Annotated in this window: 49 protein-coding genes, 2 pseudogenes and 1 riboswitch (2 of these 52 cut by a window edge); of the genes and pseudogenes, 38 read left to right on the forward strand and 13 right to left on the reverse strand. The window is 46.0% G+C overall.

Features of this window, described 5'->3' with window-relative positions; genetic code table 11:
• Positions 1-1362 carry the 3' portion of a phytoene desaturase family protein gene (locus PCH02S_RS21120; RefSeq protein WP_127455934.1) on the forward strand. The gene continues 219 nt to the left of window position 1, outside the view, so only the last 1362 of its 1581 coding nucleotides appear in the window; the start codon falls outside the window, past its left edge; it ends in the stop codon at positions 1360-1362.
• A gap of 96 nt (positions 1363-1458) precedes the next feature.
• On the opposite strand, the gene PCH02S_RS21125 is transcribed toward PCH02S_RS21120, so the two are convergent.
• Positions 1459-2652 carry an MFS transporter gene (locus tag PCH02S_RS21125; RefSeq protein WP_127455935.1) on the reverse strand — a complete coding sequence of 398 codons (1194 nt, stop codon included), beginning with the start codon at positions 2650-2652 and terminating at the stop codon, positions 1459-1461.
• 149 nt (positions 2653-2801) lie between these two features.
• Here PCH02S_RS21125 and PCH02S_RS21130 point away from each other — a divergent pair, with 149 nt between their 5' ends.
• Complete coding sequence (locus PCH02S_RS21130; protein WP_127455936.1) at positions 2802-3407, forward strand: TetR/AcrR family transcriptional regulator; 606 nt, start codon at positions 2802-2804, stop codon at positions 3405-3407.
• A 135-nt stretch (positions 3408-3542) separates the two neighbouring features.
• Here PCH02S_RS21130 and PCH02S_RS21135 read toward each other — a convergent pair.
• A pseudogene (locus PCH02S_RS21135) lies at positions 3543-3820 on the reverse strand (VOC family protein).
• Positions 3821-4550: 730 nt separating this feature from the next.
• Between PCH02S_RS21135 and PCH02S_RS21140 the strand changes: the two are divergent.
• From PCH02S_RS21140 to PCH02S_RS21155, 4 genes are all read left to right on the forward strand, one after another.
• Positions 4551-5408 (forward strand): MurR/RpiR family transcriptional regulator, encoded by an 858-nt coding sequence (locus tag PCH02S_RS21140; RefSeq protein ID WP_456093940.1) that lies wholly within the window; start codon positions 4551-4553, stop codon positions 5406-5408.
• A 67-nt stretch (positions 5409-5475) separates the two neighbouring features.
• Positions 5476-6783, forward strand: coding sequence for an ABC transporter substrate-binding protein (locus PCH02S_RS21145; protein WP_127455938.1), 1308 nt, complete (start codon positions 5476-5478; stop codon positions 6781-6783).
• Positions 6784-6805: 22 nt separating this feature from the next.
• Positions 6806-7735: a carbohydrate ABC transporter permease gene (locus PCH02S_RS21150; RefSeq protein ID WP_127455939.1), complete on the forward strand. Its 930-nt coding sequence runs from the start codon at positions 6806-6808 to the stop codon at positions 7733-7735.
• A 15-nt stretch (positions 7736-7750) separates the two neighbouring features.
• Positions 7751-8575, forward strand: coding sequence for a carbohydrate ABC transporter permease (locus PCH02S_RS21155; RefSeq protein ID WP_127455940.1), 825 nt, complete (start codon positions 7751-7753; stop codon positions 8573-8575).
• A gap of 79 nt (positions 8576-8654) precedes the next feature.
• Here the strand turns inward: PCH02S_RS21155 and PCH02S_RS21160 are convergent, their stop codons facing one another.
• The 3 genes from PCH02S_RS21160 to PCH02S_RS21170 all read right to left on the reverse strand — a co-directional run bounded on the left by PCH02S_RS21160 (position 8655) and on the right by PCH02S_RS21170 (position 13381).
• A complete protein-coding gene (locus PCH02S_RS21160) occupies positions 8655-9338 on the reverse strand; it encodes an MBL fold metallo-hydrolase (protein ID WP_127455941.1) in 684 nt (227 codons plus the stop codon).
• Positions 9339-9474: 136 nt separating this feature from the next.
• Positions 9475-11136 (reverse strand): S-layer homology domain-containing protein, encoded by a 1662-nt coding sequence (locus PCH02S_RS21165; RefSeq protein ID WP_164819660.1) that lies wholly within the window; start codon positions 11134-11136, stop codon positions 9475-9477.
• A gap of 31 nt (positions 11137-11167) precedes the next feature.
• On the reverse strand, positions 11168-13381 hold the full coding sequence (locus PCH02S_RS21170) for an amidase family protein (RefSeq protein WP_127455943.1): 2214 nt from the start codon (positions 13379-13381) through the stop codon (positions 11168-11170).
• Between the two features lie 436 nt (positions 13382-13817).
• Here PCH02S_RS21170 and PCH02S_RS21175 point away from each other — a divergent pair, with 436 nt between their 5' ends.
• Complete coding sequence (locus PCH02S_RS21175) at positions 13818-14987, forward strand: asparaginase (protein WP_407670113.1); 1170 nt, start codon at positions 13818-13820, stop codon at positions 14985-14987.
• Between the two features lie 21 nt (positions 14988-15008).
• Positions 15009-17567, forward strand: a complete 2559-nt coding sequence (locus PCH02S_RS21180) for an asparaginase domain-containing protein (RefSeq protein ID WP_127455944.1) — start codon at positions 15009-15011, stop codon at positions 17565-17567.
• 244 nt (positions 17568-17811) lie between these two features.
• On the opposite strand, the gene PCH02S_RS21185 is transcribed toward PCH02S_RS21180, so the two are convergent.
• On the reverse strand, positions 17812-19296 hold the full coding sequence (locus PCH02S_RS21185; protein ID WP_127455945.1) for an oligosaccharide flippase family protein: 1485 nt from the start codon (positions 19294-19296) through the stop codon (positions 17812-17814).
• Between the two features lie 328 nt (positions 19297-19624).
• On the opposite strand from PCH02S_RS21185, the gene PCH02S_RS21190 reads away from it, so the two are divergent.
• From PCH02S_RS21190 to PCH02S_RS21240, 12 genes and pseudogenes are all read left to right on the forward strand, one after another.
• Positions 19625-20365, forward strand: a complete 741-nt coding sequence (locus tag PCH02S_RS21190) for an MgtC/SapB family protein (RefSeq protein ID WP_127455983.1) — start codon at positions 19625-19627, stop codon at positions 20363-20365.
• Positions 20366-20738: 373 nt separating this feature from the next.
• Positions 20739-21839, forward strand: a complete 1101-nt coding sequence (locus tag PCH02S_RS21195) for an alcohol dehydrogenase catalytic domain-containing protein (RefSeq protein ID WP_127455946.1) — start codon at positions 20739-20741, stop codon at positions 21837-21839.
• 167 nt (positions 21840-22006) lie between these two features.
• Positions 22007-22843, forward strand: a complete 837-nt coding sequence (locus tag PCH02S_RS21200) for a carbohydrate ABC transporter permease (RefSeq protein WP_174806808.1) — start codon at positions 22007-22009, stop codon at positions 22841-22843.
• 39 nt (positions 22844-22882) lie between these two features.
• Positions 22883-23692: a carbohydrate ABC transporter permease gene (locus tag PCH02S_RS21205; RefSeq protein ID WP_127455984.1), complete on the forward strand. Its 810-nt coding sequence runs from the start codon at positions 22883-22885 to the stop codon at positions 23690-23692.
• 39 nt (positions 23693-23731) lie between these two features.
• Positions 23732-25063: an ABC transporter substrate-binding protein gene (locus tag PCH02S_RS21210; protein ID WP_127455948.1), complete on the forward strand. Its 1332-nt coding sequence runs from the start codon at positions 23732-23734 to the stop codon at positions 25061-25063.
• Positions 25064-25086: 23 nt separating this feature from the next.
• Complete coding sequence (locus tag PCH02S_RS21215) at positions 25087-25914, forward strand: glycerophosphodiester phosphodiesterase (protein ID WP_164819661.1); 828 nt, start codon at positions 25087-25089, stop codon at positions 25912-25914.
• A gap of 19 nt (positions 25915-25933) precedes the next feature.
• Entirely contained in the window at positions 25934-26974 is a 1041-nt protein-coding gene (locus tag PCH02S_RS21220) for a phage baseplate protein (RefSeq protein WP_174806804.1), read from the forward strand.
• Between the two features lie 110 nt (positions 26975-27084).
• Positions 27085-27201, forward strand: a pseudogene (locus PCH02S_RS37030) (DeoR family transcriptional regulator); the annotation flags it as partial.
• A 48-nt stretch (positions 27202-27249) separates the two neighbouring features.
• Positions 27250-27846 (forward strand): DeoR/GlpR family DNA-binding transcription regulator, encoded by a 597-nt coding sequence (locus PCH02S_RS21225; protein ID WP_407670114.1) that lies wholly within the window; start codon positions 27250-27252, stop codon positions 27844-27846.
• Between the two features lie 164 nt (positions 27847-28010).
• Complete coding sequence (locus PCH02S_RS21230) at positions 28011-28298, forward strand: SGNH/GDSL hydrolase family protein (RefSeq protein ID WP_268597622.1); 288 nt, start codon at positions 28011-28013, stop codon at positions 28296-28298.
• 38 nt (positions 28299-28336) lie between these two features.
• Complete coding sequence (locus PCH02S_RS21235) at positions 28337-29032, forward strand: DNA alkylation repair protein (RefSeq protein ID WP_127455951.1); 696 nt, start codon at positions 28337-28339, stop codon at positions 29030-29032.
• A 98-nt stretch (positions 29033-29130) separates the two neighbouring features.
• Positions 29131-30339 carry a multidrug effflux MFS transporter gene (locus tag PCH02S_RS21240; RefSeq protein WP_127455952.1) on the forward strand — a complete coding sequence of 403 codons (1209 nt, stop codon included), beginning with the start codon at positions 29131-29133 and terminating at the stop codon, positions 30337-30339.
• 66 nt (positions 30340-30405) lie between these two features.
• On the opposite strand, the gene PCH02S_RS21245 is transcribed toward PCH02S_RS21240, so the two are convergent.
• Entirely contained in the window at positions 30406-30753 is a 348-nt protein-coding gene (locus tag PCH02S_RS21245) for a VOC family protein (protein ID WP_127455953.1), read from the reverse strand.
• Positions 30754-31043: 290 nt separating this feature from the next.
• Here PCH02S_RS21245 and PCH02S_RS21250 point away from each other — a divergent pair, with 290 nt between their 5' ends.
• Entirely contained in the window at positions 31044-32330 is a 1287-nt protein-coding gene (locus PCH02S_RS21250) for a S1C family serine protease (protein ID WP_127455954.1), read from the forward strand.
• Positions 32331-32375: 45 nt separating this feature from the next.
• Here PCH02S_RS21250 and spoVB read toward each other — a convergent pair whose 3' ends face one another.
• Positions 32376-33926 (reverse strand): stage V sporulation protein B, encoded by a 1551-nt coding sequence (gene spoVB / locus PCH02S_RS21255; protein ID WP_127455955.1) that lies wholly within the window; start codon positions 33924-33926, stop codon positions 32376-32378.
• Between the two features lie 208 nt (positions 33927-34134).
• Here spoVB and PCH02S_RS21260 point away from each other — a divergent pair, with 208 nt between their 5' ends.
• Together PCH02S_RS21260 and PCH02S_RS21265 are read left to right on the forward strand one after the other, a co-directional pair.
• Entirely contained in the window at positions 34135-34791 is a 657-nt protein-coding gene (locus PCH02S_RS21260) for a cupin domain-containing protein (protein ID WP_127455956.1), read from the forward strand.
• Positions 34792-35054: 263 nt separating this feature from the next.
• Positions 35055-35678 carry a DUF2569 family protein gene (locus PCH02S_RS21265; RefSeq protein WP_127455957.1) on the forward strand — a complete coding sequence of 208 codons (624 nt, stop codon included), beginning with the start codon at positions 35055-35057 and terminating at the stop codon, positions 35676-35678.
• 46 nt (positions 35679-35724) lie between these two features.
• On the opposite strand, the gene PCH02S_RS21270 is transcribed toward PCH02S_RS21265, so the two are convergent.
• The 3 genes from PCH02S_RS21270 to PCH02S_RS21280 all read right to left on the reverse strand — a co-directional run bounded on the left by PCH02S_RS21270 (position 35725) and on the right by PCH02S_RS21280 (position 38329).
• Positions 35725-36363 (reverse strand): peptide-methionine (S)-S-oxide reductase MsrA, encoded by a 639-nt coding sequence (locus PCH02S_RS21270; protein WP_127455958.1) that lies wholly within the window; start codon positions 36361-36363, stop codon positions 35725-35727.
• A 13-nt stretch (positions 36364-36376) separates the two neighbouring features.
• The gene (locus PCH02S_RS21275) at positions 36377-37756 is read right to left on the reverse strand and encodes an MFS transporter (protein WP_127455959.1); all 1380 of its coding nucleotides are present in this window, start codon (positions 37754-37756) and stop codon (positions 36377-36379) included.
• A gap of 66 nt (positions 37757-37822) precedes the next feature.
• A complete protein-coding gene (locus tag PCH02S_RS21280) occupies positions 37823-38329 on the reverse strand; it encodes a hypothetical protein (RefSeq protein ID WP_127455960.1) in 507 nt (168 codons plus the stop codon).
• Between the two features lie 98 nt (positions 38330-38427).
• Positions 38428-38560: riboswitch (SAM riboswitch) on the reverse strand.
• 174 nt (positions 38561-38734) lie between these two features.
• Here PCH02S_RS21280 and PCH02S_RS21285 point away from each other — a divergent pair.
• The 9 genes from PCH02S_RS21285 (at position 38735) to PCH02S_RS21320 (ending at position 45958) form a co-directional block, all read left to right on the forward strand.
• Positions 38735-39577: a metallophosphoesterase family protein gene (locus tag PCH02S_RS21285; RefSeq protein ID WP_127455961.1), complete on the forward strand. Its 843-nt coding sequence runs from the start codon at positions 38735-38737 to the stop codon at positions 39575-39577.
• A 26-nt stretch (positions 39578-39603) separates the two neighbouring features.
• Positions 39604-40236 (forward strand): glycerol-3-phosphate responsive antiterminator, encoded by a 633-nt coding sequence (locus tag PCH02S_RS21290; protein WP_127455962.1) that lies wholly within the window; start codon positions 39604-39606, stop codon positions 40234-40236.
• A gap of 192 nt (positions 40237-40428) precedes the next feature.
• Positions 40429-41742, forward strand: a complete 1314-nt coding sequence (locus PCH02S_RS21295) for an ABC transporter substrate-binding protein (protein WP_127455963.1) — start codon at positions 40429-40431, stop codon at positions 41740-41742.
• A 21-nt stretch (positions 41743-41763) separates the two neighbouring features.
• A complete protein-coding gene (locus PCH02S_RS21300; RefSeq protein WP_127455964.1) occupies positions 41764-42843 on the forward strand; it encodes an ABC transporter ATP-binding protein in 1080 nt (359 codons plus the stop codon).
• Position 42844: 1 nt separating this feature from the next.
• Positions 42845-43717, forward strand: coding sequence for a carbohydrate ABC transporter permease (locus tag PCH02S_RS21305; RefSeq protein WP_127455965.1), 873 nt, complete (start codon positions 42845-42847; stop codon positions 43715-43717).
• Between the two features lie 129 nt (positions 43718-43846).
• Positions 43847-44629: a carbohydrate ABC transporter permease gene (locus PCH02S_RS21310; RefSeq protein ID WP_246069194.1), complete on the forward strand. Its 783-nt coding sequence runs from the start codon at positions 43847-43849 to the stop codon at positions 44627-44629.
• Between the two features lie 35 nt (positions 44630-44664).
• Positions 44665-44808: a hypothetical protein gene (locus PCH02S_RS35795; protein WP_157319419.1), complete on the forward strand. Its 144-nt coding sequence runs from the start codon at positions 44665-44667 to the stop codon at positions 44806-44808.
• Positions 44783-45307 carry a DoxX family membrane protein gene (locus PCH02S_RS21315; protein ID WP_174806805.1) on the forward strand — a complete coding sequence of 175 codons (525 nt, stop codon included), beginning with the start codon at positions 44783-44785 and terminating at the stop codon, positions 45305-45307. The genes PCH02S_RS35795 and PCH02S_RS21315 overlap by 26 nt, the downstream gene beginning before the upstream one ends.
• Positions 45308-45415: 108 nt before the next feature.
• Positions 45416-45958, forward strand: coding sequence for a hemerythrin domain-containing protein (locus tag PCH02S_RS21320; protein WP_127455966.1), 543 nt, complete (start codon positions 45416-45418; stop codon positions 45956-45958).
• A gap of 28 nt (positions 45959-45986) precedes the next feature.
• Here the strand turns inward: PCH02S_RS21320 and PCH02S_RS21325 are convergent, their stop codons facing one another.
• Positions 45987-46670, reverse strand: a complete 684-nt coding sequence (locus PCH02S_RS21325) for a Crp/Fnr family transcriptional regulator (RefSeq protein WP_127455967.1) — start codon at positions 46668-46670, stop codon at positions 45987-45989.
• 202 nt (positions 46671-46872) lie between these two features.
• Between PCH02S_RS21325 and PCH02S_RS21330 the strand changes: the two genes are divergently transcribed.
• The 3 genes from PCH02S_RS21330 to PCH02S_RS21340 all read left to right on the forward strand — a co-directional run bounded on the left by PCH02S_RS21330 (position 46873) and on the right by PCH02S_RS21340 (position 49127).
• Positions 46873-47340, forward strand: coding sequence for a GAF domain-containing protein (locus PCH02S_RS21330; protein ID WP_127455968.1), 468 nt, complete (start codon positions 46873-46875; stop codon positions 47338-47340).
• Between the two features lie 94 nt (positions 47341-47434).
• On the forward strand, positions 47435-48088 hold the full coding sequence (locus PCH02S_RS21335; RefSeq protein WP_127455969.1) for a response regulator transcription factor: 654 nt from the start codon (positions 47435-47437) through the stop codon (positions 48086-48088).
• A 7-nt stretch (positions 48089-48095) separates the two neighbouring features.
• Positions 48096-49127: a PAS domain-containing sensor histidine kinase gene (locus PCH02S_RS21340; protein WP_127455988.1), complete on the forward strand. Its 1032-nt coding sequence runs from the start codon at positions 48096-48098 to the stop codon at positions 49125-49127.
• Between the two features lie 91 nt (positions 49128-49218).
• On the opposite strand, the gene PCH02S_RS21345 is transcribed toward PCH02S_RS21340, so the two are convergent.
• A complete protein-coding gene (locus PCH02S_RS21345; RefSeq protein ID WP_127455970.1) occupies positions 49219-49455 on the reverse strand; it encodes a hypothetical protein in 237 nt (78 codons plus the stop codon).
• A gap of 648 nt (positions 49456-50103) precedes the next feature.
• Between PCH02S_RS21345 and PCH02S_RS21350 the strand changes: the two genes are divergently transcribed.
• The 3 genes from PCH02S_RS21350 to PCH02S_RS21360 all read left to right on the forward strand — a co-directional run.
• Entirely contained in the window at positions 50104-52578 is a 2475-nt protein-coding gene (locus PCH02S_RS21350; RefSeq protein ID WP_127455971.1) for an FxLYD domain-containing protein, read from the forward strand.
• A 23-nt stretch (positions 52579-52601) separates the two neighbouring features.
• A complete protein-coding gene (locus PCH02S_RS21355; RefSeq protein WP_127455972.1) occupies positions 52602-57374 on the forward strand; it encodes a pectinesterase family protein in 4773 nt (1590 codons plus the stop codon).
• 90 nt (positions 57375-57464) lie between these two features.
• On the forward strand, positions 57465-57671 hold the 5' end (the start) of the coding sequence (locus PCH02S_RS21360) for an S-layer homology domain-containing protein (RefSeq protein ID WP_164819662.1). 1455 nt of this gene lie beyond the right edge of the window; the window shows 207 of its 1662 coding nt (coding positions 1-207); the start codon lies at positions 57465-57467; its stop codon lies off the right edge, out of view.

Consider the following 57671-nt stretch of genomic DNA (forward strand, 5'->3'; position numbering starts at 1 on the left):
AGGGAGGATTTGGAAGCTCGCGGCTTACGTTATGTGAATGCGGACTTGCCGACTGGAGTTTCTATGGAAGATGGGCGTACGGCCGTATTATCACGCTCCTTCGAGGAGCTTATCGCGGAGGCGGAACGTCTGGCTCCTGGAGACGGCGCAGCTCTGGCCGGCATCTTTGAACAGTTAAACCCGCACGTCAATGACGTGTTCGGTTTATTCAGCATGGATCTTTCCAGCCAGGAGGCTGCCCCTATCCTGAAACGGTTGCTCCATGATGAGAATAGCTCAGGCTATTCGGCGTTTGCCGGGCAGTTGTTCGGGACAGCCCGACAGGCGGTGAATTCGCTGAAATCTCCAGTGACCCGGGCCATGCTGGCCTCTTGGGTCACCCATCTGGGCCGCACGCCGGATGAAGTCGGCAGCGGCATTTGGGTGCCGCTCACGGCGATGGCCTTGATGGGCGGCGGTATGCCAACTCCGGCAGGGGGCAGCGAGCAATTGGTTCAGGCGTTGGTCCGGCTGATCAAGGATCAAGGCGGAGAGATTCTGACGAACACGCTGGCCGAGCGTATTTTAGTGGAGAATGGCCGAGCCGTGGGCGTGCGAACCGCGGAAGGCAGGACATACATAGCGAAGCAAGCGGTTGTGGCATCGACTACGCCGGATCAACTCTATCTCTCACTGCTGGCTGAGCGTGATGCACCTTCGGCGCTGCGCAGCCAAGCGAAGCAATTTCGGTACGGCCGAGGATGCGTACAGATTCATCTGGCCCTTAGCGAGCCGCCGCGTTGGCCGGATGCCCGCTTTGATCGCGTAGGACAGCCTCATCTGACAGATGGGCTGGATGGATTTACGTTAGCGATTGCACAGGGGATGGCTGATCTGCTTCCGGCGAAACCAACCTTTACTGTCGATTGTTCCACGAATCTCGACCCAACGCGCGCGCCCGAAGGCAAAGCGATCATGCGGATTCAAGTGCTTGAAGTGCCGACTCGGCCACGAGGCGATGCCGCCGGCTTGATCGATGTTGGAGACGGCAGCTGGACACAGGACCTCACGGAGCGTTTTACAGAACGCGTATTGCAGGTTGTTAGCAAGCACATTCCGAATATACCGAGCGCGATCATTGGCAAATATGTTGTAACGCCGGACGTTATCGCCCGATTCAATCCGAACGCAGGGCCGGGCGATCCATACGGCGGCGCGCACGATCTGGCGCAAAGCTACCTGCTCCGTCCATTGCCAGGACAGCCAAGCCACCAGACGGTGATTCCGAATGTGTATATGCTTGGTGCTGCGACATGGCCTGGCCATGGGGTGAATGGTGGCTCGGGTTATATCGTAGCTCAGCAGCTTTTATCGCGGTTATAAGTTTGCATAGGAAGGAGCTGCCTGTTGGCAGCTCCTTTGTGTTTTTGGTATTTTCAGAAGAAAGGAGGAACTGTGGTCCTCTATTTCCAAGTTCCCTTATTTGCTTTTACGCTCCGTCAAGAAATACAGGAAAGCAATGAAAGTCAGTGCCACCCCGATGCATCCACTCGATACCCAGCCGCCATGCGCATAGGTTAATCCACCTAAAAATGAGCCCACCGCTCCGCCGATGAAGAAAATCGCCATGAATAATCCATTGAATCTTCCCCTGGCTTCATTCCCCAGTGAAAAAATAATTCGCTGGCTGGCCACCAGATTGCCGGAAACCGCCATATCAAGCGTAACCGCAACGACGAAAAGCAGGATGAGCGAAAAAAGTGAACCGTTGTGAAACACGACAATAAGCAGAAAGGACAAGATTGCAGTTGCAATTGCGCCTATGGTAATCGCCTTGGTAAGGCCTTTGTCCGCCAATCTTCCGGCAATAGGTGCAGCGATAGCTCCCGCCACACCAACAAGGGCGAATAAAGCGATGCCTTGTTGGGACATACCATATTCATCCGCCAATCGGAGAGGTACGGTCGTCCAAAAGAGGCTAAACGATCCGAAGAGGCAGGCTTGGTAAAAAGCGCGTCGTCTCAAAATCGGGTTCTTTTTGAACAGTTCAATTAAGGAAGCCACAAGTTGCGTGTACGTTAAGGTGCTTTCGGGGCTCCTTTTTGGCAGTAATTTAGCCAGTGAAATAGCTAAAAGAGCCATGACGACGGCGGATAACACGAAAATGGTGCGCCATCCCCAAATGCCGGCGATCAAGCTGGAAATCGGCCTTGCGAGCATGATGCCGAGTAAAAGGCCACTCATGACGTTGCCGACGACTCGGCCGCGCTGCTGGTCGCTAGATAAATATGCCGCAAGAGGGACGAGGATTTGCGCAACTACGGAGCCGGATCCGATCAGCAAGGCGGCTGTCAGGAACAGGACGGATTCCGAGGACACCGCGGCCAGGATCAAGGCAAGGACTACGATGGCAAGAGAGGTCACAATCAATCGGCGATTCTCTATTTTGTCACTCAGCGGAACGATGAACAGCAAGCCGGCTACGTAGCCGATTTGCGTTAAAGTTACGATCAACCCGGCTGCCCCTGAAGGCAGACCAAGTGCTGCGCTGATGGGACCCACAAGGGTTTGGGAATAATAAAGGTTGGCTACAATAAGGCCGCATGCCGCTGCCAGAACAACCATCATTGTTGTCGAGATCTCGTTTTGCGGTTTTGCAATGGACTTGCTCATAGGAATTGTTCCCCCTCTACAACAATGAATTTCAATTAAGTGAACGTTTCGTTTACTTAATAGCTATCACTATATACTGAACGAAGCGTTTTGTAAATACGCTAAATTTCATATATACTGATGGCAAAGGATAGAAAGGGGTCAGTTAAATGGCTCAAAAAGGTCGCCCGAGAGATGTAAAGCTTCAACATGTGATATTAACTGTAGCTTATGAGCTGCTATTGGAAGGTGGATTTGAAGAAGTAACCATCGATAAAATTGCTGAAAAAGCAGGCGTGAGCAAGGCGACCATCTATAAATGGTGGCCCAATAAAGCCGCTGTCGTGGCTGAAGGTTTTTTTGAAGCTGCGGCCAGCCGCCTGCCTGTCCCGGATACAGGCTCTGTTCTGAAAGACATTACGCAACATGCCGTAAATTTATCTTTGTTCATGGAAAGCAAAGAAGGTAGAGTGATCTCGGAGTTAATTGGCCAAGGACAGATGGATTCTGCATTAATCCAGGTTTTCCGAGAATACTATGTAAAGCCTCGGCGCTCAGAGTCCGCTATGATTCTGAGAAGAGGGATTGACCGCGAAGAGTTAGGTAAAGAACTGGATGTAGAGTCCAGCATCGATTTGATCTATGGACCCTTGTTTTACCGCCTGTTAGTTAGCGGGGGGTCCTTAACAGTGGAAAATGTGAAGCGGATGATTTACACCGTTTTCAATGGATTGATTTCCACGGGCAAGGCAAAGATAAATCTATTGGATTTATAGATGAGAATGTAACCACAGATGCAAGGTTCCCAATTAGTGGGATACTCTCCATCTCGCGAAGAAGACGCCGGGGAAGGTACCCGGCGTCTTTCCTCGTTATTTCAAGTATGAGTGCGCTCTCCGTTATCCTTAACCTTAAGCCGCTTCTGTGTTCATGTAGTTGATTGCCCACATATGGCCGTCCAAGTCCTCGAATGCCCAATGATACATGAATCCATAATCCTCAGGTTCTTCGTACGATTTCCCACCCAAGGAGACCGCAGTATTCACGATTTCATCCACCTTTTCTCGGCTTTCGAAGGCCAATGGAATTGCGGGTTGAGCTCGAATCCGAGTCCGGTGAAGAACGCCTTCGATTGTTCGACGATGCTTACAGGCAGATTGAAGCTCGTGAATGTGGACACTAATGCCATTTTTAAACACCTCATCGTCAAATTGGATTGTTGTCATGAGAGCCTTCGTTTATTTAGCAAACCCAGTATATCAATGAACTTCTCAACGTAGCAGAGTTGCACATAAGTTAGATTCTGTTTGTCGATCTCAATGAACTTCCTATCGACTTCACTCCGTCGACCGAGGATGAAGCTGTAGCTTGGTCTGACTGCTAATGCGATCCTCCCCTAATTGACGGGAACTACGGTCCGTTATTTTGCTGTAAAAGCACACTTTCCACGTGGAAGTGGAACTGTGGGTCGCTATTTTGCTGATTTCAGCTGTGTAACGCGCTATCTGGACAATTAAGACCCTGTAGTTCGGCTCGGATAAGATACAACCTGTTTTGCTTGAAATAGGGGACTACAGTTCCCTTTAGAGTGCTGATGGGGGGGCAAAACTGCCGATGTGCAAGCAAGCTAAACGGGAGGGTCATGGATGAACTTTCCTGAAAGTTTATATATGGAGCTTTATTTGCTTCGTGCCTTTCTGTGAACAGTGGCGCGCGATGTGACATTTTCTGCGCTAAAAAAATAGTTGAAAAAATGTATACGCTTTAATTTTGGGATGTGATAGTTTACATAACATAGGAGAAATAAAATTTCAAAAAAGTATTTACAACATGAAATAAAACTCATTATAATGAGGATTATAAGTCAGCTTTATTAACATAAAATTGAGATATCGAAAAAACGGTTGAGGATGTTGCCTATGTTAAAAGGTGGATTAGTGAGCATAGAGGCTGCTATGGCAAGCTTGACGCCGAGTGAGCGAAAAGTTGCACAGTATATTTTGGAACATCCGCAAGAGGTAGTTAGCCTTTCGGTACAGAAATTGGCGGAGTTAGCCAGTGTTAGTGAAGCGACAATTATACGGCTTTCCCGTTCGCTTCATTTTAAAGGGTTTCAGGAACTTAAGATGCGAGTCGCCGGGGATTTGTCGCAGACGTCATTACCGACAGAAGCGTATCAGGAAATTAATGCGAACAGTTCAGTAGGAGAACTCATTAAATCAGTCACAACAAACAATATTGTTTCAATTCAAGATACATTAACCGTTCTTTCGCCAGAAAGTGTAGAGAAAGCTATACAAACGCTAAGCGCTGCAAGGAAAATTGGCGTGTTTGGCGTAGGCGCCTCAGGGGTCATTGCGGAGGATTTCAAGCAAAAGCTTTCACGGATTAACCGGTGGTGCGAAATTGGTACGGGGTTCGATGCCCAAGCTACGATTGCGGCCAACTTGCTTCCCGGTGATGTGGTTTTTGGCATTTCCTACACGGGTCAAACGGAAGATATGATTCGTTCGCTCGCTGTAGCTAAGAAAAATGGCGCAGTTGTCATTACATTGACGAGATTTGGAGCTAATCCGGTGGCGGAGCTTGCTGATATCCAGTTGTTTATTAGTACCTTGGAGAAAAGTATTCGCAGCGGAGCGATGGCATCAAGAATTGCTCAGCTGAATGTCATAGATATTTTGTATGTAGGAATCGCGGGTTGTCATTACGAGGAAAGTGTGAAATCGCTGGATATGACTCGGCAAGCAGTTAGTGTGGGAAAACGTAACGGATAACGGTTTGGTCCTCTTGTGGTTTTGGAGGTTAAACATAGATATGAAAAATTAAAGGGAGGCTTTTTTTATGAAACGTTTATTCAGTGGGGCAGTTTTAACGATGGTCGCAGCATCCTCCATGCTTGTAGCATGCAGCAGTAACACCGCAACGCCAAGTGCAACTTCCGGTACAGCAAGTACTGCACCAACAACAACAGCAGCGCCACAGGATAAAGTAAAGCTGACAATGGGTAGCTGGCGTACAGAAGATACAGAAGCTTACGCAAAGATCATTGCAGAGTTCAAAAAGAAAAACCCGAACATTGATATCGAGTTTAAACCGACCAAGAATACAGAATATAATACAGCTCTGAATACAGCTCTACAAAGCGGGAACGGTCCTGATATTATTCATCTTCGTCCTTATGCGGCAGGTGCAGCTTTGGCGGATGCGGGCTACTTGGAGCCGTTGACGAATGTTAAAGGCATGGATGTTTTCTCGAAAGACACCTTGCTCGCTGCTACGGGATCCGACGGGAAAGTATACGGGGTTCCGACGGTTTTCAGCTCAACGCAAGTGTTCTATAACAAGAAAATCTTCCAAAAATATAATCTTCAAGAACCTAAGACATGGGATGAGCTTGTAAAAACAGCGGATACATTGAAGAAAAATAAAGTAACGCCATTCGCGTTTGGTTCTAAAGAAGGCTGGATTCTTTCGCTGACGGAAGGAACGCTTGGACCGTCTGTATACGGAACGGATTTTATGAAGAAAATTCTTAGCGGTGCTGCGAACTTCAAAAGTCCGGAGTATGTGGCTTCCATTAAAATGATGAAAGATTTAACCCCTTATTTCCCGGATAACTATGTAGGAATCGGCATGGACGACATGAGAAATATGTTTGTGACGGAGCAAGCAGCCATGATGGTTATGGGAGATTGGGAATATGCCGTTATGAAGAAAACGAATCCTGATCTACAAATGGATGTATTCCCGGTTCCGCCAGTGAAGGCAGATGGCAAGCAAACGGTAACGACTTGGGTGGACGGTTCATTCTCCGTTAATGCCAAATCCGCTCATAAACAGGAAGCTCTGAAGTTCATGGAGTTTTTGACGTCCAAAGAGTTCGGAGCACTTGCTGTGAATGAATTGCAGAAACCAAGCACGATTCCAGGTGTGCCGGCAAATGATCCATTGGTAGCTAAAATCGCCAAAAATGCCGATTCGATCTCCACGCCGTATGCTGCAGTCGTTTACTTTAATGCAGGTAACCCGACAACGAAAGCGACATTAGAAAACTCCATCCAAGGGATGTATTTGAACAAATTAACTCCTGAGCAAGTGACAGAGGAAGTTCAAAAGAGTGCGGATTCCTGGTTTAAACCAAAGAAATAAGTAAAGTAAAGGTGTGGGGGACATGAATAACTTGGCCAAAACGTCCGGGTGGAAAAAGGGAGCAGTTCATCTGTTCCCGGTCCCTGCCCTTGCAGTGTATATCCTGTTCGTTATTTACCCGATTCTATCCGCGTTTGGTTACAGCTTCTTTGATTGGAAAGGCCTCGTTCGCGGAGAATTCATTGGTCTAGGCAATTTCGTAAGTTTGTTTACGAAGGAGCCGTTTAATCATCTGTTTTGGAACGCCTTTGGCCATAATCTTTATTATTTTGCTGTAGAGATGGCTGTACAAAACGTACTTGCCTTTGTGCTTGCTTATCTGGTTTATAGCAAAGTTAAAGGTTCTAATTTCTTGAAAATGGCTTATTTCTTACCGAGGCTGCTGTCTGTCATTGTGGTAGGCTTCTTGTGGAAGCTTATGTTGAACCCGAATAATGGCGTCGTGAATGTTATGCTCAAAAAGATCGGCCTTGTTTCATGGGCAAAGCCTTGGCTTGGGGATCCGGCTACGGCGCTTACCTCGATTACCATCGTCAATAGTTGGTTTGGCGTTGGTTTCTCGATGTTAATCTTCCTTGCCGGTTTACATGCAATTTCTACGGAAGTTATTGAAGCGGCTAGGATGGATGGCGTTAAGGGGTTTCGTTTAATCCGCTCGATGATCCTTCCTATGATGAGTCAGTCGCTGATCATTATTACGGTTTTCACGTTTATCCATGCTTTCGAAGCGTTCGAACTGATTTATGCGATGGAAGGCTCGCAAGGTGAACCCTACAACTCGACGGACACGCTCGCTGTATTTTTTTATCGCATTGCATTTGGTGGCTCGTCCGGCGGAGATTCGGTGGCGCTTGGTCTTGGTTCCGCATTGGCTGTTGTGTTATTTTTCATTATTGCAACGATTTCCGCTTTGTTCCTGTACTTCACCAGGAACCAGTCGGCTCAGCATTAAGACAGGAGGCGGACCATGAAAACCAACAAATCAGTTCGGGGACTCCAATATGCTGCGGCGTATTTGGGGGCACTGGTCAGTTTGTATCCGATTTTTCTGATGCTGACCTCCTCGTTGAAAACGAATATTCAAATATTGAAAAATCCAATGTCACTGCCAACGTCCATCTCGTTTGCAGCCTACAGTAAATTAGTGCATCAAATACCGTTTTTCAGCTATTTCTGGAATAGTCTTGTAGTGAGTGTTGTGTCAGTGGTTCTCATTTTGCTGTTTGGTGTGATGGCTTCCTTCTATATTGCCAGATATCCGTTCCGCTGGAATGGAGCCTTGTTTTTTTTCTTTCTCTTGGGCATGATGATACCCATCAAACTCGGGATTGTACCTTTGTTTCTTTTAATGAAGAAACTCTCGATGCTAAACAGTATTTGGTCATTAATTAGTGTGTATACGGCGATCGGATTGCCGTTAGCTATTCTCATTTTAACGGGCTTCTTCAGAACGCTGCCGAAGGAGTTGGAAGAAGCGGCACGCATCGATGGTTCGTCTGATTTTGGTGTGATGTGGCATGTTTTACTGCCTTTAATTCGGCCAGCACTCGGGACGGTCATGATTATGAATTTCATCATGGCATGGAATGATTTCTTTTTCCCGCTAATTTTCATACAGGATGATGCGAAGAAGACAATTCCGGTCGGTATGCTCTCCTTGTTCGGGCAGTACTCGACAGACTTAAGTATGCTGTTCGCTGGGCTAACCCTGGCCTCTGTGCCGATGATGGTTATTTTCTTCTTGGCTTCCAAGCAGTTTATGGAAGGCATGACGGCTGGAGCAGTTAAGTAATTTCATGTTGAGAAAATCACAAAAAGAACCTCCATATCCACGAAACTAGTGGAAATGGAGGTTTTTTTACTTGCAATAATTAGTTATTCACTACGGGGCCTGCCGTAACGATTTCCTGCAAACGCGCCTGCAGATTGTCGGTACAAATACCGCCATGGAATGCGATGATTGCATCGAGCTCAAGCTCTTGGAGCTTCGCAATGGATGCCAGTGCCGTTTCCTGATCCGGTGTATAGGTTGGGTTATAGGATTGCAGAACGCCGTCCTTCGCTGTTAGAGCATCGCCAGCGATCAAGGTTTTGCTCGGGATATGATAATAGGAGGTATGATCCGGCGTGTGACCTGGCGTATAGACGACACGAATGCCGCCAACAAACGGTAAAATATCGCCGTCTTTAAGCGCTACGTCGACCTTGACGGGTGGAGCTAGCTTTTTGCTCTTCACGAGGGGGATCTCCCCGGCTAGATAAGGCACGGCCCTTTCGTGAGCCAGCACTTGAACCTGGTCTCCGAGAGCTTCCACAAGCGCCGGAAGGCTGCCGATATGATCCATGTCTTGGTGGGTAATGATAATTTTGGTCAACTTCTCGAAAGGAATGGACAATTCCTGAAACGCGGCACGAATCAGCTCTAGTTGGCCGGGGATGCCTGTATCAAAAAGAATGACGTCTTGATCGTCCCATAGGATAGTTGGGATGAAGGAGTTGCTGTTGTTTGCTACGCTTAGCTGGATTGTTGTAATACCTGAGCCCAATTGAACCAATTCGAACACCGCCTAATTAAGAATGTATACTCTCTTATTATTCCTCTATTGCTGCAGAAAAACAAGTTCTTCGTAGAGGGAAAAAGGGAGGTGGCGAGGGGGTGGGGGACTGGCGTCCCCTCCCTGTTCGTTTGGTTTATTTCGATAACAAACGGTATAATACCTGCGCTGCTTCAGCTCGCGTTGCAAAGCCTTGAGGCTCGAATTGGCCTTCGGAGCGGCCTTGTATCAAATCTAGAGCTGCTGCTGCTTTTACATCAGCCAAGGCCCATTCTCCGATGGCGGCTTCGTCCGAGAAAGAGGACGCTGCTGCCGGATCGGTTTTACCGTGCAGAAGGCTGTATGACCGCATCAGTATGGCCGTCATTTCCTCGCGCGAAACCAAAGCGTTCGGCTCGAACTTATCGGTTTCTCTGCCATTCACAATGCCGGCTTGTACGGCAGCGGCAACCTCAGGGGCGAACCAGTCGGATGATTGCACATCCTGGAATGAGGTGGTTGAATTGGTCATCTTCAATTTCAAGGCTCTTGCCATAAGTGCCGTAAATTGTGCGCGTGTGACCTTGCTCTCGGGTTCGAAGTTTTGTTCACTTGTACCGCTAATAATAAGTTTAGAGGCCAATGCTTGAATGACATCCGCCGCCCAGTGGGATTGTGGAACATCAGCGAAAGATTTAGATACTTCCAGAACGGTGTATTTGCTGAAATGAGAGATGTCGGAGCTTAAATCACCACTAAAGTAAGTTCCTCCTACGCGCTCCAGCCCTCCATTATCCGAGATGTAATATACACTGCTCAGTTTTGGATCTACAGCAGAATCGAGTTTGAACTGAATTTGAACAGGTTGTTCGAAACTGGTGACGCTCATGGTTTGGCCTGCTTTAGTCGTCACATACAGCTTAATGTTGTAGATCAAACTGCCCAGCTTCACTCTCGCGCCTAGTTGATTCTTAGCTTGATTCAACACGCTCTCGCCAACTGCTGATTCGGTAAGTGGTTCGATGGCTAGTGTGATTTTACTGTCGGAGCGTTCCGGCTCGCTGACAAGATTGATCAGCTGGGAGAATACTTTCGCTGGCAATTCCAGTTTGAGCTTCTCCGCTTGAATCTCAAGCTTTTTATCGCCTAGCAACTCGGCGGTGTTAGAAGGTAAAAGGATCTGCTGAGCACCCGTTGGCAGGGAAATGTCAATCTGCTCTGTTCCGCTGGTCTGTAGTTGTTCCGGTTTCACGGAAACAACATTTGGTTCTGCAGGGGTTGAGACCGTCGGTGTCGGATAGCTTCCTAATGTCGGCCTTTCTCGGCTATCTACCAGGAGAGTTGCTTTGGCATTCGGCGTAATCAGTTTCTCTTCCTTGAGAGAGCTGGTGCTGATCTTAACTTGTTCTAGCGTTAGATCTACAGTGCCGGTACCTACTGCCCTGAAAGTTAAGGTACCGAGTTTGACAGAGCCGCTCAGACCGGTTAATGATCCTGTTTTTGTATAAACGAGCTGCACATGTGTGCCGCCTTCCTGCACAATCTTGATTGGAAGTGCAAAGCCGTTCAGATCGGTGAATTTCTGCGTAGTATCCGGCTGAAGGATGGACCCGTCATAATACAGGTTAAGCTCATAAGCAAAAAGATCGTTTAAGGAATCGCCTTGGATGTCTACCTTTACTGTTTGATTTTGCAGTAAGGAGTTTGTTGAAGTTGTTACAGAAAATACAGGGTCGACGGAGGCTGCCGCAACCTGCGGAAGCCAAAGTCCAATAGCTAAACATAAAGATAAAGTAAGCCCGAGCAGCAAACGTGCCATATCTATGTCCCGACCTTTCATTGAAAATTGCTTACGGTGTTAATACGAGCTTGGACTCCTCCTCGGTTGTTAGGGCAGGGGTGGATGCCGGCATCGTACGAACGTGGGTCGCTTGTTCAAAGGAATATGCCAGTTTAATCAAAGTTCCTTCGTCGTATTCTCTCCCCAGGAGTTCAATTCCGAATGGAACTTGGTTGTTGTAGCCTGCCGGGAAGCTGATGGCCGGGAACCCGGAATAAGGGCTTAATCGGTTCGCATTCCCTGATGTAGTTGCATACATGATGGCATCTAATGAATTTTCACCTAATACTTGAGTTAGCGATTGTTGTGTGAGTTTTGTGCGTTCCCAAAGATCTTTATAGTAGTTGAGTGTTTCCAATGTCGTCACGTTATCGCGCTGAATCATTGAACTTTTTTGGCTTTGTAAAATGTCGTTGGATGCAATGATTTCTGTCAGTGTCTTGTAGGGAGCGTTCGCGCCGAGAGTAGCCAAGTAATCATTTAGATCAAACTTAAATTCCGTACCGCTCAAGCTGGCATAGCCGAGGATTTTGGATTGGTTCGGTATGATTACGTTGTCGACAATGGTTGCGCCAAGTTCTTTCATCTTTGCAATGGCCGCATTGAAAGCGGGATCGTTGCCGGTTGACAGTGAGCGTATGACGCCGATTCTTGCTCCCTTTAAACCGTCCTTATCCAAATAATCGGTATAGCTCTTCGGAATATTGCCGGTTGATAGAGCGGTTACCAGGTCGTTCGGGTCATATCCGCTCACGACATCAAGTGCAATCGCAGCATCGGCCACGGATCGAGCCATTGGACCGCCGACATCTTGAGAGTGGGCGAGAGGAATGATGCCTTCACGGCTCGTCAACCCAATTGTAGGACGAATACCGACGAGTGCGTTGCGCGAGGATGGAATTCGAATAGAGCCGCCTGTATCTGTTCCGAGGCCGATCGTGCCGAAGTTTGCCGCAAGAGCCGCACCGGTACCGCCGCTTGACCCGCCGGGATTCGTGGTCAGATCATACGGGTTTTTGGTCTGCCCGCCAAGCGAACTGAGTGTTGTCGTTCCGAAGGCGAATTCATGGAGATTAGATTTTGCGAGTATAATTGCGCCTGCATTCTTCAGCTTTTTAATCATATACGCATCGGTCGAGGTGTTGTTTGCTTTTAGACAAATACATCCAGCTGTTGTTGGCATACCAATTGTATTGAAGTTGTCCTTCACAATAACGGGGATTCCGTGAAGCGGCCCTCTAGGCCCATTTTCGCTGCGCTCCTTGTCGAGAGCCGCAGCTTCTTCGAGTGCCTTCGGATTGATATTAAGAATGGCCTTGATTTCAGGACCCTTTTGATCATATGCATTGATACGCGCCAAATATTTCGTGACAAGCTGAACAGCTGTCAGTTTACCGGCATTCATCGCATTTTGAATATCCATCACCGATGCTTCCATCAGCTCGAATTGCTTTGTATCATACAATACCTTTTTGCCTAATAAGCCTAGATCCGTCAGATCAATCGATCCGTTTTGGTTGAAATCGGCGCCAGCCGCCTTGGACCATGAAGCGTGAGTAGATGTAATACCGTAATAAGGAGCGAGCAAAGCTAAATCACCGATATCAAGCGCATCATTACCATTCAGGTCTCCGGTAACTTGGTTTGTTTGCAAGCTGAGGCTGCCAAAACGCGTTGCTTGGATTATGCCTGTATCTGCAAGGCCAAGCTCAGCGCTCACCTTAATATCCTGTACGCCGCCATTTGCTTTTGCTTTGAATTTAAGGCGGATCAGTGTTTTATTATTGACGGCTGACTCGCTAATGCTGGCAGCGACGACTGTTGCCTTACCTAGCTCTGCATTTTGTCCAACGATAGTAGTTGAACTGTCTACGGCTTGTACATCGATAAAATCAACTCGGGCAGGATTAAACTCGATGATAAATTTCTGGGCAGTCACTTTACCGGTAACTCCGGTTAACGCGACATCAACATCGAATGACGCTCCGCTGATTGTCGTTGAAGGACCTGTCAGAAGGACGGATTCCGAACCTGGTGGCAAAACGACAACATTAGGAGCTGTTTGATAAACACTCTCTGTTACTGTAGACGAACTGTTCGGCGAATCGACGCTGGAGATCGAGGTTTCTGCGGCAGCGTTCATTGCTCCTATAGGCAACGTAGCTGCAATGAGGGCTGTGGAAAGAACCTTCGAAATAGAGTTTCTGGATAATAAGGATTTCATGAAGACGCCTCCAATAACGATTACGAATTTATTGAACGTGGGTAATTCTGAGGAAATGCTAGGTTGATAGAAATGATAAAAATGATGAATTAACCTGAGACCAATAACTTGAGAGGAATAATAAAGTGAATTTTATGTAAGATAATATCACCTCGATTTGTTTATTTTCACTTATGGACATCATTCTATTACATCGTTTGTTAATCAACAAGGTAGATTCTTCCAAGAAAGCGCATGCAAATATTTTAAAATTTATAGAGTTGTAACGCTAAAAACATAGATAAACTAGTGAATTATCTCGTAAAATAACGAAAATATAATATGTATGCGCTTTTATGGTTATGTTATGTATTTGATAAATAATATAACATTAAATACGATGGGGGTGTGTTTAAGCGTTTAAATCCAAAAATACCTAACATGGAGGTTTTCTTACGTGACATTTATTCATGAAAGTAAACTCAGCAAAAAGGTCCTCATCCCGTTCCTTGTCTTGGCTCTCTTTAGTATGATGTTGGTATTTATGAATCCGACCTCTGCGAGTGCGGCTGCGGCGATCCCTCCGCTATCCGATAGCAGAAATCCCCAGTTGCCTAACGTTATCGTTATCGCAACCGGCGGTACGCTTGCAGGTAAAGCAACGGATGCAACGAGTTTTCAAACTTATCAAGCAGGAACGTATCTGATGTCGGACTTGGTAAACCAATTGCCGAATAAAGATAAAATCGCTAATGTGAACACCTATCAATTTGGAAATAAAGGGTCAGGCAGTTATTCCATAGGTGACTTGTACGATCTGTCACTTGCTGTGGATCAAGCGTTAGAAGTCTATGATGGCGTGGTTGTCACTTCCGGGACGGACACGATGGAAGAAATCGCGTACTTTCTGGATCTCACAGTTAGAAGTGAAAAGCCGGTTGTCGTTACTGGGGCTATGAGACCTTGGGATGTTATCGGAACTGATGGTCCAGCGAACCTGTACAACGCCATTAAGCTTGCAGGCAGTGGAAAAACGAAGTCGTTTGGTACTGTCCTTATGCTGAATGACACCATTCAGGCAGCGAGAGAAGTGACCAAAACGAATGCTCACCGTATGGATACCTTTGAAACGCCTATCCTCGGCGCACTTGGTTATATCGATGAGACGAATATTAGTATTTATCGTGCTACGGCTAGAGCGCTTAAAGCAGGCGAAGCGGATTGGGCGACGCCATTTGACTTGAAGACGATTACGAAGGACAAGCTCCCTGCCGTAGAGATTGCTTATGCTTATCAGGATGCTGGAGGCGGCGCGATTAACGGTCTGGTAGCTGATGGCGTCAAAGGTATTGTGACGGCAGGAACAGGTGCGGGCGGCATTTCATCGAAGATGAGCGCAGCGCGCAGCAATGCCATCAAACAAGGTGTTATTTTCGTCACGACAACACGGACAGGTTCAGGTACTATGTATCCTAGCTCGAGTAACGGCATCATCGCCGGGGATAGCTTGAACGCACAGCATGCTCGAATTATGCTTCTGCTTTCTATGGCTTTTTCCAGTGATTTTAACGTGATTAAAGGTTGGTTTGGCACTTATGGTACGCAAGATGTGAAAGAGGCATCCTAATTCAGCGGGAGGTAAGATTTAATGAATGATATGGCTCATCCGAATATCAAAAGAAGCCTCATCCCGCTCTATTTCGTGTCTCTGATGCTCCTGTTGGCTGTATTGTTCAACCATCCGTCACATGCAGGTGCGGCGGAACCTTCGGGGACGGCTTTCCCGATCCCTCCGCTATCCGACAACAGAGACCCTGGGCTGCCTAACGTTGTTGTGATCGCAACCGGTGGAACGTTGGCGGGTAAAGCAAGAGATGCAACGAGTTTTCAAACCTATCAAGCGGGTACTTACTTGATGTCCGATCTTGTAAACCAACTGCCGAATAAAAACAAAATTGCCAATGTGAACACGTATCAATTTGGCAATAAAGGTTCAGGCAGTTATTCGATGGGAGATTTGTACGACCTATCACTTGCGGTAGATCAAGCATTGGAAGTTTATGATGGTGTGGTCGTTACTACTGGCACGGATACCATGGAGGAAATCGCTTATTTTCTTGACCTCACGGTAAGAAGCGAAAAGCCGGTCGTTGTCACTGGCGCCATGAGACCTTGGGATGTCATCGGAACAGATGGTCCGGCGAATTTGTACAATGCCATTAAGCTTGCAGGCAGCGGTAAAACGAAATCGTTCGGCACCGTGGTTATGCTGAATGACATCATCCAAGCAGCAAGGGATGTAACCAAGACGAACGCGCAACGCATGGATACGTTTGAAACACCGATTCTAGGTGCACTTGGTTATATTGATGAGACCAACATTCGTATCTATCGCACTACTGCGAAACGTTTCAAAGCAGGCCGGGCGGATTGGGCAACCCCTTTCGATCTGAAGAAAATCACGAAGGATAAACTCCCTGCAGTTGAAATTGTATATGGCTACCAAGATAGCTCAGCTGGTGCGATTAAAGGGTTTGTTGCGGAGGGTGCGAAGGGGATCGTGACCGCCGGCACGGGCGCAGGCGGCATTTCGTCGAAGATGAGCACGGCGCGCAGTAATGCCATCAAGCAAGGTGTTATTTTCGTCACCACAACAAGAACGGGCTCGGGCACGATGTACCCTGGCGGCGGGAACGGTATTATCGCTGGAGACAGTTTGAATCCGCAGCATGCCAGAATTATGCTTTTGTTGTCCTTGGCTTTTTCCAATGATTTTAATACGATCAAGAACTGGTTTGGAACTGTTGGAACGCAGGCCATTCAACTCAAGACGCAAGCACCTGATATTGAAGCTCCGGTATGGCCGCAGGGCAGCGCCCTTCAGGTTACGAATATCGGTCAGAATAGCTTGACTCTAAGTTGGCCGGAGGCGTCGGATGATATTGGCGTGAAGCAATACCGAATTTATGAGACAGGAAGCGGCACTGTGGTAGGAAATGTATATGCTTCAGTGACGAATGGCGTGTACGCCTCGGTTACTAATACTGTCTACTCCTCAGTTACAGGAAGTGTCTATTATTCTTTTAACCTCAGTACGCTAACGGCTGGTACGACCTATACATTCAGTGTTACAGCGATAGATGCTGCGGGTAATGAGAGTATTGGGCTTAGCAAGACGATTCAGACTAACTCGCCAAGAAGCTCGTCAGATTCAACGGGCTCGGCAAACTCGGGTTCAGTTTCTCCTGTTGTACCTGTCAAGTTAGATGTGACGGTTCCAGCAGGTGTAACACGGAGTGTAAGTTGGAAGGATGCCATTTGGATTGCCATACCTGAGGGAGCAACGAGTCAAGAGCTTCATCTAACAGCTGAGGCCTTGCAAAATGTAGATGGGTTAGTCAGCGATAGTCGTAAGCTGCTTAGTTCTGTTTTTGAGATTTTGAAAAATTTCACGCAGAACTTCAACAAGCCAGTAAGTATTTCGCTCTTGTTCGAACCGGCCAAGTTAGGCCAAGATCAGCAGCCATCTGTTTTTTATTACGATGAAACGAAAAAGTCATGGATTGAAATCGGCGGAACCGTCGTGGATAACAAAATAACAGTGGAAGTAGATCACTTTACGAAGTTTGCTGTATTTGCTGTGGACAAACCGAAGAGCCCTGGAAGTGCGGAAATTTCCTTCTCGGATATTGCTGGACACTGGGCGGAACTGGACATCAAGCAAGCTGTAACGCAGAAAATCATCAGTGGCTATGCGGACGGAACGTTCAAACCGGACAATTCGGTTACGAGGGCCGAGTTTACAGTCATGCTGATGAACGCGCTGAAGGTTGACAAAAAGGGCACGGCGCCTGCGTTCACAGATCAGCAGCAGATCCCAGCGTGGGCTGAAACGGCGGTAGCTCAAGCGGTAGATTTGGGAATCATTCACGGCTATGAGGACCAGACTTTCCGGCCGGACGGCTTGATTTCCCGCGTGGAAATGGCGGCCATGATTTCGGCAGCTTTGGATACGACGCCGGCAGCGCAAGCGGCAACCAGCTTTGCCGATGACCAAGAGATCCCGGCATGGGCGAAAGGGCATGTAGAGAGTATTCGCCTACTAGGCATTATCGACGGACGCAGCAGTAATAAGTTTGAGCCGGCGGATACAGCTACGCGGGCGGAAGCGGTTAAGGTGCTCATGAAAATGATGCAGCGGAAATAGAAGAAAAAGGCCACCTTCGGGTGGTTTTTTTCTGGTGGTGGGAACTGCGGTCCTCTATTTCGCTGAAAAGGTACAGTTTCGGCCTGGGAGGGGAACTTCGGTCCGCTAATGTGACGATTTCACTTGAAAAACGGGTGATGAAGACGAAATAAGACCCTTCAGTTCCTCTCAAAGAGCGATATGCTCGATTTCCTTAAAATAGCGAACTCCAGTTCCCTTAAGCAAAACTTAAGCGGGGTTCATGTTACTCCACAACAACGGCACGCTGAGCTGCTTTTGACCGCGGTTTGCGGGTTCTCTCAATCCATATCGTGAAAACGAGGAGAGCAAGAAGTCCCAAGACAATGAAGAGAGGCAGCCAGCTTTTTGCAAATCGACCTGCCACCATCATCACCAGCATCGCAATTGTTGGCAGCAGAGGCTCGCCGTAGGCTTTCCACCAGTTAAGCGTAAACTTTTCATAATAATAAAATCCGATCATCGTCAGAGCAGACACGGCCCAACCTCCGGTATAAATCCAAACGGCAAGCACTGGGCTGCTGGCGGCAACCATAGGGACTAAAATCACAACGAAAATTCCGGCGGCAATCATCACCCAGAAGGTGGATTTCGTCTTGCCGATACCTGCCATAATACTGCCTCCTAAACGGCCGACAGAAGAGAAGAGGACACCTAGCGCCATAAGACGAATGTATGTAGCGGAATCGCCTGTCGAATAGTCCGAACCAAATAAAAATCCATTGATTTGACTCGGATATAAGCAAATGATAGCAGTCAACGGATAAAGCAAAATGTTATTATAGCGGATGCAACTCGTACCGCGATTCTTGCTCTCTTGGGCATCCTGTGCTTTCTCTGCGACAAAGGGGAGGGTGACGATCATGAACGCCCAAGTGATGATTCCAATGAAGCCGGTAATTCGGAAACCATTTGCCAAATAACCTACGGCTAATACAGAGCTTGAACCTACCATCATGACGAGAAAAGGCTGTTGAAAAGCTTTGGCAATATTGCCGGCCCAGGTTGGCAGTCCGTATGCGAGCATGTTTTTGACCTCCTGAATGGGAAGTGGACCGAACCATAGGGGTTTATGCACACGTTCAACTTTGATGCAAATAATAAAGGCCGTCAGGAATGCTCCTACGCCCATCCAAAGTGAAATGTTTTCCAGCAAGCTCAGGCTGCCACGCGGCAAAAGCACGCCAAGCACCGTGCCGGTGGTGGAAAGCGCCGTCGTAATGACCATAAAGAAGGCTTGCGTGCCGAAATCGCGGTTTCCAGAGAAGGAGGCGACGCCGATGTTTAGGATGGAGCTGAAAATAAACATAATCGAACTAAGCAGCAATGCGCCTCGAAGCTCCGGCAAATGATAATAGTTCGCCAAAAGTGGAGCTAGAGCTAAGAGCAGCAATCCGATAATCAAGCTAAAAAGGAAGCTCCCTGTCAAAGCAACGCGCAAATTCGTTTGAACCGCTTCCAATGGTTTGCGCGAAAACGCATAGATTAAGGAAGAATTGAAGCCGAAATTGAGAAAAAGGGCTATCATTCCGAAGATTTGCAGCAGCAGGTTGACCTCGCCAAACCGATCCGGATCACCTAACTCCCGGGCAAGAACGATACTCCCCACGGTCTGCAGCATTTGATTGATAAAAAGTCCGAGACCGATAATAGACACATTTCTAAGCAAAAAACGTTGTGTGTCGGATAAATTGAATTGCTGTGTTCGCATGGGGACTTCCCCTTTTCCGTGGATTAGGTCACGCGTTAAGATATCCAAAGCGTATCAAACACCTCCGTGTATGACAAACCAAGAATTTGAAGGAAAACGGAGAAAAATTAAGATATTCATTGTTTATGTGGGGTTGTTAATTCCTGTAAGAGAAATATGTGGGAAAATTCAATTATTCATCTTGACACACCTATATACATGAAATACTATGAAATAAACATTAATGAACATTATTTTAATATTAATGAACATTACTGTTCGTTAACGAGTGAATGGGAGGGGGTGACGTCTATTGTTATCACATGATTCGATTTGGCACATTTCCGATATGTCCCTTACTTTTCGCATGATTTTATCAGTGGTACTTGGAGGGCTTATCGGTCTGGAGAGGGAATGGAGCAATCATGCAGCTGGACTTCGAACTCATATTCTTGTATGTGTCGGTTCAACAACTATCATGCTGTTGTCTATTTACGGGTTTAATGATTTCATCATTGAGCCTAACGTCAGGGTCGATCCTGCCCGTTTGGCTGCACAGGTGATAAGCGGAATCGGCTTTCTTGGTGCGGGAGCCATTATGCGCACGGGAGCAACGGTTTCCGGCTTGACTACGGCGGCCTCGATTTGGGTAGTCGCCGCAATCGGACTATCCGTAGGGGCGGGATTTTATTATGTATCTATTTTGGCTGCCATTCTTGTCTTGTTTTGTCTGTTTGTTTTGAATCATTGGGAGAGGTACCTGCTGCGGAAGCGTCGACACAAAGAATTTATTCTTTGTGTGTCGAGTAATCCTGAAAGTTTAAATCTTGTTTTCAATAAGCTGACCGAACTCAAAATACACATTCGGACTATGCAGATGATTCCGCGCATGGAAAGGGCGGAAGCTAATGCTTACAACGGTGAGGTTTCATTAGGCATTTCAATTAAAGTGCAAAACGATAAGTCGTTGACGGATATTTTGAAAACGCTTATCTCCCTTCCGGACGTTCTGGGTGTAGAGCCAAGTGCTCAGCATGAACATTCTGGTGGAAGCGGTAGCGAACATGTAGTTAAATCCTTGCACTCTTAGGGGAGTAAAGTTATACATATCGTAATAAAGAAAGCATAGAAGCGGTGGCTCTTCCTATTTGGGTGGTAGCGGCCAGGCGGCTATGCTTATTTGTTTTGTTTAACAGCAATTAAACATAATCAAGCAATATATCTGCTAATATTTATGAAAAATTCGTGTTGACGAAAGCGAAATTCGGATAGTATACTCAAAACAAGCAATAATAAGCAATAATAAACATTTTATTGCAATAGAATATGAGCAGGAAGGAGAAGAAGGGGTTTATGCTGTAATACGGCATAGAACGGAAGCAGCATATGCGGGTCTGATTGGATTTATTTAAATGTAGTTTATAACCGCAGAAGTCATTAGATAGAAATGGGAGGAATCATAGATGGAACAAGCAAAATTCGTACAGAACAGAATTCAATCGCGTGCGTATCGCTTAGTAAAGCCTCATGAGGTAATTGAGACCGTCATTGAAAAACAAATGCATGATTGGGATGTTGTCGTGGAACCGACTCTGGGCAGCGTATGTCATGCGGATTTACGCTATTTTAGTGGGCAACGACGAGCAGAAGTGTTGGAAAAAAAGCTTCCTATGGCACTTATTCATGAAGGAATTGGCATCGTAAAGTCAAGTGGTACACCGGCAGTCAAAACGGGCCAACGAGTTGTTATTGTACCGAACATTCAAGGTTATATGCTAGATGGAACAGAACCGATGAACTGTTGTGAGTCTTGCAGAAGCGGCAAGGGAGTCAATTATTGCACACGGGGGCGTTTTCTCGGAAGCGGAACCGACGGCATTGCTCAGAGCAGATTGGTATTTCCGGCAGCAAGTGCAATCCCGATTCCAGATGAAGTGCCGGATGAAATTGCTGTACTGACAGAGCTAAGCTCCGTTTCCTATCAAGCACTCCATCATGTTGCCGATGCACTTAAGAGTGCACAGGTAGTTGTATTCGGAGACGGTCCGGTCGGATATTTGGCAGCTGCTATGCTTCATCATGTTTATGGTGTAAGTCAAGACCGCCTCACTGTATTCGGTGCTGTCCCGGAGAAGCTGGCACAATTTGAATTTGCCACCCGCAGACTGGTGCAGGACTATGATTTCTCCAAAGGTGAAAAGTATGATGTCGCTTTGGAATGCACGGGTGGTAAGTTCTCAGAAAGTGCGATAAATCAAGCTATTGATGTGTTAAATCCAGGCGGACATCTCATTCTGATGGGAGTAACGGAAGATCGGGTCCCCATTAATACGAGGGACGTTCTTGAGAAAGGAATCACGATGAGAGGAAGCAGTCGTAGTTCTATTGATGATTTCATTCCTGTGTTGGAGGCTATGAAAGATTTGCAATGCCAGGAAACCTTAAGGAAGCTGCTTCCGGATGAACGGACACAGATTCAATCTGCAGAAGATTTCGCACATGTTATGGAATTTGCTGAATCCAACAGAGGGTGGAAGAAGATTCTACTAAATTTCAAATGGTGATGTTTCAGTAATGACAAAAATAATGAATTGAAGTAAACTTATCTAAGCAAAAAGAAAGCGTTTACCAAGAGAAATAAACATTAATAAGCATCAACATTTTTTATATTAATGGAAGGAGGATCCATTTGAACAAACAGAGACTTTGGGGCAAGTTTCGCCCGTATGTCATGATTGCGCCTGCCATGGCCGGTATCCTTGTTTTTGTCATTTACCCTATTCTGTACCTGATCTATTTAAGCTTCTTTAAATATAACATGCTGAATAAGGCAAAGAGCAGGTTCATTGGTCTGGATAATTTTATTGAAATCTTCACAAGAGAAGACTTTTACAAATCACTATGGAATACGTGCTTGTACACGATTGGAGTTGTCGTTCTGACCTTGGCATTATCCTTGATCATAGCCGTCTGGCTAAGCAACAACAGCAAATTCAATTCCTTGATTCAAGTCGGTATCTTTACACCTCATATTATTTCAATCGTATCGATTGCGCTCGTATGGCTTTGGATGATGGAGCCGAGTGTCGGTTATCTCAATTACATGTTGAAAGCGCTCGGTTTACCACCGTCCCAATGGTTGCAAAGCTCCAGAACGGCTTTGGTTTCTGTCATTCTCGTTTCGGTATGGCACAGCATCGGCTATTATACACTAATTATAATCGCAGCCATCCGAGGGATTTCTAAAGAGATTCTTGAAGCAGCGGCTATTGATAATGCCAGTAAGTTTAGGGTGCTGTTCTCGATAACGATTCCCATGATTTCGCCACAGCTATTTTTTATCCTTATCATTATGACCATCGGTTCGTTCAAAGTTTTTGATACGGTGAGAATCATGACGGGAGGCGGTCCCAATAAAGCAACCAACACGCTTGTTTACTACATTTATGAATTCCGTACGACGAATATCGGTTATGCTTCAGCGACGGGCGTAGTACTGATGGCGGCAATCGGTCTGCTGACCGTGCTGTACTTCCGATTACTGTCCAAAAAAGTCCATTATTCGTAATGGCAAACTAGAGGATGAAAAAGGAGAGTACAATTGGCCATGAAGCGAACCGTCAGCTTTATTTTCAAAATCGCGCTTCTACTTGTTTTTATATTCCCGTTTCTGTGGATGATATCGACGTCATTGCAGTCTTATGATGAGATTATGACGTTCCCGCCAACGATGGTTCCAGCTATGCCGCAGTGGAAAAACTTCACGGATGCTATGGGTACGGGGCCATTTTTAACCTATACAAGGAATTCCGTCATCGTGACGCTTTCCGTTATCGTTCTGCAAGTGATTGTGATGATCCCAGCTGCTTACGCTTTTGCCAAGTACAATTTTTACGGAAAAGGAATCCTGTTCGGCATGGTGCTGTTGGCGTTTATGATTCCCGGACAGGTTACCTTCATTCCTGTTTATTTGATGCTGGCGGATTGGGGCTTAATCAAGTCGCTGCTGCCGCAAATTATTCCGTTTATGTCCAATGCATTCGGCATCTTCCTGCTGCGCCAATATTTTATGCAAACTCCGGAAGAAATCATAGAGGCTGCCCGAATAGATAACGCGAGCGAGTTCAGAATCATGTGGAATATCCTGACCCCAATGGCTATGCCTGCCTTGGCGACGGTTGTCCTTTTCAGCTTTGTCAGCCATTGGAACGATTATTTCTGGCCTTTAGTGATGACCGATTCGACACCTGTTCGGCCTCTTACCATAGGTATTTCAATGCTGAAGGAAACGGAAGGCGTGAACAATTGGAATATTCTTATGGCGGCCAATGTGGTGTTGGTCATTCCCATTTTGATTGTGTATGCATTCTGCTCGAAATACATTGTTAAAGCTTTTGTATACTCCGGAATTAAATAAACCGAAACAATCTAATCCTATTAATGGAGGGGTAAATACATGAAGAAAAAAGTTGGCAATATGATGGTCACTGCAGTCGTATTAACGGGTTTGCTAGCAGGCTGTTCATCAAATGGAAGCGGCGTTGAAGGATCAACGGCTCCAGCATCGACTTCGGCTGCGACGGCCAAGGCCTCTGGCGAGCCGGCAAAAGGCAAGGCTACGGTTCAATTTTGGCACTCTCTCGGGGGAAAAACCGGTGAGTATATGACAGCGATGATTGACCGATTCAATGCTTCCCATCCTAATATTGAAGTGGTTGGAACGTTTCAAGGCAATTATGATGAAACCGCTACCAAATTGCAGCAGTCGATTGCCGCCAATACCGCACCCGACGTGACGATGCTTGAACGCGCATATGTTGAGCAGTTCGCAGATGCAGAGGTATTGCAAGATCTTAATTCTTATATGAAAAGTTCGAAACTGAGCGCAGATGACTTCGTTCCTGGTTTGATGGGGCATTCTACGTTTAATAACAAATTGGTATCTTTGCCTTTAAACCGTTCCACGCCGATTTTCTATATCAATAAGGATATGCTGGATGAAAAAGGACTTGCGGTTCCGACAACTTGGGACGAACTGAACAAAGTTGCCAACGCGCTGGTGATTAAGGAAGGAAGCGAATACAAGCGTTATGGGCTTACCATGGTTCACGATTCATGGTACCCGATTGCCTTGATTGCGCAAGCAGGCGGTAAGTTTTTCAATGAAAAAGCAACTTCAGTTGATTTTATTGATAACGGAATTGGGGATAAAGTGTTTGGCTACTTGAAGGATATGCAAAAGTCAGGCGCTTTGTACTACCCACCTTCACAAAACTCCGGCAGCATTGTCAATCAGATGTTCACAGATGGTAAAGTCGGGATGATGTTCCAATCGACAGGTGTTATGGGATCACTCTCCAACCTTAAGTTTAAAATGGTAACCGCTTTCATGCCGAAAGATAAAGTGAATGCTGAGCCTACAGGCGGCGCTAATATTGCCATGACTGCCGGATCCAAGCAAAAGGACGCAGCATGGGAGTTCATTAACTGGGTGGAGACCGATCCGCAAGGCGGCTTACAGTTCATAATCGATACGGGTTACCTGCCTTTCACCAAGAAAATGGTCGAAACGAAGCAAATTCAGGATCTATGGACGAAAGAGCCGAACCGCAAGGTCGCTTACGATCAGCTTCAATTTGCCGTTGATACCAATAAAAGCGTCGTTTGGCCGGAAGTTATGAAAGAGTTTCATTCCGTTATGCAGGCAATTATGTATGACAGCAAAGATATCAAATCGTCATTGGATGGATTTAAAAAGGAAACGGAACGAATTTTGAAGTCCAAATAAAATAATGTGGAGGAATGGCGTCAATGTCCATAACTGACAAGAACTTAGGGAGCAAGGCTATTCAATGGCAAGCGCACCAAAACTCGAATTCAGAAGTGCCCGAGAATACGATGGCAGCGATGAATTACGCATGGAATCTCGGGGGGATACCCGAGATTGATATCCGTCAAACGGCAGATGGCATCATTATCGGTATACATGACGCAACGCCGAAACGAACATTGTCCGTACCCGAAGCGGATCAAGACAAGCTGATCTCTGAACTTACTTTTGATCAGATTCAGCAATGGGATGCAGGTGTGAAATTCGGCGAGCAGTTCCGTAATGAGAAGGTTCCTTCACTTAAACAAATATTGGCTGGTTTGTCCGAGCATTCCGACCGTCAGCTCTATCTGGACTTTAAACAGGTAGATTTGGAAGCATTGGCTGCGCTGATTCAAGAATATGGCGTAGCCCGACAGATTATTTTTGCCCACAATAATCATGAGAATTGTAAAACCGTTAAACGGTTAGTTCCCGAGGTTAGAACCATGCTGTGGATTCCTGCGCGTTTCCCAGAAACAGCGGTGGAAACATTCACACATATTCGTCAAACTGGGTTTGACTCCCTCAATATGGTTCAGCTTCACCTGCCAGATGCCGAGGAAAAGCAGTCGTGGCGTTACAAGCTGCAGAAGACATTTATTCAAGAGGCTCTGCAGTATTTGGGAGAAGCGGGAATGGAATTGGAAGTGCTGCCGTACAAATTTGATCAGGAAGACTTATTCGAATTACTTGACATGGGAATTCGGCGATATGCAGTTGACGAGCCAAGTGTATTTGTTGAGCTATTGAATCGCTATTTTAATTAGGAAAGTGAGGTCAAATTCGATGAGAGCTAAAAGGTGTATGGTGTTGATTGCAGGAGTCGTGCTCATCTGTGTGCTTGGGTCATCCATGCCTACGGCAAGTGCAAAGCAACCTTCATGGCATTCAAAAGTATTTGATTTGTCCGCACAACCGACGGAGCTGGTCCGTGATAAAGCGTTGCAAAATGGCACCGTTCTGCAATCATTTGCTTTTGATAACGTAAATAAGCATATCTATACCGTGCAGTTGATGGCAGGCGGGCTTATGCTTCCGGGAGAACCGGCTGCCGTCAGCGGGGCGAATCGCAGTTTGAACGGCGATTTGGCTTTGACTGAGCTGGATCTTGAGGGAAACAAGTTAGGTTACATGTACTTGAAAGGTTTCGGTCATGGTGTTCAGATCGGAGTTGAAACGGAAGACGGAATTCCTTATATTTGGTCGGAAACAGACTCCGTTGCAGAGGGGAAAGATGGTTGGGGAACCGTCATCACAAGATTCAAGTTTGAGAATGGAAAGATTTTAACTCCCGAGTCGCCGGAGCTTCAGAAACATAAACTCATCGAAGGGGCGGATCGCACAACGGTAAATATTGATGCGGTTAACGACTTGTTAACAATGCGCTACCGGAAAGATGGTGTTTTCCACTTCGGTGTGTATGAATTGGAAAGTGTTAAGCAGCACCAGTATGACGCTATTGCGGATGTTGTGCAGCCAAGCGTAGGAACATTTCAAGGCTTCGCCTCTTACGGGCAATACCTCTATTTGCTGGAGGGGAGTTCTTACGGCACAAGCGGTTCGGTTGAACCAACAGGCAATACGTACATTACAACTGTGAATTTTGATACAGGAGAAGCAGTCGACAAGCAGCTGATTACAGCAGGGAGTTCTTTATCTTTTAGAGAACCGGAAGGCTTAGCTGTACGAATTCCCGATGTGAAACACCCTCAAAAAGCGGAGCTTGGTGTAGGGTTTGCCTCCGACTTCACCCCTTTGCGCTTGGCAAATGTGTACACGTACAATCGGATGCTACCTGAGGCGGCTATCAAAAATCGCAATAAATAGATTTTACTTGACCGAATAAACAGCATATACTAATCTAAAAGCAAAAATAAGCGAATATACTCTTATCTGAGCATAATATTAGCAAAGTTTGCACTTAAGAGGGGTGCCTCGTGTTAGCGGCAGAACGAAAATTTAGGATAGTCGAATATGTAAAAATACATCGTGTTGCAACAATCGCTGAATTAGCCCAAGAATTCAACGTTCATGAAGCTACCATTCGAAGGGACCTGGAGGAAATTGAACAAAAGGGACTTGCGAAGAGGACACACGGTGGGGTGACAATCGATCAATGGACGCATAATGAACCTTCGTTTAATGAAAGAGTTGCCCAACAATTCGATCAAAAAGACAGGATTGGCAAGATGGCCGCAAGCATGGTGGAAGACGGAGAGCACATCATTATTGACTCCGGAACTACAACGCTGCATATTGCCAAAAACCTGGTTCAACGATCAAACATTACAGTGGTCACCAATGACATGAATATTGCTACAGAGCTGCGTGATGCACCGGGCATCAAGGTCATTGTAACCGGCGGCGATCTTTATCCTTCCAGCTATATGTTAAACGGTATGTTCACGGATCATGTTCTGGGTTCCCTCCATGTTCAGAAGGCGTTTATCGGGATTCCTGTCATTCATCCCAAGTACGGTCTCATGCATCCGGAAGCCCAGCTGGTTCCGACCAAAAAAGGCATGATAAATGCGGCGGAAAAGATAATTGTTGTAGCGGATGACAGTAAAATAGGTAAGGTATCACTACATACCGTAGCTCCTTGCACATCCATTAATACACTGATTACAGGCAGCAACGTATCGGAAAATGTGGTGCGGCAATTCCGCGACAGTGGAATGGATGTTATCATGGTGTGATCGATGAGTGCGGAGATCGACCAAGTTCAATTAAGGATACCCCGTGGGGGTGTCCTTTTTATATATTTTGGGGATTTACGAATGTGATTGGTTTTGTGTTAAAGTGAATATATCGAACCGGTAGAGGGGAGCAAATTCATGAAACTGGTCTGTTTCGAGACAGTATAACTTCAAGGACAGAAGGTTATGATCGCCCGCTATTGACCATAAAACTTGCCTCTAAACTTGGCGAAGAATGGGAAGTCATTAACGCTGGCGTACCTGGCAATAATACATTTGATGCGATCGAGAGAATTCAAACTGATGTCTTATCTCATAACCCGGATCTTGTGACGGTACTATTTGGCGCAAATGATGCTGCACATCATAAGAGGGTTCAATTGCTAGATTATAAGAGGAATCTCACTGACATTGATAAATCATGGCCTCCATTTCGGAGAACTCGGTTATGAGTATTTATCCGATGAAATAAAAAAGGAAGTGTTGATCTATGAACGTAGAAACGGTCATGCAAGAACTTGAACTTCTGGGTAAGGAACGAACCAAGAAAATTTACGTCTCCAACGGTGCGCACGAGCCACTATTTGGTGTAGCTACCGGTGAAATGAAGCCCATTGCCAAAAAAATCAAGCTTAATCAAACTTTGGCTGAGGAGCTTTACAATACTGGAAACTACGATGCGATGTATTTTGCCGGCGTTATTGCTGACCCCAAGGCAATGACGGAAGCGGATTTTGACCGTTGGATAGATGCAGCCTATTTTTATATGCTGTCTGATTATGTGGTTGCTGTAACTTTGGCAGAAACAGATATCGCTGAGCAGGTTGCCGATAAATGGATCCTTAGCGGTGAAGAGTTGAAAATGTCGGCAGGCTGGAGTTGTTACTGCTGGCTCTTGGGTAACCGACGGGACAGCGAATTTGATGAAAGTAAACTTGCCGCTCTGCTCGAAAGAGTGAAAAATACGATTCATGATGCGCCCGAACGAACGAAATATGCAATGAATAATTTCATCTACACAGTAGGTGTATCCTATTTGCCGCTTCATGATAAGGCCATAGAGACAGCAAAAGCCGTTGGTCCAGTTGAAGTCGAACGCAATAAGAGCCTGATCGCTTCCGAGCGTATTCAAAAGGAAGTGGAAAAAGGGAGAATTGGTTTCAAACGCAAATATGTTAGATGTTAAATATCATTGTCGGAATTTGTAGATTTGTGTTAGGATGAACATCAGGTTCTTTATATGAGACTTGGATAAGGATAGAAGAATAGGAGATCATTTTTATTATGACCAGCAAGAACAATCAGCATGCGTTTAGATTAGCATTGCTGCTCGGTTTATTTTCGACACTCGGGCCTTTTACCATTGATATGTATTTACCCGCGTTCCCGGAAATTGTGAAGCAATTCGGTACAACGGCTTCCCTTGTACAACTCAGTTTGACCGCTTGTTTACTCGGTCTGGGCATCGGCCAACTCGTGATGGGTTCTCTGAGTGATGTCTATGGCAGACGCAACCCGCTGCTTATCTCTATGGCCTTTTACGTCGTCGCTTCATTAGCTTGTGCGTTCTCGCCTAATATCGGAGTGTTGATTGCATTCCGTTTCGTGCAGGGCTTCTCCGCATCCGCGGGTATTGTTATTTCCCGGGCAATTGCACGTGACTTGTACAGTGGCCACGAACTCACCAAGTTTTTCTCCCTGCTGCTGCTTGTCGGTAATTTGGGGCCGCTCGTAGCACCGGTTACCGGTAGTGGAATACTATCTTTCACGACGTGGATCGGCGTATTTATCGCACTTGCGATACTGGGATTGTACCTATTGACGATGACAAAATGGAAGCTGCAAGAGACTTTGCCATCCGATCGTCGCAGGCCTAGCAATTTTATGGAGCAGTTAAAGAACTACGGATCGCTCCTGCGAGATCGCCAATTTGTCGGATATATGCTGGCACAGGGCATTATGATCGCGGGCGTGTTCGCTTACGTGTCGGGAACGCCTTTTATCTATCAAAATATTTACGGCGCTTCACCGACGGTATTCGCTCTTTTGTTCGGGTCAAACGGCATTAGCTTAATCATCGGCTCCCAAGTGGTGGGGCGGATGTCGCATCGCGTCTCTGAACAGGCCTTTCTGTTGTTCGGTCTGTGGGTAGCTTTTTTTGCCAGCCTTACAGTTTTAGTAGTAGCCATCGTTCATGGGCCGCTTTTCGCTTTAGTCATTCCGTTGTTTTTCTTTGTGGCCGCAATCGGTATAACGTCAACGGCAGCTTTTCCGCTTGCGATGGAGAGCCAAAGTCAAAATGCGGGCAGCGCTGCTGCATTGCTGGGTGTCATCCCATTCTTGCTTGGGGCTGTTGTCTCCCCGCTGGTCGGTATCGCGGGTGAGAATACCGCTGTACCGCTAGGCGTCATTATTTTGTTGACGAGCGCCGCTGCGATGTTCGCTTATTTCATTCTCGTAAGAAGAGGCTCACGCGGAGTCGCTCAACGATAACTAAACCAAAAAAGCCTCTAGAAGCACTTAACTTGTGCGTTCTAGAGGCTTTTTCGCTATGCCGACTTATTTCTCCCACAGCTCGATCAGCCGACCTTCCGGATCTTCGATCCAAGCAAACTTGCCATAGTCACCGACTTCTTTGTTCTTGGCTAGAGGTACACCGATTTGTTCAAGATGCTGAATCATCTCGTCCAGATCGTAGACTTGAAAATTTAACATGACTTGCTGTTCTTTTGGAAAATAGCCGCTATCCTCGGTAAAGAATGAAAAGATCGTTTTATTGTCGGATTGAGGTTGTATGATCGTCCCGTTCCAATCTCCGATTTCAATCTTCAGCACGTCACTGTACCATTTTTTTATAACCTCAACATTTTTAGTTCTCCAAAAAATGCCTCCAAAACCTTTGATCATCGTAATTTACTCCTGTCTATCGTCCTATTTTTGGGCATCCGATTACAGTAGATATTCGAGATGTACAGGTAAGTTCCTTTTTCCCGTGGGGTTGCCCACTAGTATTGTTTTCTAAAGAGCAGGAGCTAATGCTTGAAATATCGGCGAGGACAGCCTTCGCGCCTTCAGCATTTTTTCAGTTAACTTTCATATGCCTATCAGCCCAACTTAAGTCTCATTTCAGGTTCGCGTCCTATACTTCAACTATCAACATTAATTCAATTAACTAGCACTCGAAAGGTGGTAATCACATGAATGAAGATATGAAAGATAATATGAAAGATATGAACGATATGAATGATATCCATGATATGATCGAAGTAAAGGGTATAAAGGTTGATAATAAAATTGGGAATCCTAAATTTAAATCCATGTTTGCAGCTTTTATGGCTGGCGCGGTCGTCATTGGCGGCTTGATGTTCACATCGGATAAGCTGAATTTGTTTGGATTTGATGCGGTGTCCACGCCATCAAGCGTCGCTGCGGCCAATAATTCAGCAGCAGCCAATGTCCAAACCGCGTCATTATCGCCAACAGGGAATAATAGCGTATCAGCCATTGCAAAATCCGCAAGCCCGGCAATTGTCAAAATTGAGACGAAAGTAAAGCAGACGAATACAGGACAAAATAGAAGAAACCCATTCCAACAAGGCACCCAAAGTGGGGATACCATTGAAAATGGGATTGGATCGGGCTTTATCTTTGACTCGAGTGGATATATTTTAACTAACGAGCACGTTATTGATGGCGCGGATGAGATTAGCGTCTATGTCCAAGGGTACGACACACCTTTTACAGCAAAACTTCTAGGAAGCAGTTACGATCTAGACTTGGCAGTCCTTCAGATTCAGGGAGACAAAGAATTTCCGGCATTGAAAATAGGCAGTTCCGACAATACGGAAGTAGGCGATTGGCTAGTTGCGATCGGCAACCCTTATGACTTCGATTACTCCGTAACGACTGGGGTTCTAAGCGCCAAAGAGCGTGAGATCAGCATTGATGACACCCAAGGGACTAGAAACTATAAGCATTTACTACAAACCGATACAGCGATCAATCCTGGGAACTCTGGCGGTCCGCTTTTAAATTTGAATGGGGAAGTTATCGGGATTAATACAGCTGTGAACTCTGAAGCGCAAGGAATCGGTTTTGCCATTCCATCAAGCACCTTCAGTTCGGTTGTGGATAAGTTGAAAAATAATGAAACGATCCCCAAAGAGCCAGCACCCTACATTGGTGTAGCGCTGCAAAATATTACGGATGATATGCTGTCAGATTTAAAAATCAACAGCACAAAAGGCGCGGTTGTTGCTGAAGTAGAGCATGGTACACCAGCATTTGAAGGGGGCATTCGTCAATATGACGTTATTTTAAGTGTAAATGGCAAAGCATCTTCCAGCACGGAGGACATTACCAAAGCTGTGCAAGCCGCGTCTGTTGGCGATGAATTGAAAATAACCATTTCTCGCGACGGGCAAGAGAAGGATGTTACCGTTAAAGTTGGCGATAAAAACGCAGCAGCCAGTTATCAAAGCTAATAAAATGGAGACCCCCAGCAAACCGCTGAGGGTCTCTTTCTACGCTTACCATGGAATTGAAAACCTGTGACGCGAACTTTTCCAATTCAACGTACCTGTGAATACGAGTGCTGCGAAATAGAGAAGCAAGGAACAAACGATAGAAGTAGTTACGCACCAAACCTGCGGCATGCCATGGCTCATTACATATTGATAGATCCAGTGGCCGGATATCGCCATCATCATCATACTGATCCCAACTTTGACATAGGGACGAATGTTCCAATAGAACCCGATGGAGTTGGAGATGGAAAAGAAGTTCAGCACCGTCTGCATCACAATACCGATACCGATGCCATAAGCCACACCGATAATGCCCAGCTGGCTGCCTAAAATGTAGATCGTGACAGCCTTGAATGCGGTGGCTATGACATAATTCCACAGCGTAGCCTGCGCGCGGCCGAGACCGAGCAGGATCGCATGAAGGGGAGCATCGAAATAATGCAGGAAAAACATTGGCGCCAGTATTTTCAGCAGCAATCCTGCCTCGGGTGCATGATAGACAAGCGTCGTTAGCGGAGTCGCCCACTCGTACAGGATCACGGTTGCCGGCGCGCCGATCAGAAGCCCCAAGTTCAAAGCCTGATTCATCCGTTCATGGATAAGCAGGCTGTTCTTGTTCGCCGCTGCTTCGCCAATTGCAGGTATAAGTGCGGTTGACAAGGATTGCGTGATAAAGCTTGGCATGAACAGCAGTGGAAACGCATAACCGGCAAGCATGCCGAACTGCTTGGTGGCGAGCGCCGTACCGACGCCGGCGAGCGCTAGGCTCGTGGTGATAAGAAGCGGCTGGAAGGTACTGTACAACGAATGAATAATGCCGTGACCGGTGGTCGGCAGTCCGATCTGCAGCAGCTCGCCGAGTGTGCTTCTTCCTTGCTTCAGGTGGTTTGCCCAAGTTTCGCCAGGCGTCCTGGATTCGCCGAACAGCTTGTAGCTTGTCACCAGGAAGAGGAGGCTGACGGCTTCACTGATGACAGAGGCAGCCATGGCTCCTGCGGCGGCATAAGCGACGCCGTAAGGCAGGAGCAAGTGGACAAGCGCTAACACGCAGGCGATTTGAACGGTATGCTCCAGCACATCGGAGGCTGCAATAGTTTTCATCCGCTGCATGCCGCGGAAATATCCTTTTAATACCGCGGAGACGGCTACAATCGGCGCGATCGGCGTAATGGCGAGCATCGCGTAATAAGCACGTTGGTCGCTTAGGAGAATGGATGCGATCCACTCGGATCCAAGCAGCGTTATGGTCGTGAGCGCTACGCTCAAGAAGCCCGTGACGGCAAGCGAGACATGCAGAATGCGTCTTACTTTCATTCGTTCGCCGCGGGCGGAGGCCTCTGCGACCAACTTCGAAATGGCTACCGGCAATCCCAGCTCCGTAATCGTTATAACGAGCGGGACGAGCGGATGGGCCATCATCAAGATGCCGATTCCCTCTGCGCCCAGTACACGTGCGATATACATGCCGCTGATAAAACCGAGAATACGATTGATGAAAGCAGCGACAGACAATACCAGCGTACCTCTCATGAACGAATGCCCATGTTGTGACATGACTTGTGTCCTCCTGTTTCTGTTTATCGAATATTTAAATGTATTCAAAAATTGGAAAAGCATGCGAACAAGCAGGTTTTGATGTTATTTTTACGGTTGGATGGGCCGTGTAGAATGAAAGTTGACTGGGAGAAGGACATTTGTCATGGGTATAGATGAAGTGGAATACGTTTAGTAAAGACGATAATACAATCGGGAGGCTGAGCGTATGGCTGTATCCTATATGGATTTCACTTCTCCAAACGTCCAATATTTCTACGATCTGAAGAATAATCGTACATTCACTAAAGATGCGAACAATTTCATTAATGCGCTGGGTATTCAGCAGTTGAATACATTGGGCAACGTTTCATTGCTCGACATCTATTTATCCAAAGCGAACGTGGTCGAGCCGCATGTCCATCAAAACGCAACGGAGCTGGTCTATTGCATTCGAGGCGCAGCGGTCGTGTCCCTCTTGAATCCGTTCACCAAAATGGTGCTTAACTTCAACATTACACCCGGCCAGGTGGCGAATATTCCGCAAGGGTGGTTCCACTGGGAAATGGCAACCGAAGACGAGACGCATCTGCTCGCGATCTTCGATGCGCCGGTACCGGAATTCATCGCGGTATCCGACTTCCTCAGGCTGGCGCCGAGAAACATGCTCGCTCATACGTATTGCTTGGATCAAGCGCAGATCACGCAGGCGTTAGCCCCGATCCAGAGCACTGTCACGATCGGGCCGCCGGCCGATTGCTCGCATCAACGCCAGGTGCGGCCTGATACTTACCCACCGCAAGCGGAGCAGCATCGGCAAGCTTCTTATACCGGATATGTGTCGCGGCCATCACCTTTCCCGGGCATTGGCAACGGCTATCGGTAGGGGGGGCTGTGCCTCTTATGCAAACAAAGAACCGCAAATGCTTGCGGTTCTTTGGGGCATTCACATCAGGGGAACTAGGGGGCGCTATTCTAACAAAAAAGCACAATTTCCGTGAGCAGGGGAACTCCGTTCCTCTATTTTGGCAATTTTGCTGTGAAACCAGGCCATTGACGAGAAATAAGAGCCTGTAGTTCCGCCTAATTAGGAAATAGCTGGTTTTCTGCAAAATAGAGGCTTCCAGTTCCCTTACGTGGCTTGAGTTGTTGGCAAGCGAAGTGATTACTGTCACATATTCATTGACAGAATTTATTTTTTTGGGGAGTATAAAGGTAAGACGGAAAAGATTGAAAGGTGACTCAATGGCCCATACGGAAAACGACTTAGCAGTAAAAATGGATAACACGACAGGAATGATGCCACCCATAGAGGAAAAGCCTAAGCCTTACGGTTTTGGTGGCTGGCTTTACTTGGTAGCGTTAGGTCTCCTATTAACTTTCGGGAGCTCCTTCTACTATTTGCTGGATACGCTATTCCCTGTTTACCAAAGTGGACGGTTGTCCCAATTGTATGAGGAAAACTGGAAATATGCTTTTATTATCATTTATGAGACTGCCATGAATTTATTTTATGTGGTTTTTCCAGTCATCATTGGATATTGCATGTTGAAAAAAAAGAAGCTATTGAAATATATGGCGATATATTTTTATTTGATTAACTTTGCTGCTAATGTTGGCTATTATTTTATTTCAAACTCCATTGAGGAAATGGCGACTCATGAACTAATGGGGGAACAAGGCAGAAATATTGTTAAATCCTTCGTTACTTGTTTAATCTGGATCCCTTACTTTATCAATTCAAAACGAGTGAAAAATACATATACAAATTAAAGGAAAAAGGCAGCCCATCTAACCAGATCGGCTGCCTTTAGTCCTCTTACCACTTTATCCCTCGAATGAGCCGAATGATCTCTTCCTGCTCCTCACCGCTAATCAGCCATGTCCGGATTTCGTTGATGATTTTATCCCTATTGGTGTACCCTTTAGCCAGCCCATTTAATCTTGCAGCCAAGGTTGCGTTGATCAGTTCCTCCTCGGTTGGAAAAAGAGTGCTCAACTTGTCGACGGCATCGGGATAGCGTTTCAAATAATATTTCTGATGCCTGTCCTCAGCAGGGTAAAAGCCCTTAAAAGGAGCAACCTCGGTATCCGGCGTACCCTTTCCTTGTTCCTCGCTGTTCGTCATGATCTTACGAATGATATCCAACTGTGAGGGGTCGCGATATAAGACCAAAGATCGGTATTGCCGGCCTTTGTAATCATTTATATTAACCGGATTATGGTTGCTCCAGAAGACATGCAGGATAGCTTCCAAACTCACGATGCTGGAATCGAAGTCCATTTCGACGGTCTCGGAGTGGTCCCCAAGCTGCCGGTATGTGGGGTTCACTGTTGTTCCACCGGCAAAACCAACACGTGTTCTCGTGATGCCGGCCAGCTGCCCGAACAAAGCATCAGGACTCCAGAAGCACCCCATCCCCAGGGTTACCGTTTGGTCGTTGCCATTATTCATCATGTTCATCTCCTTATTACGACTGTACTTGCTCCGTACCGCTTCTCGCTCTAAGAAACATACGAAGGGACAATAAAAGCATCAGCACGCTGATGATCACGCACCCGATGATCAAACTGTGAAAGTGCGCAGTCGTGATTTGCGTGCTGAAAACCGTTCCGAGCAAGCTCGAAGATAATATGGTTCCCATAAAACGAGAAGTCATGAACATACCCGAGGCAATGCCGGTCTCTGCCGTCGTAACGTAAGAATACAGGGCTGTTTGCAGTCCGAGATTCTGAAACCCGTTGCTGATGCCAAGCACAGATAAGCAGATAAAAATCCAAACCGCAGTAGAGCTGTCATGAATCGTTAACAGCATGGAGGTTCCAGCCACAACGAATAACGTACCGACGAGCAGCGGAGTTCGCGAACCGGAACGGTCAATCCACCTGCCCACAAGGGGGGTGACGAGGATGCCGAAGCCTGAAATGGACAGCATGATTAATCCTACTTCTTGCCCATTGTAATGCCGCACCTGCTGCAAATACGAAGGGATCCCAAACATAATTGAATAGAACACAATATTGACTAAAATGAATTGCAAATAAACGAAGCAAACATCGACATTCCGTTTTAGAAACAGGACATCAATAAACGGCTGCTTTCGTTTGGCTTCATACCAGTAAAAGCCTACGCTGAGCACCAGACTAAGCAGGAGCAACAGCCAGTTGACCCCGGATTTGAACGATAGGAAAAAGAACAGCCAGCTAAAGATCAGCGCAGTAAAAAAGACGATGCCTGTTATGTCCAGAGAACCTGCACCTGCCTGCTTCCGGGGTGCATCCTTAGGCATCATTCGGAGAGCGAGTACGAATGATACGACGATAAACGGAAAATTAATGAGAAAAATAGACGGCCAGTCGCTATATTGGATCAAAAATCCTCCGAGCGATGGACCTAGAGCCGCCGAGGTGGAGGAGAACACCGACATGACACTTAGCGCTCTCGCTTGATTCGTCGTGATGACCGAGCGGATGATGCCCATGCCATTGGGGAATAGGGCGGAGCTGCCGATCGCTTGAATGACACGAAACGTCATCAGCCAGCCAAAGCTCGTTGAAAGTGGCGCCAGCATGGAGGAGACGGTGATGAGGGCGAGTCCGAGCATGAAGATTTTTTTGCGGCCGAATAAATCGCCGACCTTCCCCATGACGGGCTGTGCGACCGCACTAGCCACATAGTAGGTTGCGATGAGCCAGGAAATCGAGGCATACGTGACATGAAACTCTTCCTGCAGCCTGGAAAAAGCGACGGAAATCATGGTCGTGTTCAATGGGTTAAGCAGCGTTCCCAAAGCTACAGCTGTTATGAGCCATAGATGGCCGGTTTTGTTTGATTTGGCGGTATCTGACAAGAAGATGAACTCCTTTCTAATGAGGCTTCAATCTAACTTAAGTATTTTTTCAATGTTCATATGTGTTTAAAAGGAGATATACGATTGTGAATGATTGTATAAGTAAGCCCGATCCAACATATATTTTTGATTCTTGTTTGTTAGCGAGATAGGCTCTTTTTTTTCAATAAGATCCTGTAAGGCGGACTCCATTAACTCTTTTCTCAAGGGTCCCCATGATTCTTGTTTTAATTGTGTATAGTTCATACTTTCGGTCAAAGTCAGCCCTTTTATCCGCTGGAAAAGAGCAACCCACGTAGTCAAATCGCACTTCAGGCTTTCAGAAGGGATTGCAAATTCCTTGATGCCAACAGCTCCCGTATCCGTGGAGATTGCAAGAAGTCCATAGATTGTATCAACTCCGTCCCCAAGCTGCAGCTTAGCGATAAGTTCGTGGTCAAGGTCATATCGAAAACATTCTATTCGGGTAATCTTGACTGTTGCTTGCAGGAAAGCGATTTGAAGAGGGGGGCGATCCTGGCAAGTCTGGGCGGTTTCAATCGTCGTCATTCTCTCATTCATTGTGATTGACATCTTGTCACATCCTTAAACAAGTGTAATAGCTCGAAAAAGCAAAAATGACCTTCTCCGGAAACAGAGAAAGGTCATAGGAATTCAAAGTCATCGCCTCGCTCTTATCTCCCAGATTCGCTAGCCTAACACAGCGTCTCCGCAAGAATTAGCACCGTGCATTCCTTTGCTAACAAAGGATTGTCGGTTGCCGGGTATCATCGGGCTAGTCCCTCCACCTACTCTTGATAAGAAAAATCAACCTATTCGATTACGTTCAATATTACTACAAAGCACTCTGTTGTCAAGGATAAAATTCAAGTCAAATATTTACAAAATTAATATATGAAATAGTTAATCAATTTAATACAAGCTAACTATGATGATGATAGATGACATCAAATTTTAGTGAAAGAAGGAGCGATCTTTATGAAGCTAGTCGTAATGGGAGATTTGCATTATCACGAAATTGATGAAACAATTCCTGGTTGGTTAGAAGCACGGAATGGATTCTATGAAACTTTACTGGGACGTTTTTTGGAATTGGAAGGTGACGCTCATATTTCACTGGGAGATTTGACGAATTACGGGCATTCCTCGGAGCTTCGTGAAGTATATGCGCTGCTGCGAGAAAGTGATAGAACGTTCTACCATGCTTTAGGTAACCATGATCTGTATGCTCAAACAAGAAGGGAAGTTCTCGAAATAACGGGACAACCTCGCTATCACGCTGTAGAAAATGAGAAAGCCATCCTTGTATTCCTGGATACCGCTAAAGAAATGGATTTTGAGGATTGGGGAGGCTCGGTCGACGAAGAGCAATTGACATGGTTTGAAGAGGTCATAACGGCATCGGGGACGAAACCAGTTTTGGTTTTTGCTCATCATCCGGTACATAACACGACAACCAATTCCGATAAAGATAAAGGTTCCATTCACCCAAGCATCGATATGTGGAAGATCCTAAGCAAGAAAGAAGGCGTAGGGATCTATTTTAACGGGCATACGCACATTGATTCTATTGTTAAGCAAAATAATTGGACGTTTGTTCAACTATCTGCTTGTCTTGATCAGCATGGTCTGCGAATTGTGGACGTTGAGCAAGATGAAATTCGTATTTCGGCGATTGATTTTACGGATGCGGCCCTGACTGGGAATGTTGAGATGTTATATAACAATATGAATCATTTTAGACATAATGCCAGCGCACGTGGGACAGATTCAGAACGGGAGTGCATCATCTCTTTGCGAATAGAGGCGGAACAACGATAGTTTCTGATCAGGGGAGGTCTTGATGGATGAAAAAGCTTAAGCAGGATGAAGGCGGAATGTTTTTTGAAAGATTAAGCACGCACCGTATGGTGGCTTCCATCAAGGAGCCAAAACAAATCGAAATTGCCTTATCTCTTAAACACCAATTAAGCGGTGTATTTCTCTTAACCGGCCATATCGGCGTCATCAAAGGTTATGTGGATTTGTTTAATAAACACCAGCTGCCTGTTTTTCTGCACTTGGAGAAAATAGGAGGTTTAAGTACCGACGCTTATGGTATGGACTACTTGGCCAAAGTGATTAAACCTACCGGCATTATTACGACGAAAACGAATGTTGTAAAAACAGCGAAAAAAATGGGCTTGCTGGCCATTCAACGCTTCTTCCTGGTTGATACGGAAGGCGTGGAGAACATTTTCAAAAGTCTTGCTCAAGTGGAGCCGGACATCATTGAAGTCATGCCGGCACGAATTCCTCAGATGATAGGAGAGATTAAGAAGTTCACGACCCTTCCCATTATTACAGGCGGTTTGGTGTACGAACGAAGTCAGGTTATGGATGGCTTTAAACATGGTGCAACGGCGGTATCTGCCTCCAAAACGGATTTATGGCGAGAGATCTATACCACAGAAGAAAACATTATTCGGAATATTGGCTAATGGAATAATTTTCATAATATTAATAACCACTTAACACTCATTTAATACTGGGCGATTATGATGAAGCCAGACAAGTAAATAGATGTAGGTTGGAGTAGTGGAGAAGCCTGATTAGCGGCCGACTTGAAGTCGGCGGTTGATTTAGGCTTCTTTCTTTTTGGATTCATACTAAAAAATTGGGAGGAACTACAAATGTTTAAGAAAAAATTAGTATCGATTCTTGCGGTAAGTTCAGTCATTATGCTTTCAGCATGCGGAACAGGTAGTGCGGGAGACAAGGCTGCTTCGGGTTCAGCCAATACGGCTTCTTCTCCACAAGGCAAAATCGTCATTAAATATTGGACGGCTAACGGTGGAAAAATTGAAGAAGCCAAACAAAACCTGGTGAAAAAGTTTAATGAATCACAGAACAAAATTGAAGTTCAGCAAGCAAACCAAGGCAACTACGATGATCTTCATGCGAAAGTGCAAGCGGCATTCGCTGCTGGGAACGCACCTGCCGTTTTTGACCTCGAGATTGCCTCTACCGGGATTTTCGCCCGCTCAGGGATGCTTGTAGATTTGACTCCTCTTGCAGCAAGGGATGAGGCACAAGTTAATATTAAGGATTTTAACCCTGGTCTTATGGGGAATGCGTATATCGATGGCAAGCTGTATGGGATTCCATTTATGAGAAGCACCCCGATCTTTTACAAAAATGTCACGATGTTAAAAGATGCCGGTTTGGACCCTGCCGGTCCGAAAAACTGGAAGGAACTGGAGGAATATTCCCGGGTTCTGAAAGCAAAAGGGAAGACACCGATGACGATGGCCGTTGGCGTTTGGGAATACGAGGCGCTTGTTGCTCAAAGCGGTGGTAAGGTACTAAGCGAGGACGGGAAAAAAGCTGCATTCAACTCCCCTGAAGGCGTTGCACCTGTAGAGTTTTGGAAGAAGATGTCCGATGACGGTTTGATCAAGTTTACGGTAGGAAAGACAGCAGGTGCTGACGCGGAGAAAGATTGGACCAACCAAATTTCCGCTTTCAAAATCGGATCTACGGCAGGGGTTTCAGCAAGCTTAGAGGTTGCGAAAGGAAATAACTTCGTAATGGCAACCGACTTTATGCCTGCTAATAAATCGTATGGCGTTCCAACGGGCGGATGCCAACTGGCCATCACGTCCAAGCAGAATGATGCTGAAAAAGAAGCGACTTGGGAGTTTGTGAAGTTCATGACATCCAAAGAAAACACGATCTATCAGCATAAATATGTGGGATACCTGCCTAACCGTCTGTCTGCTTTGCAAAGCGATGAACTGCAAAACTACTACAAAGAGTTCCCGCAATACAAAGTAGCTTCCGATCAATTGCAGTATGCCGTCATGCGTCCGAACGCGAATGCCTACGCTGAAGTTTCAAAAACGATCATTGATGCTATGACGAAAGCCATCCTTGAAAAAGATGTCAAACCGCAAGATGCCATGAACGAGGCTGCGGAAAAAGCGAATAAATTGTTGAGCAAGTAATCCTGGTAAGGAGATGAACGTATGGCCAAGATCCAACTAGTCAATATTGGCAAAAAATATAAAGACGATACGATTATCAGCGGTCTGAATCTGACGATCAAAGATGGGTCGTTTACCGTGCTTGTCGGCCCATCCGGCTGCGGCAAATCAACAACCCTGCGCATGATTGCAGGACTTGAAAAACAGACCGAAGGACAAATATGGATCGGCGACAAATGTGTAAATGATACGCAGCCTGGGCTTAGGGATGTCGCCATGGTTTTTCAAAACTACGCGTTATATCCAACCATGACCGTACGTGAAAATATCGAATTCGGGCTCAAGAACAGAAAAGTTCCCAAAATGGAGCGGGAAACCTTGATCCGCGATATCTGTGAAATCGTGGCGTTAACGCCTCATCTGGACAAAAAGCCGCAAAACTTATCCGGGGGGCAGCGTCAGAGGGTGGCGTTAGCCCGGGCGATGGTCAAGAAACCAAAGGTATTTATTTTGGATGAGCCGCTCTCCAATCTGGACGCCAAGCTGCGCAACCAGATGAGAACGGAGTTGATTCAGCTTCATAAAAGGCTGGGCAGCACATTTGTTTACGTAACCCACGATCAAGTGGAAGCCATGTCGATGGGCGATGAGATCGTCGTTATGAACAAAGGAGTTATTCAGCAGTCGGACTCGCCTTTGAAGCTTTATAACGATCCGGTGAATGTTTTCACAGCACAGTTTATCGGTACCCCGGCTATGAATATTTTTGATTATGGCCATGTTCACGGGTTAAAGGTAGAGGCAGCTTCGGAGATCGGGTATATCGGCTTCCGGGCTGAACATGTGGTGATGTCTCCGAAGGATCGCACAGAGGGGTTTGTTATGGAGGGTGAAATTATTACCAGAGAAAGCCTGGGAGCGGAAAATATTTATCAGATCGATTCCCACATGGGGACGTTTTTCGTCAAAACCTTCCTTACCGCTCTGGAAACGAATGATCATATTCAAGTAATGATTCCATATGATCAGCTTTACTATTTTGACTTAGAGGGCCAAAGAATTCGCGACATATCCAGATATGTCCAACGTGAGAAAATCCTTGTTGCTGGCGGCGGTGTTTAATATGACCATATGGGGAAAACTGCGTCCGTACGCCATGGTGGCTCCAGCCATTACCGTGTTTTCGTTGTTTTTTATCTATCCGATCCTTTATATGATGTATCTGAGTGTGTATGATTGGAATTTTATTAGCCCTAACAAGAACTTTGTCGGGATGCAGAACTTTACGGATCTCTTAACGGAAAAAGAATTTATACAAGTAATAAATAACACGTCCATCTATACCATTTTAACGGTTACGTTCATCATTGGACTTTCCTTAATTTTGGCGCTTTGGCTGAATAAAACGGGTGTGTTTCAAAGCTTTGTGCAAGGAGCGATCTTTAGTCCGCATATCGTTTCTTGGGTATCCATTTCCATGATCTGGGCATGGGTGATGGACCCGCAGTATGGTTTATTAAACTGGTTTATCGGTTTATTCGGCTTTGCCAAGCTCGCCTGGCTCTCCTCGCAAAAGACATCTCTGATTTCGTTAGTTATCGTCGCCGTCTGGAAGGGGCTTGGCTACAATACCTTGGTATTTATCGCCGGATTGCAAAGCATTCCGAAGGACATCTACGAAGCGGCAGCACTGGATCGGTCCAAACCTTGGACGACTTTTTACAAGTTGGTCCTTCCGATGCTTTCGCCTACCATCTTTTTCCTCGTGATCATCAATATGATTGGATCTTTTCAGGTTTTCGAGACGATCGCGATCATGACGCAAGGTGGGCCGGTTAACACAACGAATACCCTTGTTTATTACATATACGAATACGGTTTCCGGTTCTTTAAAATTGGTTACGCCTCTGCGGCGGGAGTCATCCTGCTGTTCATTGTCGGCGTGTTAACCATCATCTACTTTAAACTGATGTCCAAACGCGTACATTATCAATAAAAGGAAGTGACTCCATTGAAAGCTGAACAGATCATGGAAGCGGATCGCACGTTGTTATATGTAAACAGCAAAGAAGAAATTGCATCAAAAATACTTCAATATATAACCCGTGCAATTAGCGTGATTGGCATGATTGCGTTAGTCCTCATTTTTGCAATGCCATTCATATGGATGCTCTCTACTTCTCTTAAAACGCTGCCTGAAACGATGATTTTTCCGCCGAATTGGATCCCAAAACAGTTTATTTGGAGCAATTACGCCAAAGCTTGGGGATCAGGCCCGTTCTTGCATTATATTTCGAACAGTATCATCATCTCGATCAGTATTCTCGTTTTGCAGATGCTTACGATTATTCCCGCGGCTTATGCCTTTGCTCGTTATAAGTTTAAAGCGTCGGGCATTTTGTTCGGCATGGTGATGGTGACCTTAATGATCCCGTCGCAATTAATTTTCTTGCCTGTTTATTTGCAGTTGAGTGCATGGAAGCTGTTGAATACGCATTTTGCGCTTATTCTTCCCTTCGCATCCAGCGCCTTCGGCATTTTCCTCCTGCGTCAATCGTTTAAACAAGTACAGGAAGAATTGATTGAAGCAGCGCGGCTCGATAGTGCCAAAGAGTGGCAAATTATTATCAAATTAATGGTGCCTATGGCGAAGCCTGTGCTGGCGACCTTTGCTTTGTTCAGCTTTATCGCGCATTGGAACGATTATTTCTGGCCGCTTGTTATGACGACAGATGATGTTGCGCGGACGCTGCCTCTAGGGATTGCCAAGATCCGGGAAGAAGAAGGGGTCGCGAATTGGAACGTACTTATGGCAGGGAATATGATTCTGGTAACGCCAATTCTCATTGCCTTCTTTTTTGCACAAAGACATATTATTCGTGCTTTCGTGTATACCGGGGTCAAATAATCCGTTGAAAATTAGATTGGATTGAAGAAGAAGGCGTGATCAATGGGATCATGCCTTTTTCTTTTGAAATCGATGAGCATGTGATTTTTATCACATACATCTCTTTTGCTAAAAGCTACAATAAAAGCATAAAAGAAAAAGGAGATGGTTCGGATGATGAAGTGGCTCAGAGAGAATAAGTACGCAGCAATGTTATTGACACTTGTTCGGTTGTATGTAGGGTGGGCATGGATGGTAGCCGGATGGCACAAAATAACCGGCGAAAAGGCATTTGACGCTACAGGCTACTTGAAAGGTGCCATCGCGAAGCCGGTTCTTGAGACAGGTACAACGGATTTAGTCTATGGCAACTTTGTAGCTTTCTTGAAAAACTTCGCGCTCCCACACGTTGGCATCTTCAATGTAGTCATTCCTTGGGGAGAATTATTGGTTGGTTTGGGGCTTCTGTTGGGGGCTCTGACAACAACAGCGATTTTCTTCGGACTAATCATGAACTTCATGTATATGTTCGCAGGAACAGTTAGCACGAATCCTTGGTTAGTGCTGCTTGGTTTCATTGTCTTTGCCGCTGGTGCCAATGCCGGGAAATTTGGGGTAGATCACTTGATCTTACCGTATCTGCACAAATGGTTCGATAAGATCGTTAACAGATTTCATTTCACATTTAAGCTCAGATAACATGAGGGTAGAATCAAATGAACAAATTCAGCAAAGCGCCTGTTCTTCCGCTCATAGATGGAGAGAAGATCAGGTGCTTTCATATAAATACTTTGGGAGGGATCAGACATGAAGGTTAATGTGGAAAGTCGCCCTATCGGACTCGCGTCTTCAAATCCAGCCAAACTTGCTTATGCAACGGATCGTTTGGCCGATGAACATGAACAATTGCGAAGACAATTACGGAGTCTCGAAGCGAGTGCCAAAGAAGTGAGCTGGATTGATGATACGGCGGAAGGCATGCACATTATTCAGGATTTAAGACTGAAGGCAGCGCATTTCGAGGAGGAGCTGGAGAGGCATGCCGCGTGGGAAGAACAGGAGCTGTACCCATTCCTGATCAACTACTTTCATAGTCAGCAAACGCCTACGATCATGCCATCCTTTTGGGTCCTGGAAAAAGATCATCAATTGGGTGTTTCATTTCTTCATTCGTTCAAGGAGGCCGTCGTTGATATAACGCCTATTTTCAATAAAAAGCAGTTAACCGAAACGGCCTCATACCTCTTGCAGGCGTGCTTGATATTAAATGATCATCTCACCATGGAAGAACAGTTTGTTTTGCCTTTAACGGATAGGGTGCTAATGGATCTGGAATCCTTCTTTTCATAGGAGAAATGTGGCGAGGAGATTGGAGCTATTACATTCTGCATATTTCTAACGGACAGTTTTCACAATGACAAATATTTCGCAGGTAGTCAACATTTTTAATAACAATTTGACCATTGCGATAGGTAATCGCATCTTCTTTCCTCATTTCGCTTAACATCCTGTTGACACCTTCGCGTGTAGAACCAATCATATCCGCCATTTCTGTGTTGCTAAGCTTATAATTGATCAAGGTATGCTCGCCTGAAGGAACCCCATAGGAGTTACTAAGTCTTATTAACAAAGAACAAAGCGCCCCGGGCTTCCCATACATCATTAAATCGCGAAATTTGGTTTCGGTCATCCGGTGCATGAGCCCCATCCATTTCATGAATTCAATAGCCAGATCACTGTGCTGCTGCTGCAGCAGGTCCTCCAGGTCTTTGCGCATAATGACCCCAACTTTGCAGTCAGCGGTAACTTCGGCACTGAAGTTTTGCACGGAATTCTGAAAGGGGTCTATTTGCCCGAATAAGTCACCCGTTTGATGCATATGCAAGATGAGGTTTTTGCCTGTTTCTGATGTTTTGGTGATGCGGACTCCGCCTTGGAAGACGTAGAATAATCGGTCTGCCGGTTCACCTTCCCAGAACAGGTACTCGCCTTTTTTGGCCATCTTCATTTGCATAGCGTTTTTCAATCTATCTAAATTAGTCTCAGAGAAAAATTTCATCATAGTGGATCAGCTCCTCCACGGTTTTGGCTATCTTCATGATAGTCTTTTTTAACACTTTTGTTTATCAGGAGATTCACTGATTTATGAACTTATTTCCTGATACCGAAATCAGGGTTTTCCCTGACAGACAAGTAAGATGGAACCGTCTACAATGATAGTAGAAGCGATTTCGTACGGATTCATAAAGATTGGAAGTGGTATAATGGCAGCCGGTCAAGTGAACATCATGGATGATTTAACACGACTTCGAGATATGACGTCAAGCGATTTCGTCGCATTGGCTCCTTTCGTTGATCAACCAGCGCGTAGGCGTTGGATGTACATATTGGGCAACAAAAATGATCGCTGTCAGCAAATGGTCATAAAAATGGGGGAAGGGCTCGCGGGCGCAGCCTTGCGGCTGGGCAGATGGGTTAAACTCGATGCGGCCAATCCGAGAGCAGCGCAAGAAAGGCGCGAATGCCCCGTCATGCTTGCCGAGCAATTGCAGACTGCTGCCGCATTCCCGCTCATAACGGGTCCTTCTACTTCAACGGGGATGAAGGGACTGCTTTTTATCGGAAGACGCACGGATCAGGGCTATGAAGAAAACGAGATTAAAGCCATTCTGGAAAACCTCGAAAGGTTAGCGGACTATATAGAGGGACCTTGGAAAGAAGCCTCGCGATGAATGGCGTTTCTGGATGAGGTTTTTTTTGCTATGATGGGAAAAGAAATGAAATGGAAGCTTAAACCGCGGAATTGCCGCTGAAAGGGGGAAGCAAATGCTAAAGATTCTGGTTGTGGATGACCATGCCATCGTAAGATCGGGGCTTGTTATGCTGCTAAACGGCAAGCATGATATGGAAGTGGTCGGCGAAGCCGCCGCTGGTGAAGAAGGCATTCAGGCCGCCCGGATGCTTATGCCGGATGTCGTGTTAATGGATCTAAGCATGCCTCCAGGTATGGACGGACTTACTGCGACTGAAAAATTAAAGCAATTGATGCCGGACATGGCGATTTTGATTCTTACAATGCATGATGACGATGAGTACTTGTTCAGGGCTATACATGTCGGTGCGTCCGGTTATATTTTGAAAAGCGCACCTCATGAAGAATTATTGACAGCCATTCGCTCTGTTGCGGCAGGAAATGCATACTTATATCCGACAGCAACCAAAAGGCTGATGAACGAATATATGGAACGCATGAAGAGCGGGGAGAATGTCGGCCCGTATGAATCGCTTTCCGAGCGTGAAAAGGAAGTTCTAGGGCGTATTGCGAAAGGTTTTTCCAATAAAGAGATTGCTGAGCAATTGGTGATTAGTGTAAAGACGGTGGAATCTCATAAAAGCAATGTGATGGAAAAGTTAGGGTTAAAAACACGCCCGGAATTAGTGAAATATGCGGCTAAAAAGGGGTTGTTGAACTTTGAATAAGGATCATATGCTGGAATCCGAGCTATTGCAGGACTTGAAACAATCCCTCAAGCAGCTATCTGATGTGAAGTTTGCTCTTGATGAATCTTCCATCGTTGCTGGTACGGATGCCAAAGGCAAGATTCTTTATGTCAATGATAAGTTTTGTAAAATCTCGCAATACGACAGGTCCGAACTCCTTGGCAAAGACCATCGGATTATTAATTCCGGTTATCATGATAAAGCGTTCATGGCGGATTTATGGGCAACGATTTCTGCAGGCAAAGTCTGGCACGGAGAAATCAAAAATAGAGCCAAAGATGGTACATTCTATTGGGTCGATACGACGATTGTCCCTTTTGTGGATGATCAAGGCCGGGCTTATCAATACTTAGCGATCCGTAATGAAGTAACGCAATTGAAGCGGGTAGAGGAAGAACTGCAGTTGATGATGTCACAGGTCATGCAGATTCAAGAGGAGGAACGCAGGAAATTCTCGCGAGAATTGCATGATGGCATTGGGCAAAGCCTGTTCTCTTTGTTGATCCAAATGGACCGGCTCATTGGAGATGAACCGGAATCCGAGATAGGGCATCTCCGGCAAAATGTCTCAGCCATCATCGAAGAGGTGCGCAGTCTGGCGTGGAAAATTCGGCCATCCGTTTTGGATGATCTAGGCGTTGTTCCTGCGATTCGCACGCATATCGAAAACTACACGGATCACTATGGCATTCGAGTGAAACTGGATAGCAATTTGCGTAAGCGATTAGGAGCCCTAGAGGAGACTACGATCTATAGAGTTATTCAGGAGGCCCTTACCAACATTGCGAAATACGCGGATGTGTCAGAAGCTAGTGTGCTCGTACACGAGAAGGAATCGGCTGTAGAAGTGGAAATCTCGGATAAGGGAAAAGGCTTCGAAAGAGGACGGAATTCTAAAGGCGTCGGCCTTTTTAGCATGGAGGAGAGAGCGAAAAGTATCGGGGGCAAACTGGATATTCTCTCTGAAATGGGAAAAGGCACGAGAGTGCGGTTAATGATTCCCCGTAAGGTTGAATGATTGAACTGTGTGGGAACTACAGTCCCTTATTTCTCGGAAAGGGCATGTTATTCACAGCCGAGGGGAACTACAGGCCTCTATTTCGCTGGTTTCAGCTGAAAAACGGGCTATGGCGGAAAAATAAGACCTTGTAGTTCCGCTCAGATGGAAAAATGCTCGTTTTTCTCCGAATAGCGAACTCCAGTTCCCCTGCCTGCTCCGCCCGCCGGACTCGCACCAAGTGACGAATCTTCTCGGTGTGACTGCCTCGCGTCAAGTGACCAATCCGCTCAGCCCGCCCGCCTCGCACCAAGTGAGCAATCTGCTCTGCATGCCCGCCTTGCGCCAAGTAACCAATCTACTCCGCGCCCGCCTGCGCCACGGACCCTCGCCCCTTGTTTTATGTTGTACTCTGTACAACATAAAACAGCTTTTAACCCCACCACCCCCATCTTCATTGCACAAAGTACAATGAGTCCAACCCAAATAGCGCGAAAACTGCGCTATCCTGCCCAAATCGTTGCACAGAGTACAACGTAGAAGGCGGCAGCCGCCGATTCGAGGCCTCTATGCTGCACAAAGTGCAACATAGAGGAGATCTTGGCCAATACTGGGTTGTCAAAAGTACCCTCTGAAACATCTTTCCAGCTAGCTCTCTTTTTGATCGAATCGTCTATGATTATGGATGGAATCCCCCATTATTAATTTCAATAAATAGAGTATCTTTAATGAAAGTAGAAGCCCCTTCTTAGTTATTACCTCGTACATATACTTCCGAGTTTCATGAAAACGTTACCAAAGCAACTAAGGTTTCGTGAGGTTTTGACCGCCGCCATGCGTCGGCGACACCGCGCGCGGTTGGAAACTGCTGATCCACCTATATGCCATTCCTATTTTCTGTGAAGGGGGTGATGATTGCCCGCTCATTGTCCAACTCGTAAGGAAAAATGTTCTTAGACTGGCCAATCGAAAATATGCCATGGAGGTGTCGATTCTCTTGCGTAAAAAGGGTAATCAGATTTCGCTAGTGTTAATCTTAGCGTTGCTTTTCAATGTGCTTATGATCTGCCCTGATAACGTTCCAACGGTATCAGCGGAAAGCGGAAGTTCTTCAGTCACGGATAATACTTATGAACCCGTTTCGGTTTTTGATAAAGACTTTACTACCACGCCTCTAGGATTAACAGGTTCCGATCTTGGTTTCGACTACTCCTCCTATACGTCAGGCTCGGCTTCGGCCGTCATTGAAGCAGATCCCTATACAGGGACTCGAGCTCTTCATCTGAAAGCAAATGGTATTGTTACGGATGGAGCGTTAAGAAATGAATTTCAAATCAGCAAGACCTTCGGAGAGCCTTACACAGGAACAATTTCTACGGAAATTACCTTCATGCAAACCGGTACGAAAAAGGATGATCGCATCATTCAGTTTTTTCCAACATCCGGCACGACGTTCCTGGTTGGAGCAGGTGTGACGGCGAGCAAAGGGTTGGGCTACCTTTTATCTACAGCGCCTTCAGGTTCGTTAGGTGCGTATGAGCTAGGAGAATGGCATACCATTCGCTTGGATTTTAATACAGTTTCCCAAAAATACAGCTTGTACTACGATGGGAATATTGTGCAAGCCCGCAACAATATGAACAAAAGTCTCCCCATCTATAATCTCAGGAGATTGGTTATTGCAGCGCCCGGCACTTCCGGGGATCTTTGGATTCGAGGCGTTAGAGTGACTCATTCACCCTTCATGCCAAAGCCACCGGCACCGAAAATCGTTACTTCCGGATCGCGTAACTCGCGCGTCATGTGGACATCGGAGCACTATGCTTATGCATCAAAGTACCGGCTTCGCATTAAGCTGAAAGGACAGACGGACTGGAGGCCGATCGGGAATGCAACAACCTTGTATAAAGATTATACGGGAACCAATCTTATTCCGGCTTCGGATATTAACGCCTATTACGACATTGCGAAATCCGCATCTACACCATTAGTAAATGGTCAACCGTATACGTTAGGCTTATCTGTTGTTACGCGCGATGAATCAGGTGTATACAACAATGGCGTGCCAAGAGATTTTGAAAGTACAATAACGGAATTTGATGGTACGCCTTATGCAACAACACCGCTCCCGACACCGGATACAAGCGTGGTTGGGGAACTCACGTCCTATGCGAATTATTATGGATATATGTGGAGACTGCAAGCGGGTTCGACGATAGGAGACTATCCATTTACAGATAATACCTTAATCCAGTTCTCAGAAATTCCTAGTAAATACGCAAGCATGGAACGAATCGTTACCACGCACAAGGACGTGATGAGATACCCTTTGGGCGCTGATGGTGCCGTGCAAAATCAGATCATCGGCTTCAATGCGAAGGACAAAACGACCGTCTATGTGGCAATAGATAAAAATGCAATCCTGCCCGCATGGCTGACCGATTGGACCAACACCGGTGATGTGATTAAGATGACAGGCGCGACGTCGGGATACACATTCAATATTTATAAAAAGAGTTTTGCTGCAGGTTCGTCCGTGCTGCTGGGCTATAATGATTACGCCAATTTCGATCTGTCACAGAACGCCGGCTATTTTGCAATGGTAGAAAGAGCCACAACGGGATTGAAGCTGGATCCAGTGACGGAATGGGTCAACACATCATCGTATGCATTAACAGGTTCAGTTAGCGAGAGTGTCTATTTATCGGTGTATCAAAATAAAACGCCTATTACGCTTCCGAACAACGGATTTATTAACGGAGGCAACTTCGAACTGCATGTAAACCTGGTACCCGGTGCCAATTTATTTGAAGTTTATGCAAAACGTGATAAATCAACGTTCTTCGATCGTATCGATGCCACAATCAATCAGGACAGTATGATTCCCGATATTCGGATTGCAACGCCTCCTGCCACAGTTAGAGATGCCGTCTATACGCTTACAGGATCATTAAGTAAAGCAGCGAGATTTACCATTAAATTAAATGGCGAAAGTGTTGTCGATTCTGTTTATCAGCAAGCAGATGCGTTTTTCTCATATCCATTAACTTTACAAGAGGGGAATAACGCAATAGAAGTCTCTACCGTCGATTTAGCTGGTAATACCAATAAAGCCAGTTACACGATTGCTTACATATTCTGGGCAGGGCAAGGTGCGATCCTTGATTTGAACGGAAATCTTGTACATACGCTAGAGCCTTCAAAGGATATCTATGCCGAAAAGAAAGTCGTCAACACAACGGGGGCAGATAAACAGCTGACGTTATGGTTTGTTCTGTATAATGCAGACAATGCGATGATTGATTTTGCCTCTGCGGTTGCGGAGCTTAAGCCTGGAGAAACAAGAACTTTAGGCGCTGGATTTACGCTTCCAGCTGAAGTCACGAATTATAAAGTCAAAGTATTCATTTGGGACAGCTCGAATAACATTGTCGGACAAAGCCCGCTCGCTGAGGAGCTCGTCGTGCAGTAATTATTGATTAGGAGGAAAGCATCATGAAGAAAGCCCTAACGTTAGGGATAAGCTTTTTACTCATGTTGAATGTTCTGCTATTTCCTGCAGTGAACGTTGTGAATGCTGCTGCATCCACATCCAGTAACCAAACCCAGGTGACAGCACCGATAGATGCAGCTGCGATTGCCAATGACGGCAGTGTTGAACTGTCGTGGTCCCCTGTATCTGGCGCAACGACGTATGCTGTAGAAAGAAGTACGGAAAGCGGCGGCACTTTTACGACGTTAACCAGTTCTTTAACTACATCATCGTATGTGGATACAAGCGTTACGAATGGCACTATTTACTACTATATGGTTACTGCGTTGAACGCAAGCGGAGAGATTAACGCCAGCGAGGAAATTGTTGCAAATCCAGCTATGGTTTTGACCGTGGCTCAGAATGGAACCGGCGATTTCTCCAGTATTAAGTCTGCTCTTGAATCGATCCCCAGCAACAACACATCTCGTAAGATTATCTACATCAAAGAAGGTTCATATAACGAAAAAATTTCCGTTACTGTGCCCTATGTTGCTTTAATTGGCGCAGGTAAAGATAAAACGAAAATCTTTTATAACGACAATGAATTCACACCGACCTCGAGCGGCGCGACCTCAACTTTGGCAGCTTTAGATACGGCGACGCTTACAGTTGGAGGAACGAAGGATCGTACGGATGGCACAAGAGCTGCAGCGACTAATTTTTATGCAGCCAATTTAACCATTGAGAACTCCTCCGACGTTACGAAAGGCCGGGCATTAGCAGCACGTGTCATTGCAGATCAAGTTGTCTTTGAAAATGTCCGATTTGTCGGTTACCAAGACACGCTTTACACAGGCGTAACCTACTATGACAAAACCAGCAGGCAATATTATCGCAATTGCGAGATCAAGGGTTCCGTTGACTTTATTTATGGACCGGCAACTGCGGCTGTTTTTGACCACTCTGACATTATAAGTATAAATGGTCCTTCGCGTTCCGGCGGATACATCACAGCTGCAGCTACGCAGAATTCAACCGGCGATCTTCCCGGGATCGTATTTATGAACTCCCGTCTATTGAAAGACGCTACTACACAGGGGAAACATTATTTAGGCCGCCCTTGGCAGGACCAACCAACGGTGCGATTTATCAATACATGGATGGATGATCATATTCACCCGGACGGTTGGACGGTGATGACGGATAATCTTACCTATCATTATTCCGAGTACAATAGCTCAGGACCTGGGGCCAGCCCATCCACGCGTAAGCTTCAGGATGATACCGATCCTAGCCATTTTGCCATGACGGCTGAACAGGCTAGCCAATTCACGATACCCTGGATATTTGAAGGATGGGACCCGAGCCAGAGGATCATTTACCCAAAACTGTTTGAATCTGTGGTGCCAATTTTAAATCCTGCACGGCCAGATGGAACTTTGGGTTCTTATACCAAGCCGGTTCTCGTTTACATGGAAGTAAATAACGAGGCTCCTGCGGCGAATCGCGTGCAGTACCGTATCGATGGCGGACAATGGGCATTTTATACCAAAGAATTCGCAGTAAGCGATACGGGTACACATCGTATTGAATATCGGTATGTTGACGCTTTAGGGACTCCAAGCACAAGTGCAATAACTTCTCTTAAAATAGATCCTGCTGAACAGGCAAGAGTACCGGCATTCCCTGGCGCTGAAGGCGGCGGGATGTATGTAACTGGCGGTCGCGGTGGCTCCGTGTATGTGGTGAATAACCTGTTGGATTATGCGGATGGCACGCCTGCTATCCCGGGTTCGTTTCGTGATGCGGTGAGCCAGCCGAACCGGATGATCATATTCCGTGTTTCCGGCGTCATCCATTTGACCAGACCTCTGACAATCGGTCAACCGAACCTTACGATTGCCGGTCAAACAGCCCCGGGCGACGGTATCGCCCTTAGCGGTTATGCGGTGAAAGTAGGCAGTGGAACAAGTACCGCTGGAGGCAATATTATTGTCAGATATATGCGATTCTGGGGCGGCGAAGTTGAACTGGACGATACGTTCAACATCACGGGAGATAAAGTCATTGTCGATCACGTTTCAGGAAGTTGGAGTACGGATGAATTATTCTCTTCCGAGAATAACAAAAATTTTACGCTCCAATGGAGCTTCATCACAAACAGCTTAAACCACTCCATTCACACGAAAGGCCCTCATGGATACGGTGGGATCTGGGGCGGATCGAATATTACATTTGCCCATAATTTAATTACGAACCATATTAACCGTAACGTTCGGTTTGCACGGGCGACGGATATCGTGAATTATCCGCAGAAGATTGACTACCGGAACAATGTGATTTATAACTGGGGCGGCAATACGGCATACGGTGGGGAAATGGCAACAGGGATTAATATGATCAACAATTACTATAAGCCAGGGCCTAACACGTATAGCGCTTTTAACCGAATTGTCGCGCCTTCGGCTGGCGATGCTGGTGGGGGAGCCTTTTATGTCAATGGAAATTATGTCGTAGGCGATCCTGAAGTATCAGCTGATAACTTGGTGAAAAACGCGAATGGCTCTTATAAAGCAATTAACCCGGATTCAACATTTACGCTCAAAACGACGCCTTTCATCTACCCGGATGCGAATGATCAGGTTGGAGGACCGACAACGACGGATACGGCTGAAGCGGCCTATGAGAAAGTGCTGCAACATGGCGGCGCTTCGCTTCCGAAGCGGGATTCGCTTGATGCTCGTATCGTTGGAGAGGTAAAGAACGGAACCGGAAGAACCGTCAACAAGATTGCATACGATGGTGGCTTGCCGGAATTATTGTCGGCCCCTGCACCGATTGATACGGATGGTGATGGAATGCCGGATGAATGGGAGCTTGCCAATGGATTAGATCCGAATGATAACGGTCTGGATGCTGCCGGAAATAAAATCTCAGGCAACGTCAACGGCAGTTTCGGGGATATCAACGGGAACGGTTATACCAATATTGAGGATTACATCAATTCATTGGCAGATGTACCTGTGCCACTGAATCCAACCGTGTCTATCGAGACACCGGTTATGCACCAAGCTTACCTCCTGAACACCCCAATTAACATTCGTGCAGCAGCAGCGGGTGCGGGTGGAAAGTCTATAGCCAAAGTGATTTTTTATGATGCCGATAAGAAGATTAGTGAAGATGTAAGCGAACCTTTCGAGTTTACTTGGGAGAATGCTCCAGAAGGCCAGCATTACATATATGCAAGAGCGATCGATAATAACGGGGTAACGACCTTGTCGGATCCTGTCATTACCTACGTGAACGGACCTGAAAACTTGGAGTCCTGGGTGTCTCAGGATATTGGTACTGTAAAAATTCCAGGAACTGCCAACCTAACTGGTAATGTGTACAAAGTGAAGGGTTCTGGCGAAATCAACATCAAGGGTACGACAGACTCATTCCATTATGCCTTTAAACCGGCTAAAGGCAACTTTGAAATTTATGCGAATGTCGCCTATGAGTCGGAATACGATGATGATGTTAAGACCGGGTTTATGATGCGTGAGAGCCTAGAGCCATCGTCGAAGGCAACCGGGGTCTTCTTGTCTACGGATCCAACCGATGATTTTAGCGTCGATACAAGCGGTAGAAAGATTTCAGTTATAAACCGCAGCAAAACCGGGGGTGGGTATACCGAGCAGTTGCGAAGAAGTACGACTTTGAAAGCACCATACTGGATCAAACTTGAACGCAAAGAAAACACAGTATCCGGTTACGTTTCGAAGGATGGTTTGGATTGGTCTTTGGTCGCTTCAAATGTTGTTGATTATGGAGAAACGGTTTATGTCGGCATGGCCGTGGACGGAGCAAAAACAACCACAAACATTGATTATTTAATGTCGGCCAGCTTTACGAACCTTCATTTGTCATCTTCGCCGCAGTTTACTCTTGATAATGCTGCAAGCGAAAGTGTTGAGATCCCGGACTATACCCTCTCGGGGACTGTCACAGATCGTGCGAAAATAGCTGTAAGCAATAACGGAGTTTCAGTCGTGGATGCCGTATATACAGAAGCGGGTGAGCCTTTTTCTAAAAAAATCACCTTAAACGAAGGTGTTAACTCGATTGTCGTATCGGCATCGAACGAGGAGCTGTTCGGCAACGTTTCAAGCTCCAAATCGATTGTGGTTACTTATCATAAGGCCGCAGTCATATTTACACCTTCTGTCGATATCCCTAAAGTTGTTGATTCATCGGCCTACTCATTATTAGGCAGTATGAATAGGGATGCGAACGTAACGGTCAAAGTCAACGGTACGGACGTTCTCAACAATGTTAGAACATTAAATAACGTGACGTTTACAGTTCCTATGATTTTGAAGGAAGGCATGAACATAATTGAAGTCAAAAGTGTGGATGATTATCAAAACGTTGGCCTGCAAACTTATCAAGTGAATTATGTGAAAAACTGGGGAGACCAGCTGTTTGGCGTGAAAAACTTATCTCTGACAGATCGTAGTGGGAATGCGGTATCCGGTCTAATTGGTTCCACCGATGTTGTAGTGAGCATGTCTGTTCAAAACAATTCGGCAATAGGTCAGAACGGTGTTCTTGTCCTTGGATTGTTCGACCAGCAAAACCGGATGGTCCGATACTCCTTTGTGTCAAGTTCGTTCTCCGCTGGTGAAGATAAGCAAATGAAGGCCATTATGAGAGTGCCTGATATTGTGTTTGGCTACAAACTAAAAGCTTTTGTCTGGAATAACACATCCAGTCGAATCAGAATCTCAAACGAGATTATCATTCCTTAGAGTTGTTATTTTTATCATGCGATGGGAGACGTAGGGAGGGTTGTTAGTGGCATCCCTTTCTATGTCTTCTTATTCCGAGGAGGATTATGCTTGAAAAGTTTGCGAAATTGGACGATTGTAATACTCGCCGTTATGGTGTGTGCGGGCGCGATGATTTTGTCCGCAGTGGCTTCTCCGGTTGATGTTCGTGCAACGTATAATGAACAAGATGGCCAAGTGACCATTTCTGGCCAATTAAGCTCGGAGGCAGGTAAGCTCGTCAGTTTGCAAGTAATCAATCCACTGAATCAGTTGGAT

It is taken from the genome of Paenibacillus chondroitinus NBRC 15376, from assembly GCF_004000765.1.
GTDB lineage: Bacteria > Bacillota > Bacilli > Paenibacillales > NBRC-103111 > Paenibacillus_E > Paenibacillus_E chondroitinus.

Coding starts and splice junctions, on each gene's coding strand:
- PCH02S_RS21325 (WP_127455967.1), bottom strand. CDS start 46,670: ATGATGAAATTTTTCTCTGAGACTAATTTAGATAGATTGAAAAACGCT.
- PCH02S_RS21330 (WP_127455968.1), top strand. CDS start 46,873: ATGGCAGCCGGTCAAGTGAACATCATGGATGATTTAACACGACTTCGA.
- PCH02S_RS21180 (WP_127455944.1), top strand. CDS start 15,009: ATGAATGATATGGCTCATCCGAATATCAAAAGAAGCCTCATCCCGCTC.
- PCH02S_RS21185 (WP_127455945.1), bottom strand. CDS start 19,296: ATGCGAACACAGCAATTCAATTTATCCGACACACAACGTTTTTTGCTT.
- PCH02S_RS21260 (WP_127455956.1), top strand. CDS start 34,135: ATGGCTGTATCCTATATGGATTTCACTTCTCCAAACGTCCAATATTTC.
- PCH02S_RS21205 (WP_127455984.1), top strand. CDS start 22,883: ATGAAGCGAACCGTCAGCTTTATTTTCAAAATCGCGCTTCTACTTGTT.
- PCH02S_RS21300 (WP_127455964.1), top strand. CDS start 41,764: ATGGCCAAGATCCAACTAGTCAATATTGGCAAAAAATATAAAGACGAT.
- PCH02S_RS21150 (WP_127455939.1), top strand. CDS start 6,806: ATGAATAACTTGGCCAAAACGTCCGGGTGGAAAAAGGGAGCAGTTCAT.
- PCH02S_RS21215 (WP_164819661.1), top strand. CDS start 25,087: ATGTCCATAACTGACAAGAACTTAGGGAGCAAGGCTATTCAATGGCAA.
- PCH02S_RS21270 (WP_127455958.1), bottom strand. CDS start 36,363: ATGATGAATAATGGCAACGACCAAACGGTAACCCTGGGGATGGGGTGC.
- PCH02S_RS21140 (WP_456093940.1), top strand. CDS start 4,551: ATGTTAAAAGGTGGATTAGTGAGCATAGAGGCTGCTATGGCAAGCTTG.
- PCH02S_RS21195 (WP_127455946.1), top strand. CDS start 20,739: ATGGAACAAGCAAAATTCGTACAGAACAGAATTCAATCGCGTGCGTAT.
- PCH02S_RS21125 (WP_127455935.1), bottom strand. CDS start 2,652: ATGAGCAAGTCCATTGCAAAACCGCAAAACGAGATCTCGACAACAATG.
- PCH02S_RS21310 (WP_246069194.1), top strand. CDS start 43,847: ATGATTGCGTTAGTCCTCATTTTTGCAATGCCATTCATATGGATGCTC.
- PCH02S_RS21290 (WP_127455962.1), top strand. CDS start 39,604: ATGAAAAAGCTTAAGCAGGATGAAGGCGGAATGTTTTTTGAAAGATTA.
- PCH02S_RS21145 (WP_127455938.1), top strand. CDS start 5,476: ATGAAACGTTTATTCAGTGGGGCAGTTTTAACGATGGTCGCAGCATCC.
- PCH02S_RS21315 (WP_174806805.1), top strand. CDS start 44,783: ATGATGAAGTGGCTCAGAGAGAATAAGTACGCAGCAATGTTATTGACA.
- PCH02S_RS21335 (WP_127455969.1), top strand. CDS start 47,435: ATGCTAAAGATTCTGGTTGTGGATGACCATGCCATCGTAAGATCGGGG.
- PCH02S_RS21130 (WP_127455936.1), top strand. CDS start 2,802: ATGGCTCAAAAAGGTCGCCCGAGAGATGTAAAGCTTCAACATGTGATA.
- PCH02S_RS21355 (WP_127455972.1), top strand. CDS start 52,602: ATGAAGAAAGCCCTAACGTTAGGGATAAGCTTTTTACTCATGTTGAAT.
- PCH02S_RS21245 (WP_127455953.1), bottom strand. CDS start 30,753: ATGATCAAAGGTTTTGGAGGCATTTTTTGGAGAACTAAAAATGTTGAG.
- PCH02S_RS21170 (WP_127455943.1), bottom strand. CDS start 13,381: ATGAAATCCTTATTATCCAGAAACTCTATTTCGAAGGTTCTTTCCACA.
- PCH02S_RS21295 (WP_127455963.1), top strand. CDS start 40,429: ATGTTTAAGAAAAAATTAGTATCGATTCTTGCGGTAAGTTCAGTCATT.
- PCH02S_RS21190 (WP_127455983.1), top strand. CDS start 19,625: ATGTCCCTTACTTTTCGCATGATTTTATCAGTGGTACTTGGAGGGCTT.
- PCH02S_RS21235 (WP_127455951.1), top strand. CDS start 28,337: ATGAACGTAGAAACGGTCATGCAAGAACTTGAACTTCTGGGTAAGGAA.
- PCH02S_RS21250 (WP_127455954.1), top strand. CDS start 31,044: ATGAATGAAGATATGAAAGATAATATGAAAGATATGAACGATATGAAT.
- PCH02S_RS21200 (WP_174806808.1), top strand. CDS start 22,007: ATGATTGCGCCTGCCATGGCCGGTATCCTTGTTTTTGTCATTTACCCT.
- PCH02S_RS21165 (WP_164819660.1), bottom strand. CDS start 11,136: ATGGCACGTTTGCTGCTCGGGCTTACTTTATCTTTATGTTTAGCTATT.
- PCH02S_RS21320 (WP_127455966.1), top strand. CDS start 45,416: ATGAAGGTTAATGTGGAAAGTCGCCCTATCGGACTCGCGTCTTCAAAT.
- PCH02S_RS21305 (WP_127455965.1), top strand. CDS start 42,845: ATGACCATATGGGGAAAACTGCGTCCGTACGCCATGGTGGCTCCAGCC.
- PCH02S_RS21220 (WP_174806804.1), top strand. CDS start 25,934: ATGAGAGCTAAAAGGTGTATGGTGTTGATTGCAGGAGTCGTGCTCATC.
- spoVB (WP_127455955.1), bottom strand. CDS start 33,926: ATGTCACAACATGGGCATTCGTTCATGAGAGGTACGCTGGTATTGTCT.
- PCH02S_RS21285 (WP_127455961.1), top strand. CDS start 38,735: ATGAAGCTAGTCGTAATGGGAGATTTGCATTATCACGAAATTGATGAA.
- PCH02S_RS21210 (WP_127455948.1), top strand. CDS start 23,732: ATGAAGAAAAAAGTTGGCAATATGATGGTCACTGCAGTCGTATTAACG.
- PCH02S_RS21340 (WP_127455988.1), top strand. CDS start 48,096: ATGCTGGAATCCGAGCTATTGCAGGACTTGAAACAATCCCTCAAGCAG.
- PCH02S_RS21240 (WP_127455952.1), top strand. CDS start 29,131: ATGACCAGCAAGAACAATCAGCATGCGTTTAGATTAGCATTGCTGCTC.
- PCH02S_RS21155 (WP_127455940.1), top strand. CDS start 7,751: ATGAAAACCAACAAATCAGTTCGGGGACTCCAATATGCTGCGGCGTAT.
- PCH02S_RS21280 (WP_127455960.1), bottom strand. CDS start 38,329: ATGTCAATCACAATGAATGAGAGAATGACGACGATTGAAACCGCCCAG.